The organism is Streptomyces sp. NPDC005496 (assembly GCF_042872045.1).
Taxonomy (GTDB): Bacteria; Actinomycetota; Actinomycetes; order Streptomycetales; family Streptomycetaceae; genus Streptomyces.
In genome coordinates this window covers 240739-296362 of the sequence record NZ_JBIAJQ010000002.1, presented here as the reverse complement: position 1 = coordinate 296362, position 55624 = coordinate 240739, and the positions used below count along the sequence as shown (strand labels likewise).

At 71.5% G+C, this 55624-nt stretch carries 53 protein-coding genes (2 of these 53 running past the window's edge); 22 read left to right on the top strand and 31 right to left on the bottom strand.

All coding sequences use genetic code 11. The features are described 5' to 3' along the window. Nucleotides 1-155, bottom strand: the 5' portion of a protein-coding gene (locus tag ACFYQQ_RS05930) for a DUF397 domain-containing protein (protein WP_355792511.1). Its footprint begins 31 nt before the window's first position; only the first 155 of its 186 coding nucleotides appear in the window; it begins with the start codon at nt 153-155; its stop codon lies off the left edge, out of view. Further along, on the bottom strand, nt 152-991 hold the full coding sequence (locus ACFYQQ_RS05925; protein ID WP_355792514.1) for a helix-turn-helix transcriptional regulator: 840 nt from the start codon (nt 989-991) through the stop codon (nt 152-154). The genes ACFYQQ_RS05930 and ACFYQQ_RS05925 overlap by 4 nt, the downstream gene beginning before the upstream one ends. A 129-nt stretch (nt 992-1120) precedes the next feature. On the opposite strand from ACFYQQ_RS05925, the gene ACFYQQ_RS05920 reads away from it, so the two are divergent. Beyond that, entirely contained in the window at nt 1121-1630 is a 510-nt protein-coding gene (locus ACFYQQ_RS05920) for an ATP-binding protein (RefSeq protein ID WP_355792517.1), read from the top strand. 213 nt (nt 1631-1843) lie between these two features. Here the strand turns inward: ACFYQQ_RS05920 and ACFYQQ_RS05915 are convergent, their stop codons facing one another. From ACFYQQ_RS05915 to ACFYQQ_RS05880, 8 genes are all read right to left on the bottom strand, one after another. Further along, complete coding sequence (locus ACFYQQ_RS05915; RefSeq protein ID WP_388903658.1) at nt 1844-3424, bottom strand: pyridoxal phosphate-dependent aminotransferase; 1581 nt, start codon at nt 3422-3424, stop codon at nt 1844-1846. Between the two features lie 198 nt (nt 3425-3622). Beyond that, nucleotides 3623-4768: an aldose epimerase family protein gene (locus ACFYQQ_RS05910; RefSeq protein WP_355785409.1), complete on the bottom strand. Its 1146-nt coding sequence runs from the start codon at nt 4766-4768 to the stop codon at nt 3623-3625. A gap of 54 nt (nt 4769-4822) precedes the next feature. Next, nucleotides 4823-6067: a multiple monosaccharide ABC transporter permease gene (mmsB, locus tag ACFYQQ_RS05905; protein WP_355785406.1), complete on the bottom strand. Its 1245-nt coding sequence runs from the start codon at nt 6065-6067 to the stop codon at nt 4823-4825. A 5-nt stretch (nt 6068-6072) separates the two neighbouring features. Continuing rightward, nucleotides 6073-7614, bottom strand: coding sequence for a multiple monosaccharide ABC transporter ATP-binding protein (gene mmsA, locus ACFYQQ_RS05900; RefSeq protein ID WP_355785403.1), 1542 nt, complete (start codon nt 7612-7614; stop codon nt 6073-6075). A gap of 33 nt (nt 7615-7647) precedes the next feature. Continuing rightward, a complete protein-coding gene (gene chvE / locus ACFYQQ_RS05895) occupies nt 7648-8760 on the bottom strand; it encodes a multiple monosaccharide ABC transporter substrate-binding protein (RefSeq protein ID WP_355785400.1) in 1113 nt (370 codons plus the stop codon). Between the two features lie 124 nt (nt 8761-8884). Next, nucleotides 8885-9853: a hypothetical protein gene (locus ACFYQQ_RS05890; protein ID WP_355785397.1), complete on the bottom strand. Its 969-nt coding sequence runs from the start codon at nt 9851-9853 to the stop codon at nt 8885-8887. A 93-nt stretch (nt 9854-9946) separates the two neighbouring features. Continuing rightward, nucleotides 9947-10951 (bottom strand): alcohol dehydrogenase catalytic domain-containing protein, encoded by a 1005-nt coding sequence (locus ACFYQQ_RS05885; protein ID WP_356168347.1) that lies wholly within the window; start codon nt 10949-10951, stop codon nt 9947-9949. Continuing rightward, a complete protein-coding gene (locus tag ACFYQQ_RS05880) occupies nt 10948-12105 on the bottom strand; it encodes a mandelate racemase/muconate lactonizing enzyme family protein (RefSeq protein WP_356168344.1) in 1158 nt (385 codons plus the stop codon). Before ACFYQQ_RS05880 ends, ACFYQQ_RS05885 begins: the two co-directional genes overlap by 4 nt. Before the next feature lie 262 nt (nt 12106-12367). On the opposite strand from ACFYQQ_RS05880, the gene ACFYQQ_RS05875 reads away from it, so the two are divergent. Continuing rightward, nucleotides 12368-13108, top strand: a complete 741-nt coding sequence (locus ACFYQQ_RS05875; RefSeq protein ID WP_388903652.1) for a hypothetical protein — start codon at nt 12368-12370, stop codon at nt 13106-13108. 982 nt (nt 13109-14090) lie between these two features. On the opposite strand, the gene ACFYQQ_RS05870 is transcribed toward ACFYQQ_RS05875, so the two are convergent. Continuing rightward, a complete protein-coding gene (locus ACFYQQ_RS05870) occupies nt 14091-14522 on the bottom strand; it encodes a MarR family transcriptional regulator (RefSeq protein ID WP_355779464.1) in 432 nt (143 codons plus the stop codon). Between the two features lie 114 nt (nt 14523-14636). Between ACFYQQ_RS05870 and ACFYQQ_RS05865 the strand changes: the two genes are divergently transcribed. From ACFYQQ_RS05865 to ACFYQQ_RS05850, 4 genes are all read left to right on the top strand, one after another. Then, entirely contained in the window at nt 14637-15659 is a 1023-nt protein-coding gene (locus ACFYQQ_RS05865; protein WP_355779467.1) for an NADP-dependent oxidoreductase, read from the top strand. A gap of 125 nt (nt 15660-15784) precedes the next feature. Continuing rightward, a complete protein-coding gene (locus tag ACFYQQ_RS05860; protein ID WP_355779470.1) occupies nt 15785-16204 on the top strand; it encodes an organic hydroperoxide resistance protein in 420 nt (139 codons plus the stop codon). Between the two features lie 206 nt (nt 16205-16410). Next, nucleotides 16411-17241 carry an EI24 domain-containing protein gene (locus tag ACFYQQ_RS05855; RefSeq protein ID WP_355779471.1) on the top strand — a complete coding sequence of 277 codons (831 nt, stop codon included), beginning with the start codon at nt 16411-16413 and terminating at the stop codon, nt 17239-17241. Then, nucleotides 17238-17852, top strand: a complete 615-nt coding sequence (locus ACFYQQ_RS05850; RefSeq protein ID WP_355779473.1) for a LysE family transporter — start codon at nt 17238-17240, stop codon at nt 17850-17852. The genes ACFYQQ_RS05855 and ACFYQQ_RS05850 overlap by 4 nt, the downstream gene beginning before the upstream one ends. 19 nt (nt 17853-17871) lie before the next feature. Here ACFYQQ_RS05850 and ACFYQQ_RS05845 read toward each other — a convergent pair whose 3' ends face one another. After that, nucleotides 17872-19107, bottom strand: coding sequence for a pyroglutamyl peptidase (locus tag ACFYQQ_RS05845; RefSeq protein WP_355779475.1), 1236 nt, complete (start codon nt 19105-19107; stop codon nt 17872-17874). 246 nt (nt 19108-19353) lie between these two features. Further along, a complete protein-coding gene (locus tag ACFYQQ_RS05840) occupies nt 19354-19929 on the bottom strand; it encodes a TetR/AcrR family transcriptional regulator (protein WP_355779477.1) in 576 nt (191 codons plus the stop codon). A gap of 100 nt (nt 19930-20029) precedes the next feature. On the opposite strand from ACFYQQ_RS05840, the gene ACFYQQ_RS05835 reads away from it, so the two are divergent. Next, nucleotides 20030-22480: a glycoside hydrolase family 3 C-terminal domain-containing protein gene (locus ACFYQQ_RS05835; protein ID WP_355779480.1), complete on the top strand. Its 2451-nt coding sequence runs from the start codon at nt 20030-20032 to the stop codon at nt 22478-22480. A 71-nt stretch (nt 22481-22551) separates the two neighbouring features. On the opposite strand, the gene ACFYQQ_RS05830 is transcribed toward ACFYQQ_RS05835, so the two are convergent. Then, nucleotides 22552-23535, bottom strand: coding sequence for an aldose epimerase family protein (locus ACFYQQ_RS05830; protein ID WP_355779482.1), 984 nt, complete (start codon nt 23533-23535; stop codon nt 22552-22554). Nucleotides 23536-23587: 52 nt separating this feature from the next. Continuing rightward, entirely contained in the window at nt 23588-24490 is a 903-nt protein-coding gene (locus tag ACFYQQ_RS05825; protein ID WP_355779485.1) for an SGNH/GDSL hydrolase family protein, read from the bottom strand. Nucleotides 24491-24750: 260 nt separating this feature from the next. Here ACFYQQ_RS05825 and ACFYQQ_RS05820 point away from each other — a divergent pair, with 260 nt between their 5' ends. Continuing rightward, the gene (locus ACFYQQ_RS05820; RefSeq protein WP_355779488.1) at nt 24751-25245 is read left to right on the top strand and encodes a DUF3145 domain-containing protein; all 495 of its coding nucleotides are present in this window, start codon (nt 24751-24753) and stop codon (nt 25243-25245) included. Nucleotides 25246-25345: 100 nt separating this feature from the next. On the opposite strand, the gene fabF is transcribed toward ACFYQQ_RS05820, so the two are convergent. The 5 genes from fabF to fasR all read right to left on the bottom strand — a co-directional run bounded on the left by fabF (nt 25346) and on the right by fasR (nt 30279). Then, nucleotides 25346-26617, bottom strand: coding sequence for a beta-ketoacyl-ACP synthase II (gene fabF / locus ACFYQQ_RS05815; RefSeq protein ID WP_355788629.1), 1272 nt, complete (start codon nt 26615-26617; stop codon nt 25346-25348). A gap of 82 nt (nt 26618-26699) precedes the next feature. Continuing rightward, nucleotides 26700-26948 carry an acyl carrier protein gene (locus ACFYQQ_RS05810; RefSeq protein ID WP_355788632.1) on the bottom strand — a complete coding sequence of 83 codons (249 nt, stop codon included), beginning with the start codon at nt 26946-26948 and terminating at the stop codon, nt 26700-26702. A gap of 72 nt (nt 26949-27020) precedes the next feature. After that, the gene (locus ACFYQQ_RS05805; protein ID WP_355788635.1) at nt 27021-28052 is read right to left on the bottom strand and encodes a ketoacyl-ACP synthase III; all 1032 of its coding nucleotides are present in this window, start codon (nt 28050-28052) and stop codon (nt 27021-27023) included. Nucleotides 28053-28066: 14 nt separating this feature from the next. Further along, nucleotides 28067-28984 (bottom strand): ACP S-malonyltransferase, encoded by a 918-nt coding sequence (locus ACFYQQ_RS05800; protein ID WP_356168320.1) that lies wholly within the window; start codon nt 28982-28984, stop codon nt 28067-28069. 89 nt (nt 28985-29073) lie between these two features. Continuing rightward, entirely contained in the window at nt 29074-30279 is a 1206-nt protein-coding gene (gene fasR, locus ACFYQQ_RS05795) for a fatty acid biosynthesis transcriptional regulator FasR (RefSeq protein ID WP_355789801.1), read from the bottom strand. An 84-nt stretch (nt 30280-30363) separates the two neighbouring features. On the opposite strand from fasR, the gene ACFYQQ_RS05790 reads away from it, so the two are divergent. After that, nucleotides 30364-31020 (top strand): pirin family protein, encoded by a 657-nt coding sequence (locus ACFYQQ_RS05790; RefSeq protein WP_355789815.1) that lies wholly within the window; start codon nt 30364-30366, stop codon nt 31018-31020. Between the two features lie 291 nt (nt 31021-31311). Here ACFYQQ_RS05790 and ACFYQQ_RS05785 read toward each other — a convergent pair whose 3' ends face one another. Both ACFYQQ_RS05785 and ACFYQQ_RS05780 read right to left on the bottom strand, forming a co-directional pair. Continuing rightward, entirely contained in the window at nt 31312-32139 is an 828-nt protein-coding gene (locus ACFYQQ_RS05785) for a serine hydrolase domain-containing protein (protein WP_355789803.1), read from the bottom strand. A 10-nt stretch (nt 32140-32149) separates the two neighbouring features. Next, a complete protein-coding gene (locus ACFYQQ_RS05780; RefSeq protein WP_355789806.1) occupies nt 32150-32629 on the bottom strand; it encodes a GNAT family N-acetyltransferase in 480 nt (159 codons plus the stop codon). Nucleotides 32630-32724: 95 nt separating this feature from the next. On the opposite strand from ACFYQQ_RS05780, the gene ACFYQQ_RS05775 reads away from it, so the two are divergent. Both ACFYQQ_RS05775 and ACFYQQ_RS05770 read left to right on the top strand, forming a co-directional pair. Then, nucleotides 32725-33207, top strand: coding sequence for a MerR family transcriptional regulator (locus ACFYQQ_RS05775; RefSeq protein ID WP_355789809.1), 483 nt, complete (start codon nt 32725-32727; stop codon nt 33205-33207). After that, entirely contained in the window at nt 33204-34220 is a 1017-nt protein-coding gene (locus ACFYQQ_RS05770) for an aldo/keto reductase (RefSeq protein WP_356168310.1), read from the top strand. The genes ACFYQQ_RS05775 and ACFYQQ_RS05770 overlap by 4 nt, the downstream gene beginning before the upstream one ends. 25 nt (nt 34221-34245) lie before the next feature. On the opposite strand, the gene ACFYQQ_RS05765 is transcribed toward ACFYQQ_RS05770, so the two are convergent. The 3 genes from ACFYQQ_RS05765 to ACFYQQ_RS05755 all read right to left on the bottom strand — a co-directional run bounded on the left by ACFYQQ_RS05765 (nt 34246) and on the right by ACFYQQ_RS05755 (nt 37240). Beyond that, on the bottom strand, nt 34246-35112 hold the full coding sequence (locus ACFYQQ_RS05765) for a DUF4429 domain-containing protein (protein WP_355784738.1): 867 nt from the start codon (nt 35110-35112) through the stop codon (nt 34246-34248). A 57-nt stretch (nt 35113-35169) separates the two neighbouring features. Further along, entirely contained in the window at nt 35170-36387 is a 1218-nt protein-coding gene (locus ACFYQQ_RS05760; protein WP_355784732.1) for an alpha/beta hydrolase, read from the bottom strand. A 172-nt stretch (nt 36388-36559) separates the two neighbouring features. Beyond that, nucleotides 36560-37240 (bottom strand): TetR family transcriptional regulator, encoded by a 681-nt coding sequence (locus ACFYQQ_RS05755; RefSeq protein WP_355784729.1) that lies wholly within the window; start codon nt 37238-37240, stop codon nt 36560-36562. A 113-nt stretch (nt 37241-37353) separates the two neighbouring features. On the opposite strand from ACFYQQ_RS05755, the gene ACFYQQ_RS05750 reads away from it, so the two are divergent. Then, on the top strand, nt 37354-38976 hold the full coding sequence (locus ACFYQQ_RS05750; RefSeq protein ID WP_355784726.1) for an MFS transporter: 1623 nt from the start codon (nt 37354-37356) through the stop codon (nt 38974-38976). Between the two features lie 275 nt (nt 38977-39251). After that, a complete protein-coding gene (locus tag ACFYQQ_RS05745; RefSeq protein ID WP_355784723.1) occupies nt 39252-39560 on the top strand; it encodes a small hydrophobic protein in 309 nt (102 codons plus the stop codon). 148 nt (nt 39561-39708) lie between these two features. Here the strand turns inward: ACFYQQ_RS05745 and ACFYQQ_RS05740 are convergent, their stop codons facing one another. Both ACFYQQ_RS05740 and aceE read right to left on the bottom strand, forming a co-directional pair. Further along, complete coding sequence (locus ACFYQQ_RS05740; RefSeq protein WP_355784720.1) at nt 39709-40476, bottom strand: potassium channel family protein; 768 nt, start codon at nt 40474-40476, stop codon at nt 39709-39711. A gap of 107 nt (nt 40477-40583) precedes the next feature. After that, complete coding sequence (gene aceE / locus ACFYQQ_RS05735) at nt 40584-43331, bottom strand: pyruvate dehydrogenase (acetyl-transferring), homodimeric type (RefSeq protein ID WP_356168304.1); 2748 nt, start codon at nt 43329-43331, stop codon at nt 40584-40586. A 469-nt stretch (nt 43332-43800) separates the two neighbouring features. On the opposite strand from aceE, the gene ACFYQQ_RS05730 reads away from it, so the two are divergent. The 6 genes from ACFYQQ_RS05730 to ACFYQQ_RS05705 all read left to right on the top strand — a co-directional run bounded on the left by ACFYQQ_RS05730 (nt 43801) and on the right by ACFYQQ_RS05705 (nt 48504). Next, nucleotides 43801-44238 (top strand): DUF3052 domain-containing protein, encoded by a 438-nt coding sequence (locus ACFYQQ_RS05730; RefSeq protein ID WP_183116860.1) that lies wholly within the window; start codon nt 43801-43803, stop codon nt 44236-44238. A 180-nt stretch (nt 44239-44418) separates the two neighbouring features. Further along, nucleotides 44419-44877, top strand: a complete 459-nt coding sequence (locus ACFYQQ_RS05725) for a peroxiredoxin (protein ID WP_355787441.1) — start codon at nt 44419-44421, stop codon at nt 44875-44877. Nucleotides 44878-44992: 115 nt separating this feature from the next. Next, on the top strand, nt 44993-45568 hold the full coding sequence (locus ACFYQQ_RS05720; protein WP_121403257.1) for a TerD family protein: 576 nt from the start codon (nt 44993-44995) through the stop codon (nt 45566-45568). A 134-nt stretch (nt 45569-45702) separates the two neighbouring features. Further along, on the top strand, nt 45703-46278 hold the full coding sequence (locus tag ACFYQQ_RS05715; protein ID WP_355787438.1) for a TerD family protein: 576 nt from the start codon (nt 45703-45705) through the stop codon (nt 46276-46278). A gap of 146 nt (nt 46279-46424) precedes the next feature. Then, on the top strand, nt 46425-47573 hold the full coding sequence (locus ACFYQQ_RS05710; RefSeq protein WP_356168299.1) for a DUF475 domain-containing protein: 1149 nt from the start codon (nt 46425-46427) through the stop codon (nt 47571-47573). A gap of 193 nt (nt 47574-47766) precedes the next feature. Further along, the gene (locus tag ACFYQQ_RS05705) at nt 47767-48504 is read left to right on the top strand and encodes a Tellurium resistance (protein ID WP_355781122.1); all 738 of its coding nucleotides are present in this window, start codon (nt 47767-47769) and stop codon (nt 48502-48504) included. 36 nt (nt 48505-48540) lie between these two features. Here the strand turns inward: ACFYQQ_RS05705 and ACFYQQ_RS05700 are convergent, their stop codons facing one another. Then, entirely contained in the window at nt 48541-49440 is a 900-nt protein-coding gene (locus tag ACFYQQ_RS05700; protein WP_355781125.1) for a TerD family protein, read from the bottom strand. A 189-nt stretch (nt 49441-49629) separates the two neighbouring features. Between ACFYQQ_RS05700 and ACFYQQ_RS05695 the strand changes: the two genes are divergently transcribed. Genes ACFYQQ_RS05695 through ACFYQQ_RS05685 form a run of 3 tightly spaced genes read left to right on the top strand, consistent with a single transcriptional unit; the run spans nt 49630 to nt 54148 of the window. Continuing rightward, nucleotides 49630-50793 (top strand): HpcH/HpaI aldolase/citrate lyase family protein, encoded by a 1164-nt coding sequence (locus ACFYQQ_RS05695; RefSeq protein ID WP_355781127.1) that lies wholly within the window; start codon nt 49630-49632, stop codon nt 50791-50793. Between the two features lie 50 nt (nt 50794-50843). Continuing rightward, the gene (locus ACFYQQ_RS05690; protein ID WP_356241738.1) at nt 50844-53321 is read left to right on the top strand and encodes a phosphoribosyltransferase; all 2478 of its coding nucleotides are present in this window, start codon (nt 50844-50846) and stop codon (nt 53319-53321) included. Further along, nucleotides 53321-54148: an HAD family hydrolase gene (locus ACFYQQ_RS05685; protein ID WP_355793589.1), complete on the top strand. Its 828-nt coding sequence runs from the start codon at nt 53321-53323 to the stop codon at nt 54146-54148. Before ACFYQQ_RS05690 ends, ACFYQQ_RS05685 begins: the two co-directional genes overlap by 1 nt. Here the strand turns inward: ACFYQQ_RS05685 and ACFYQQ_RS05680 are convergent. The 3 genes from ACFYQQ_RS05680 to ACFYQQ_RS05670 form a co-directional block, all read right to left on the bottom strand. Next, nucleotides 54060-54779: a DedA family protein gene (locus ACFYQQ_RS05680; RefSeq protein WP_356241741.1), complete on the bottom strand. Its 720-nt coding sequence runs from the start codon at nt 54777-54779 to the stop codon at nt 54060-54062. The genes ACFYQQ_RS05685 and ACFYQQ_RS05680 overlap by 89 nt on opposite strands. Nucleotides 54780-54935: 156 nt before the next feature. Next, nucleotides 54936-55160 carry a zinc ribbon domain-containing protein gene (locus ACFYQQ_RS05675; RefSeq protein ID WP_355783659.1) on the bottom strand — a complete coding sequence of 75 codons (225 nt, stop codon included), beginning with the start codon at nt 55158-55160 and terminating at the stop codon, nt 54936-54938. 89 nt (nt 55161-55249) lie between these two features. Continuing rightward, on the bottom strand, nt 55250-55624 hold the 3' portion of the coding sequence (locus ACFYQQ_RS05670) for a DUF4383 domain-containing protein (protein WP_355783661.1). 258 nt of this gene lie beyond the right edge of the window; the window shows 375 of its 633 coding nt (coding positions 259-633); the start codon falls outside the window, past its right edge; the stop codon is at nt 55250-55252.

Sequence of the window (55624 nt, the reverse complement as noted above, 5' to 3'; positions counted from 1 at the left end):
CCCCAGGCGGCCGGGGAGAGCTCGAGCCGCGGGCCCGTCCGGTCCTTGGAGTCACGGACGTGCACGGCGACGGGGGTGAGGGCGACCTCGACGCAGTCGCCGTCGCCGCTGCTGCTGTAGGTCGACTTGAACCAGACCAGTTCGCCGGTGCTCATAAGGCTCCTCGCATCCGCTGCAACAGACTCACGGAGTCTTCGAAAGTGAGAGCTTGCGAACGCATCCTGGCATAACGCCGCTGCAAGACGCTGACCTCTTTCGAGTCGGTGAAGAGCAGGCCGCCGCGCTGGCCCTCGTTGTACGCGTACCACTTGGCGTCGGGCGTCTCCAGGAGCTGGATGGGTCCCGCCAGACCGGCATGTGACTCCCGTTGCAACGGCATGATCTGGATCTCGATGTTTCTGAGTCCGGCCATCTCCAGCAGATGCCCGAGGAGTTCCCGGGTGCACTCCACTCCTCCGGTACGGCGCAGGAGCAACTGCTCCTCCAGGATGAAGCTGAACGTCGTGTTCGGCCGCTCCAGCAGCAGGCGCTGCCGATCGGCTCGCGCGGCCCACTGGACCTCGATCTGCTCGTTGTGCAGTGGCGGCAGCTGATCGTCGAACAACTGCCGTGCGTAGGCCTCGGTCTGCAGCAGCCCAGGGATCAGCCGGCACTCGTACGTGCACAGCGTGACCGCCACGGACTCCATCCGCGCCCACTGCCTGAACCACGCCGCCAGTCCCGGCTGGCGTGCCAGATGGCCCGCCGCCCTCCGCAGGGCGCCCGTGTTGCCCAGTACCTCCTCCGCCCGGTCCACCAGGGCGGGGTCCGGCATCCGCCTGCCCAACTCCACCGACGCCACGGTGTGTTTGGAGAACCGCACCAGGTCCGCGAACTCCTCCCGGCTCAGCCCGGCGTGCTCCCGCAGCGCCTGGACCACCGCACCGAAGGTCCGCAGACTGTCGGACGACTCCGGTTCGCTCGCGCCCGCGCCCACCACTCCATCGACCACCCCGGTCACCTCCCGGGCTCATGGTCACGGAACGTGAACGGTACTGTCCAGTCCGTCACCGCGTACGCTCGCGGGGCGTACGCGCCGCCGACCTGGTGGAGTGCTCGATCGGACCGCCAGATTGGGCGCATGACAGCACCGCCGTCCCCCCAAGAACCGGTCACCGTACGTGTGTTCACGCAGCGGCTCAGTTCCACTCCGCGCGGCGCCCGCCTGGCCCGGCACCTCGCCCTGGCGCAGCTGCACGCCTGGGGCGTACCGCTCGACACCGCTGCCGCGGAGGCGGTCGCCGTGATCGTCGCCGAGCTGGCGGCCAACGCCGTGACGCACGGGCGGGTGCCCGGCCGGGACTTCGAGCTGCGCCTCGCGCTCGTGCCGGGCAGTGTCCGCGTCGAGGTCGGCGACACCCGCACGGGGCCCCGGCCGCCGGGACCCGGAGACGTACGCGTACCGGGGGCGGACGAGGAGACCGGCCGCGGCCTCGTCCTGGTCGACGCGCTCGCCGACCGGTGGGAGGTGGTCGACCGGCAGCCCCCGCCGGGCAAGACCGTGCGGGCCGAGGTCGACCTGCCGGGGTGGCTCTCCCTGGTGGCCGCAGCCCGGGATGCGGCCTCCGACCGCCGCCGCGAGGCCCGTTGACGTGCTAGGCCGTGTCCGCGAAGTCCCGCCTGTTCCGCGACGCCTGGCACGCACTCTCGCCGCACCGGGCGAAGCCCCAAGTACGGTCCAGTACGAGGGACTTCGCCCGGCACTCCCCCAGCCTCCGGCCGGGGGGACCCCCAGAGCACGCACCAGACGCCGCGGAACCCGCCCTCCGGGCGGACGACGGGACTTCGCGGACACGACCTAGGACTAGCCGACCTGGTTGTACACGCCCCCGGCCGCGGGCCAGCCGGGCTGCTGGGGCTGTGCCTCGGGCTGCTGCGGTGGCTGCGTGTAGCCCCGCACCTGCGCGGCCGTCAGGCCGCCGGCGGCGCCCAGCCCCGTCGGTCCGCCGCCGTACGCCGCGCCCGTCCCGCCGGTCAGCGGGTCCGGGGCGGCCGGTGCGGGCGGGCCGTACTGGGCGACGGCCGTCAGTCCCGCGGCGGGCGCCGGCGCCATGGCCGGCATGGCGGCGGCCGGTGCCGGCAGCACGGCGGCCGGTGCCGGGGCGGGTGCGAGATGGGGCATGGCCCCGGGAGCCGGTCCGGGCCAGGCGCCGGCCTGCGCGGCCAGCCCCTGCATGCCGGCCCCGTTCGTGGCGCCGACCAGCCGGTCCACCGCCGCCGTGCCCGAGCTGTAGCCGGTCCCATGGCCGGGCTCGGGCACGGCCGCTCCCCTCCTGGTCCCGTAGAGCACCTGTTCCAGGCCGGACACCAGGCGACGCACGTCCACCTGGGGGCGCACCACGAGACGCAGGAAGCGGCTGGACGATCCGATCTTGTTGCCGCACTCGCGGACCAGGATGCGGTGCTCGGTGAGCAGCCGGTCCCGGACCACGGTGCCCTCCGCGCCGACGGGCAGGCGCACGAAGAGGAAGTTGCCCTGCGACGGGTAGACCGTCAGACCGGGCAGCGCGGAGAGCTGGCGGGCCATGTCGAGTCGGTCCCGGCGGACCATGTGCAGGCTCTCCTGGTACTCGGCGCCGTGCTCCCGGAGCATGAACACCACCGTCTCCGCGAAGGAGTTGAGGTTCCACTTGGGCAGCATCGAGCGGACCTTCCCGGCGAGTGCCGGGTTGGCGGCCAGATAGCCGAAACGGATGCCGTGCAGGCCGAAGTTCTTGCCGAGGCTGCGCAGCACGATGACGTTCGGCCGCATCACCGCGTCCTCCACCACGCTCGGCTCGGACTCCGCGTCGGCGAACTCCAGGAACGACTCGTCGACGATCACCAGGTCCAGATCGGCCATCGCGTCCATGAACTGCACGACCGCGTGCCGGGGCAGGAAACCCCCGTCCGGGTTGTTCGGGTTGCAGATGACGGCGACGCGCGAGCCCCGGGCGCGGATGAACTCCGCGTACTGCGCGAGGTCGAGGGCGAAGCCGCTGGACTCCTGAAGCGGGAACATGTCGACGCGCTTGCCGGTCTCCATCGGCTGGTCGGTCCACCGTCCGAAGGTGGGCACCGGGATCGCGAGGGACTCGCGCACCAGCAGGTGGTCGATCCAGGTGATCAGTTCGGTCGAGCCGTTGCCCATCGCCACGCACTGCGGCGGCAGCCGGAGCAGGCTGCACAGCTCGGCCGTGATCGTGTCGGCGCTGCTCGGGTAGTACGTGATGATCTCGCGCAGCCGGCCCGCCAGGTCGTCGAACATGGCGGGCGTCGGGAAGTACGGGTTGCAGGGGATGCAGAAGTCCACCGGACCGGCCCCGTCGCCCTCGCGCGTCAGCGCGGCCATCGAGGGGCTGTGCGCCGCCGTGCTGCGGAACAGCGAGGTGACGTTGTCGGCCATGGAACCTCCGTCGGTGGCGGGCCCGGTGGGGGAGGACGGGCCCTCCCGTCCCGGGTGGCCCGTGCGGGGGAGCACGGGCCGCCCTCTCATACGGACACGGAGGTGGCGCTGTTCAACTGGTGTGCTTTCGGTGAGGGTTCGGCGGTCGAGGCAACCAAAGCCCCACAGGAAGCGTCAGGTCCCCCCGGACCTGGACGCTCAGGCCCCGAAGGAGTGCACGGTCGTCGTCCGGTACGTCTGGCCGGGCCGCAGCACCGTGGACGGGAACGACGGATGGTTCGGCGAGTCCGGGAAGTGCTGGGTCTCCAGGCACAGCGCGTCGCCCTGCCGGTAGACGCGTCCGCCGGTGCCGACCAGCGTGCCGTCCAGGAAGTTGCCGGAGTAGAACTGGAGCCCCGGCTCCGTCGTCGCGATCCGCAGGGTGCGACCGGAGGACGGGTCGCGCAGGACGGCAACCTGCTCGGGCTTGGCCGTGCTGCCCTTGTCGAGCACCCAGTTGTGGTCGAAGCCCTGGCCGTACAGGAGTTGCTGGTGGCCCTCGCGGATGTCCTCGCCGACGGTCTTGGCGCGGCGGAAGTCGAAGGGGCTGCCCGCGACCCTGGCCAGCTCGCCGGTGGGGATCAGGCCCGAGTCGACGGGGGTGTAGCGGGAGCCGGCGATGCTCAGCTCGTGGTCGTAGATCGAGCCGCTGCCCTCGCCCGCGAGGTTCCAGTAGACGTGACTGGTGAGGTTGACGACCGTGGCCTTGTCGGTGGTGGCCGCGTAGTCGACGCGCCAGTCGCCGTGCCGGGTCAGCGTGTAGGTGACCTTCACCCGGAGCGTGCCCGGGTAGCCCATCTCGCCGTCGACGCTGGTGTAGTGCAGGACGAGGCCCACGTCGGAGCCGGAGGTGAAGCCCTCGACGTCCCAGACGCGCTTGTCGAAGCCCTTGTCCCCGCCGTGCAGGCTGTTCTCCCCGTCGTTGACGGCGAGCTGGTAAGGCTTGCCGTCGAGCGTGAAGCGGCCCTTGGCTATGCGGTTGCCGTACCGCCCGATCAGCGCCCCGAAGTAGGGACTGGAGGCGACGTAGTCCTCGATGGTGTCGAAGCCGAGCGACACGTTCCGGTGGCGGCCGTGCCGGTCGGGGATCTCCAGGGACTGGACGATGCCGCCGTACGAGAGGACCTTCAGGCGGGTGCCGCCGTTCTGCAGCGACCAGCGGTGGACCTTCGTGCCGTCGGCGAGCTTGCCGAACAGCTCCTTGACGGGCTTGCGGACGGTCGCCCCGTGGGCCGTGCCGACCGTGGCGGCGGTGAGTCCCGCGGCCGCCGCGGCGGCGATGACAGTGCGTCTGGTGGTTTCCATGTGCGGCTCCTGATATAGGTGCGGGGGCCCTTCCGGACCCCCGCACAACCGGACCTACGAACCGACCTTGCGCTTGTTCCACACGTCGAAGCCGACGGCCGCCAGCAGCACCAGGCCCTTGATGACCTGCTGCCAGTCGCTGCCGACCCCGACGAGGTTCATTCCGTTGTTGAGCACGCCCAGGACGACGCCACCGATGATCGCGCCGAGGACCGTGCCCACACCGCCGCTCATCGACGCACCGCCGATGAACGACGCGGCGATCGCCTCGAGTTCGAAGTTCACGCCCGCCTTGGGTGAGGCCGCGTTGAAGCGGGCCGCGAAGACCAGACCCGCCAGGGCCGCGAGCATGCCCATGTTGAGGAAGACCAGGAAGGTCACCTTCTTGTCCCGCACACCGGAGAGCTTGGCCGCGGGAAGGTTGCCGCCGATGGCGTACACGTGGCGGCCGATGACGGCGTTGCGCATGACGTAGCCGAAGCCGACGACGAGGACACCGAGGATGATCAGCACCACCGGGGCGCCCTTGTAACTGGCCAGCATCATCGTGACGGTGAGGACCGCCGCGACCAGCGCCACCAGCTTCAGCAGGAAGAGCTTGGCCGGCGGCACGTCGAGCGCGAACTCCTGCTGCCGCCTGCGGTCACGGACCTCCTGGATGACCACGAAGGCGATCACCGCGAAGCCGAGCAACAGTGTGAGGTTGTGGTAGTTGGTGTCCGGGCCGACCTCGGGCAGGAAGCCGTTGGCGACCTTCTGCAGACCGTCGGGGAACGGGCCGAGGGTCTGGCCCTCCAGGAAGATCTCCGTCAGACCGCGGAAGAGCAGCATCCCGGCGAGGGTGACGATGAACGACGGTATGCCGAGATACGCGATGAAGAACCCCTGCACGGCACCGGCGACCGCGCCGAGCGCCAGGCACAGCAGCACCGCGACCGGCCAGGCCACGTCGTGCTCGACCATCAGCACCGCCGCCACCGCGCCCACGAAGGCGGTGAGCGAGCCGACCGACAGGTCGATGTGCCCGGCGATGATGACGAGCATCATGCCGATCGCGAGGATCAGGATGTAGCTGTTCTGCAGGACCAGGTTGGAGACGTTGCGGGGCAGCAGCAGGTCCCCGTCGGTCCACACGGCGAACAGGACGACGATCAGGCCGAGGGCGATCAGCATCCCGTACTGCCGCATGTTGCGGCGCATGCCGTCCACCATCAGCTGCCACAGGCCGTCGCCCTCCGCCGGGCCGCCCTTGCCGGCGGGAGCCGGCGCGGGGCTCTTGGCGGTCACATTCGTGCTCATCGCTCTTACCTCTTGTCCTTCGTCATCTGGCGCATCAGCACTTCCTGCGTGGCCTCGGCCCGCGGCACCTCGCCGGTCAGCCGGCCGGCGGCCATCGTGTAGATGCGGTCGCACATGCCGAGCAGCTCCGGCAGCTCGGAGGAGATGAAGACGACCGCCTTGCCCTCGGCGGCCAGCTTGTCGATGACCGTGTAGATCTCGTACTTGGCGCCCACGTCGATGCCGCGGGTCGGCTCGTCCAGGATCAGCACGTCGGGACCCGCGAAGATCCACTTGCTGAGGACGACCTTCTGCTGGTTGCCGCCCGACAGCTTGCCCACCGGCTCGAAGACGGTCGGCGCCTTGATGTTCATCGAGGTGCGGAAGCCCTCGGCGACCTGGCGCTCCTCGTGCTGCTCGACCACACCGCGCTTCGCGACCTTGCCGAGGGCGCTGAGCGAGATGTTGCGGTTGATCGTGTCGATGAGGTTGAGGCCGTAGTGCTTGCGGTCCTCGGTCACGTACGCGATCCCGTGCTTGACCGCCTCCGGCACGGACTTCGTACGGATCTCCGCACCGTCCTTGAGGACCGTGCCGCCCGCGTACCGGCCGTAGGTGCGTCCGAAGACGCTCATCGCCAGCTCGGTGCGCCCGGCGCCCATCAGGCCGGCGATCCCGACGATCTCCCCGCGGCGCACGGAGATCGACACGTCGTCGACCACCTTGCGCTGCTGGTCGATCGGGTGGTGCACGGTCCAGTTGCGTATCTCCAGGGCCGGCGCCGCGCCCACCTCGGGCTCGTGCGGGGTCCGTTCCGGGAAGCGGTGGTCGAGGTCGCGTCCGACCATGCCGCTGATGATCCGGTCCTCGGTGGTCTCCGGCGCCTTCACGTCGAGGGTCTCGATGGACCGCCCGTCGCGCAGGATCGTCACCGAGTCGGCGACCCGCTCGATCTCGTTGAGCTTGTGCGAGATGATGATCGAGGTGATGCCCTCGTCCTTGAGGCCCAGGATGAGGTCGAGCAGTTTGCCGCTGTCCTCGTCGTTCAGCGCCGCCGTCGGCTCGTCGAGGATCAGCAGCTTCACCTTCTTGGAGAGCGCCTTGGCGATCTCGACGAGCTGCTGCTTGCCCACGCCGATGTCGGCGACACGGGTGTCGGGGTGCTCGGCCAGCCCGACGCGCCGCAGCAGTTCGCTCGCGTGCTTCAGCGTCTCGCTCCAGCTGATGAACCCGCGGGTGGCGTGTTCGTTGCCGAGGAAGATGTTCTCGGCGATGGAGAGATACGGCACCAGGGCAAGCTCCTGGTGGATGATCACGATGCCCTGCTGCTCGCTGGCCCGGATGTCCTTGAAGTGGCAGGGCTCCCCCTCGAAGAGGACCTCCCCTTCGTAACTCCCGTGCGGGTGGACGCCGGAGAGGACCTTCATCAAGGTCGACTTCCCGGCGCCGTTCTCCCCGCAGATGGCGTGGACCTCGCCCGGACGGACACTCAGAGAGACGTCCGACAGCGCCTTGACGCCGGGAAAGGTCTTGACGATCGAGCGCATTTCCAGGACGGGTCCCGCCATGGTCGTGCCTACCAATCCTTGAATACGCGGCGGTTAGTTGAGGTCGCTTTCCTTGATGTAGCCGGAGTCGACGACGGTCTCCTTGTAGTTGGACTTGTCGACGTTGACCGGCTCCAGCAGGTAGGCGGGCACGACCTTCGCGCCGTTGTCGTACGTCTTGGTGTCGTTGACCTCGGGCTTCTTGTCGTTGAGGACCGCGTCCACCATCTTCGAGGCGACCTCCGCGAGCTTGCGGGTGTCCTTGTAGACGGTCTGCGTCTGCTCACCGGCGATGATCGACTTCACCGAGGCGACCTCGGCGTCCTGGCCCGTGACGATCGGCAGCGGCTTGCTCTTGCTGCCGTAGTCGTCGGACTTCAGGGCCGAGAGGATGCCGATCGAGATGCCGTCGTAGGGCGAGAGCACCGCGTCCACGCGCCCGGTCTTGTACGCCGAGGTCAGCAGGTCGTCCATGCGCTTCTGCGCGGTGCCGCCGTCCCAGCGCAGCGTGGTGACCTGGTTGAGCTTCGTCTGGCCGGACTTGACGACGAGCTGCTTCTTGTCGATGTACGGCTGGAGGGCGTTCATCGCGCCCTGGAAGAAGTACTTGGTGTTGTTGTCGTCGTTGGAGCCGGCGAACAGCTCGATGTTGAACGGGCCCTTCTTGCTGCCGTCCTTCAGTCCGAGCTTGTCGACGATGTAGCCGCCCTGGAGCTCGCCGACCTTCTCGTTGTCGAACGAGGCGTAGTAGTCGACGTTCTTGCTGCCGAGGATCAGGCGGTCGTAGGAGATCACCGGGATGTCCGCGTCGGCCGCCTGCTGGAGCACGTTGTCCAGCGACTTGTTGTCGATCGCCGCGATGATCAGGGCGGAGACGCCCTGCGTGATCATGTTCTCGATCTGCGAGACCTGGGTGTCGGGGTCGTCCTCGCCGTACACCAGCTTGGTCTTGTAGCCGGCCGACTTCAGGTTCTTCTCGACGTTGGCGCCGTCGGCTATCCACCGCTCGGAGGACTTGGTGGGCATCGCGATGCCGACCGTGGAGCCCTTCGCGTCGTCCTTCTTGTTCTCGCTGCCGCCCTCGCTGTCCTGCCCGCAGGCGGAGAGGGTGAGCGCCAGGGAGGCGGCGGTGGCTACGGCGGCGAGCGCTGCTCTGCGATTGCGCATGATCATCTTCCTTGATGTTCGGGCGGGCTCGGTCGGGAAGTTCGGCTGTGCGGGAGGACCGAGAGGAGGTGTGTGGGATTGTGTGCGGCTGCGTCGTCTTTTGTGAAGGGCTGAGTTCAGAACGTTACGACGGAGTTGCGAACCGCCGGAGCGAGCCCGGCAGCCGGGACCCGAGCGGCGCCATGTCGCCGTCCGCGCCATGGCGGGCGAGCAGGTCCAGGGCGAGGCGTCCGCGCCGCACCCGCTCCCGCGCGGTGTCCAGGGTGACGTCGCGCAGGTGGGTGCCGTACGGGTAGATCGCGGGCGCCTTGGACAGGCCGAACTTGAGGTAGATCGGCGCGCCGCGGCGGATCAGCTCGGCGACCTCGTACATGCGCACGTAGCCGCCGAGATCGTCGGGGGCCTCGATGTACATGTCCATGGGGGCGGCGGACACCCGCCGTATCTCGGTGAGGTGATCGAGCGTCAGATCACTGGGCACGTTGACGGAGTCGGCGCCCAACTGTTCGTACACGGCGTAGGCGGCCGGGTTGACCGGGCCGATCAGCGCCGAGACCTTGAGGGTCGTGTCGGCCGGGATGATCCCCGCCTCGCGGGCCCGGTGCAGCGTCCACAGCACGCCCTCGTCGGCGACGAGCAGGCACTTGACGCCCAGCTCCGTCGCCCGGACGGCGTCCTCGACGCAGCCGGCCACCGCGTCGTGACCTCGGGCGCGCAGCCCGCCGCCCCGGGAGTCGGTGCGCACGGAGCCCCCGATGTCCCAGGTGCCGCGCGGGCCGGTGAACAGGCACAGCTCGATGTCGCGTTCGCCGGTCGACTCCACCATCTCGGTGATCTCGGCGTCGGTCAGCATCCAGACGCCGCTGCCCTGGCTGATCCGGTGGATCGGCACGTCGAGCCGCGAGGACTCCTTGAGGACCACCGCGAGGGCCTCGGGGCCCTCCACGGAGGGCACCTCGGTGCGCCAGCTGCCGCCCTCGGGGAACGTGTGCGCAGAGGCGTCGGCGGGGGAGAGGGCGGGTGCGCCCAGGCCGAGCGCGGCGAGTGCCGGCTCGCCGGGTCGCCGGGCTGCCGTGGTGGGAGCGTCGGTCACAAGCTGTCCTTCACGTTCGGTATTTCGGACGACATTCGTGTCGGTGGGTGTACGCCGGTACGGGGCGTCAGGATCCCCGTACCGGCGTACGGCTCAGGGGCGCAGCAGGACTTTGCCGACCTTCGGGTCGCCGGCCCCCACCAACTCGATGGCCTGCGGGAACTCGGCGAGCGGCAGCTCGTGCGTGACCAGCGGAAGCGGGTCGAGCAGTCCGGCGCCGAAGACCCGCACCGCGTGCGCCCAGGCGTCCGGCGGCGCACCGAACACGGTGTGCACCTCCAGCTGCCGTACGACGAGGTCGGTGGGGTCGAGCCCCTCGGCCCCCGGAGCCGGGATGCCCGTCAGGACCAGGCGTCCGCCGCGCCGCAGCAGGGAGGCGGCGGTGCGCGCGGCGGACGCGGACCCGGCGGTCTCGATCACGACGTCGAAGTCGTCGGGCAGTTCCTGGTCCCGGGTGCGGAAGTCGGTGGCGCCGAACTCCCGCGACAGCGCCGCGCGGTCCCGGCGGGTGCCGACCACGAGCAGCTCGGCGGGCGACCCGGCCCGCAGGAACTGCACGGCGAACATCCCGAGGGTTCCGGTGCCGACCACGGCGACCCGCTCGCCGGGCCGCGCGTCCGCCTTGAGCGCGGCGGCCGCGATGCACGCGGCGGGCTCCAGGAGGGCGGCGGCCGTCAGGTCGGCGTCGTCGGGCAGGACGTGCAGCAGCCGGGCCGGCAGCGTCAGCGTCGAGGCCATCGCCCCGGGCTGGGTGAAGCCGGTCTCCTCGTAACCCGCGCTGCACAGGGTGGTCTCGCCCGCGTGGCAGCGGTCGCACACCTGGCAGTTGCGGAAGCCCTCGCCGACGACCTTGCGGCCGACCAGCGCCGGCGGCACCCCGGCCCCCACCGCCTCGACGGTCCCGGACCACTCGTGGCCCGGCGTGAGGGGGTAACGGACGTACCCCTCGGGCCGGTTGCCCTGGTAGAGCTCGCGGTCGCTGCCGCAGATGCCGACGGCGTGGACGCGCACCAGCGCCTCGCCGGCCGCCGGCGGCACCGGCTCGTGCGGGATCAGCCGGTGCTCGCCGGGCGCCTCGACGACGACCGCGGTGCTCACTGCGTCCCCTTCGGCCTGCGCTGCTCCCAGCCGTCCGCCCACAGGTCGAACCGGGCCTGCTGCTGCGGGAACTCGGCCGCCGCGTCGACGTCCAGCTCCACACCGAGACCGGGCTCGTGGGACAGCTCGAAGTAGCCGTCGACGACCTGCGGGGCGCCCTTGACGACCTTCTTGATCTCCGCGTCCGCGAAGTCGTTGAAGTGCTCCAGGATCTTGAAGTTCGGCGAGGTGAAGCCGACCTGGAGGCTCGCGGCGGTCAGCACCGGGCCGCCCACGTTGTGCGGGGCCACCAGCATGTAGTGGGTCTCCGCGGTCGCCGCCAGCTTCCTGGTCTCCCAGATGCCGCCGATGTGGCCGACGTCGGGCTGGATGATGTCCACGGTCTGGTTGTCGAACAGCTCGCGGAACTCGATGCGGTCGTGGATGCGTTCACCGGTGGCGAGCGGGATGTCGACCTTGGCGGCGACCTTCTCCAGCGCCTTCAGGTTCTCCGGCGGCACCGGCTCCTCCAGCCAGGCCGGCTTGAAGGGCGCCAGCTCGTGGGCGAGGCGCACGGCGGTGGCGGGGGAGAACCGGCCGTGCATCTCCAGCATCAGCTCGGCGTCCGGGCCGATCGCGTCGCGCACGGCCTCGATGAGGGAGACCGCGTACAGGCTCTGCTCGTGGTCGAGCTCGAAGTGGCCGGTCCCGAACGGGTCGATCTTCAGCGCCCGGTACCCGCGCGCCACGACCTCCTGGGCGGCCTTGTGGTACGCCTCGGGCGTGCGCTCGGTCGTGTACCAGCCGTTGGCGTACGCCTTCACCTTGTCGGTGACCTTGCCGCCCAGCAGCTGCCAGACCGGTACGCCCAGCGCCTTGCCCTTGATGTCCCAGCAGGCCATCTCGATCACCGCGATACCGGACATCACGATCTCGCCGGCCCGCCCGTAGTCGCCGTACTTCATACGGCGCACGAGGTCCTCGACGGCGAACGGGTCGGAGCCGAGGACGTGGTTGACCTCGGCCTCCCGCAGATAGCCGAGGAGCGCGTCGGTGTGGCCCAGCATCCGGGTCTCGCCGACTCCCGTGAGTCCTTCGTCGGTGTGCACCTGGACGTAGGTCAGGTTCCGCCACGGCGTCCCGACCACGTGCGTGCTGATTCCCGTGATGCGCACGGCAGTTGCCCCCTGTGCTCTTCGCTCTGTTCGAAATTTCGTCACACGTTCGAAATGCTGGCGTGACAGTAAGGACGCGGCCCCGGAGGTGTCAATGGGTCGAACACAACCACCCGCGACGGATTTCGGTGGTATGCCGCGCTCGTCGCGCACGCGAACCGGAGGGAGCGCTGGTCGACGGGGCGGAACGCACGGTTCCCCACACAACTTTCACAGCTGTGACTATGAACGTTACCTGTGAGGAACCTAGTCTTCCGGCGTCATGGACTACTGCCAGCCGTGCCGCAGGCACCTCAACGGCGCGCTCGCCTGCCCGGGGTGCGGCACCCCCGCCGACGAGTGCCGCGCGCACGCCGACGCGCCGGACGACCCCGGCGCGCACGCCGGGACGGACGACGCCGCCGAGCCGTACGAGGACGACACCGAGCGTCCCGGCCGGGCCGCGGCGCGCGGACGCGGCCGTGGCGGTGACCGAGCCCGCGGCGAGGGTGGCGGACGGGCCGGCCGGCGCGACCGCAAGGCCGCCGCCCACCGGCGCCGGCGGCGCAGGGCCCTGCTGGTCGGTGCCGGGCTGCTGCTCGCGGCGGGCGGCCTGAGCCTGGCCGAACTCGGCATCGAGGTACCGGGGTCCGCGCCGAGCGCGGCGACGGCCGGCGACGAACGGGCCGACGGCGGCGCCAGATCGGCCGGGGAGACGTCCGCGCCGGGCGGCCCCGCGGCGGGCGGCGGCAGTGCGAAGCCCTCGGGCTCGCCGAGCGACTCCGCGTCCCCGTCGGCGTCCGAGTCCGCCGAGGACGAGAAGAAGGACGGCGACGAGGAGAAGGACGCGCAGCAGGCGTCGGCGTCCACGGGCCCGCTCACCGGCGCCTCGCCCTCGGCGCCCGCCGCGACGACGGCTCCCGGCGCCCCCGAGACCCCGTCAGCGGAGCCCACCTCGGCCCGGCCCACCCCGGCCCCGTCCCCCACGAAGTCCTGCAGCCGCTTCCTGTGGTGGTGCACCTGACGCGGTTTCACCGACCCGCGTCCCGCCCAGCGCCCGGCCCACGCAGACCGCTGTACCCCGGCCCGGATACGGGCCGGGCCTGAAGCGCATCGCAGGACGACGCACCTGAGGGTGACCGCCGCGTCCGCCCGGACGTAGGGACGCAGGCCGACGCCCCTGCCGCGGCGTCCCGCGTCCCGTCAACACGGCCCGCCGCACCCCGCATGCAGGCACCGACAGGCGACACCCCTGACGGGGCCCCATGTCCCGGTCGGCCCACATACTCGCCCCCAGGCGCCCATTGGGCCCGGCGTGGGCACGCCGCGCGTGCAAGGCACCGGGCGCGGAACCCCCGTGTCCCGGTCCCCCGGCCCCGGCCCGCAAGGGCGCGCCTAAGCGCCCGTCCAGCCCATGTGGGCGTGCCGTGCTGCGGGGGCAAGGCACGGGACCCGCGTGCCCCCGGTCCGCCGGCCACCTGGCGCGCACGGGCGCCGTACCCACGATCAGGCGCCCGTTGGGCCCCGCGTGGGCAAGGCGCCTGTCGCGGGACCCGCGTGCCCCGGTCCGCCGGCCACCTGGCGCGCACGGGCGTCGTACCCGCGCCTGGGCGCCCGTTCAGCCCGTACGGGTGTGCCGCGCAGGCAAGGCGCCTGGCTCGGGCCCCGCGCCCCGGTCCGCCGGCCCGCACGGGCGCCGTACCCGCCCCAGGCGCCCAGTCAGCCCGCGCGGGCGTACCGTGCCCGTCGGGTCCGCGGTCCCGCCCGCCAAGGGCCTCCGTGACCGCGCCGCCGGCCGCCCGCCGCGGCGAGTGACCTCACCGAGCACCCGGCACCGGCGACGGCGAGACCGGGCGACCCGGCACCGGCGACGGTGAGTCAGGGCCCCCGGCACCCGGCGAGACCCGGCCCCCCGGGCCTCCGGCACCCGGCGAGACCGGGCCCTCGGCACCGGCGACGACGAGACGACCGGCGCCCCCGGCGCCGACCCCCCCGCACCGCGGGCGTCAGGCGTCGAGCATTCGCTGGAGCAGCTCCCGCAGGGACAGCCGCTCCTCGTGGGAGAGCCCCGCGAGCGGCTCGCGGGCGAAGTCGAGAGAGTCCCGCAGGCTGCGGGCGATGCGGCGGCCCTCCTCCGTGGGCGCCGCCAGCTTGACGCGCCGGTCCGCGGGATCGGGGCGCCGCTCGACCAGCCCGCGTGCCTCCAGCCGGTCCACGATCCCCGTCACGTTCGACGGCTCGCACCGCAGCTTCTGCGCCAGCCGCCGCATCGGCAGCGGCTCCAGCGTGAGCAGGCTGAGCAGCCGCGCCTGCGCACCGGTGAGCGCGTGCTCGCCGGCCGCCTCCTCGTACTCCTCGTGGTAGCGGGCCACCACACTGCCGATGAGGTCGACGACCTCGAGCGTCAGGGCGTCGGGGCGGGTCTTCTGCGGGGACATGCGCTCCAGGCTACCCGGTTACTTGACATCCTGAAATATTCAGGAGCATGGTTGTTTCAGGTAATGAAACAAACTGCGCGAGAGCCGCTCCGCAGGCGCACAGGAAAGGCCCCCATGACCGACACGCCCCAGCTCCCCGCCGTCAGCCGCGAATGGCACCTGCTCAGCCGCCCGGTCGGCTGGCCGGAGCCCGGGGACTTCGACCTGGTCGAGGCCGAGGTCCCGCAGCCCAGGGACGGGCAGGTCCTCGTACGCAACAAGTACCTCTCGGTGGACCCGTACATGCGGGGCCGCATGAGTGCCGCCAAGTCGTACGTCGCCCCCTTCGAGCTGGGCAAGGTCATGCAGGGCGGTGCGGTCGGCGAGGTCGTCGCCTCGAAGGCCGAGGGGATCGCCGTCGGCGACCACGTGCTGCACTTCCTCGGCTGGCGCGAGTACGCCGCCGTGAGCGCCGAGCAGGCCGTCAAGGTCGACCCGGAGGCCGCCCCGCTGAGCACCTACCTCGGCGTGCTCGGCATGACCGGCCTGACCGCGTACGCGGGCCTGCTGCGCACCGCGTCCTTCAAGGAGGGCGACTCCGTCTTCGTCTCGGGCGCCGCGGGTGCCGTCGGCAGCCAGGTCGGCCAGATCGCGAAGCTGAAGGGCGCCTCGCGCGTCATCGGCTCGGCCGGTTCGGACGAGAAGGTCCGCCTGCTCGTCGACGAGTACGGCTTCGACGCCGCCTTCAACTACAAGAAGGGCCCGGTGGCCGAGCAGCTGCGCGAGGCCGCCCCGGACGGCGTCGACGTGTACTTCGACAACGTCGGCGGTGACCACCTGGAGGCGGCGATCGGCCGGCTCAACCAGGGCGGCCGGATCGCCGTCTGCGGCATGATCTCGGTCTACAACAACACCGAGCCGGCGCCCGGCCCGCGCAACCTCGCCCGTCTCATCCAGACCCGCGGCCGCATCGAGGGCTTCCTTGTCGGCGACCACTACGACCTCCAGCCGGAGTTCGTCGAGGAGGTCGGCTCCTGGGTCCGCTCCGGGGAGCTCAAGTACCGCGAGACGGTCGTCGAGGGCATCGAGAACAACCTGGAGGCCTTCCTCGGCGTCCTGCGCGGCGACAACACCGGGAAGATGATCGTCAAGCTCTGAGTCCGGGAGCGGGCGGGCTCCGGGCCCCCGGAGCCTGTCGCCGGACTTCCGGCATGCGGTAACTTCTTTCCGAAGTCGTCGCGATCGTGGGCGCGAGTCGCGGCGGACCAAGGAGGAAGCACCGTATGTCCATCCAGCAGTCCGAGGTCCTCTACACCGCCGTCGCCACCGCCGAGGGCGGGCGTGACGGCCGGGTCGCCACCGACGACGGCAGGCTCGACGTCGTCGTCAACCCGCCGAAGGAGATGGGCGGCAGCGGCGCCGGCACCAACCCGGAGCAGCTCTTCGCCGCCGGGTACAGCGCCTGCTTCCACGGCGCGCTCGGGGTCGTCGCCCGGCAGGAGAAGGCCGACATCACCGGCTCGACCGTCACCGCGAAGGTCGGCATAGGCAAGAACGAGGACGGCTTCGGCCTGATCGTCGAGATCTCCGCCGCCATCCCGAACGTCGACGCCGGCACGGCCAGGTCCCTCCTGGAGCGGGCCCACCAGGTGTGCCCGTACTCCAAGGCCACCCGGGACAACATCACCGTGACGCTCGTCTGACGGCGCGCGTCGCGCGCGACGGAGGCCGCACCCCCGCACCGGGGCGCGGCCTCCGTCCGTTCCCGGGCGGTACGGCGCGGTCGCCCCTCTCCGACTCCCCTGCGGGGACGAGGTGTTGGGGTCGTGACTGCCCCCGCGCCGGGCCCTTCCGGGCCCCGGGAAACCTGCCGCCGGGGGCGCGGGGAGCGCCCGGTAGGGTTTTGGCCATGCGTGATTTCGGGGCGGGCTTCCACTACTTGGTGCAGGGCCAGCGATGGGTGGCCAAGCACGGGCGACAGTACGGATTCGGACTGCTCCCGGGCCTGATAACCCTGGTGCTGTACGCGGCGGCCCTCACCGCCCTGGCCCTGTGGGGCGAGGACTTCACCACCTGGGCGACCCCGTTCGCGGACGACTGGGGCAGCCCTTGGCAGGGCCTCTTCCGCGGCTTCCTCACCGTCGTCCTCTTCGCCCTCGCCCTGGCCCTCTCCGTGCTGACGTTCACGGCGGTCACCCTGCTCGTCGGCCAGCCCTTCTACGAGTCCCTCTCCGAGCGCGTCGACCGGGACGTGTCCCCGGACGGCACCGCCCCCGAGTCGGGCCTGCCGCTCTGGCGCGAGCTGTGGATCTCCGGCCGGGACAGCCTGCGCATCCTGGTCCGGGCCCTCGTGTGGGGCATCCTGCTCTTCGCCCTCGGCTTCGTCCCGGTCGTCGGCCAGACCGTCGTCCCGGTGGTCGGATTCTTCGTCACCGGCTTCTTCCTCACGGAGGAGCTGACCGGGGTGGCCCTGCAGCGCAGGCGCGTCGAACTGCGCGCCCGCCTCGCCCTGCTGCGCTCCCGCAGGACGCTGGTCTGGGGCTTCGGGACCCCGCTCGCCGTCGCCTTCGTGGTCCCGTTCGTCGCCGTGTTCCTGATGCCGGGCGCGGTCGCGGGAGCCACCCTGATGGCGCGCGACCTGCTCGGCGAGCGGACCGGGGAACCCGACGAGGAGAGCGCCGCGGGCCACACGCACGCGGGCATCCCGCACCCGGGCGACGACGGGGCCGCCCCCGCATGACCGAGGTCCTCGCGGTCGCGGTCGTCACCGTCCTCGCGGTGATCGCGCCCGGCGCCGACTTCGCGATGATCGTCCGCAACAGCTATCTGCACGGCCGGCGGACCGGGCTCCTCGCCGCCGCCGGCGTCGCCGCGGGCGTCCTCGTGCACGTCACGTACACGATGCTCGGCGTGGGCCTGCTCATCGCCTCCTCGACCGCCCTGTTCACCGCGATCAAGCTGGTCGGCGCGGCCTACCTCGTCCTGGTCGGCGTCCGCACCTTCCGCACGCGCACCCGGGTCGAGGTCGACCTCCGGGCCGGCACGGACCTCGGTCCCCTCGCCGCCCTGCGCGCCGGGTTCCTCACCAACGTCCTCAACCCGAAGACGACCCTGTTCGTCGTCTCCACGTTCGCCCAGGTCGTCGGGCCCGGCACCCCGGTCCTCAGGCAGGTGGGCTACGGACTGTTCATGTCCCTCGCCCACCTGCTGTGGTTCGCCGTGGTCGCCGTGTTCTTCTCGCACGAGCGGATGCGCTCGCTGATGCTGCGCGGCCAGCGGGTGCTGAACAAGGTCATCGGCTCGGTCCTCGCCGGCCTCGGCGTGAGCCTCGCCTTCGCCCCGTCGCACTAGCCACAGGGCCTCCTGGGGGTCACCCCGCTTCCAGGGCCGTCCGCAGGATCGACCGGACCTGCGCGATGATGTCCAGCCGGTTCCGCACGAACCCGGGGTCGGTGACCGTTCCGGTCGCGGGGTCCGTGTTGCCGGCGCCGAACTCCAGCACCGGTGTGTGCACATGGCCGCCCGGCAGCGAGGAGCGCAGGCCGAGCCGGTCGCGCAGCAGCGTCGCCCGGTAGGCGATCTCGTTGGACAGGTAGTTGCCGCCGCCCCCGGCGCGGGCCGTCGAACCGGGCGTCGGTCCCTCGGGGCGCACCACCGGCTCCGTGCCGCCCGCCGGTATCTCCGTCACCGAGGTGTTGTCGTACACCGGGAAGCGCCCGGTGTCCGCGGCCACGATCGCCCCGTACGGCAGCGTCGTCGACGTCCACTGCGGCTGGGAGGCCGGGTCGGACACGGGGACCGTCTCGGTGCGGGAGACGTTTTCGTTGTCCGGGAAGCCGCCCCGCCAGGCCCCGTTGGTCCGCTCCACGTCGAAGCGGCCGACCCGGCCCTGGCTCACCGTCGTGAACAGGTCCACCCGGCCCAGGTGCGGGCGCAGCGTCCGTTCCACCGTCCCGTCGGTGAAGTCCTGCCAGCGCACCGGGAAGACCGCCGTCTCGACGCGGGCGGGGCCGTCGGCGGTCTGGATCGTCGTCCCGTCGAGGGCGAGCGCTCCGGCCCCCGAGGGGTTGGAGATCCTGACGTCGCGGTCCAGCGTGAACGGGTCGAACCCGGTGAGCAGGACGCGCTTCACGCCCTTGCCGTGGGGATAGCGGATGGCGTTCTGCCCCCGCGAGTTCTCCTCCAAGGTGGCCAGCAATGCCCGCCGTTGCACGTCCGTCAGGCCGAACCCCGGCTCCCACGCGCGGACTTCGCGGGTCATGCCGAGCCGGGCCCAGTACAGCGGCCGGTCGTCGTCCCGGCTCAGGTCGCCACCGGCGGGGCCGCGGCCCTGGGCCCGGTCCACGGCCCGCCGCCACAGCCGCGCCCCCTCCCGTTCCACGACGCGCTCGGCCTGCGCGTACGAGTGCGCCGCGTCCAGGGCCCGGCCGAACCGCGGTGCCACGGTGTCGAATCCGGACCGCCGCAGGATCTCCTGGGGTGCCGCCCTGTCGAGCCGCTGCTCCTCGACGGTGGGGGCCTCGGCCGCCGTCGCGGTGGGTGCGGTCGCGAGCCCCGCCAGCAGGGCCAGTCCGAGGACACCGATGCGAGCACGTGCGTGAGTCAAGGGAGTTGGGCCTTCCGTCGCCGTGGGGTGCTTGGGATGGCCGCAGTATCGCGTGACGCACGGGGCGCACGCCATGGTGCGTGACCGGGGCGGATCAGGCGGGGGCCGCGCTCGCCCGCCGGCCACGGCGCGACCCTCGATGGCATCGTTGACATCCGCACGTATCTGACGGACATCGGCCGGCTGAACGAATACCGCGCCGTACGGCGGGAGTTCCTCACCAGGACCGCGCGGTCGTCGCGGCGGTCAGTCCTCGCCCAGCAGGGTGAGGAAGTCCCGGAAGGCGGCGGGCATGTCCACCGACTCCGGGTCCAACAGCCACTGGTACTGGAGTCCGTCCATCACGGCGACGAGCAGGGGAGCGGCACGCTCGGGTGTGAGTCCGCTCGGCAGCCGCTCCCCGTACTGCTCGCGCAGCACCGCCGCCATGTTCGCCCGCACCGCGGTGTAGCGCTCGGTGAAGAACTCGCGTGCCGGATGGCCCTCGGTGACGCTCTCTCCGAGCAGCGCCGAGAAGGTCTGCACGATGCCCGGCCGCATCGCGTTGTACTCGACGAGGGACCGCAGCAGATCGAGCCGCCACCGGCTGTCCGGCACCGCGTCCCACTGGTCGCGCTCCCGGAGCACGGCGACGAGCAGCGCCTCCTTGGTCGGGAAGTAGTGCAGCAGCCCCTGCTGGGTGAGACCGACCCGCTCCGCGACGGCGGCCAGGCTCGCGCCCCGGTAGCCGCGCCCGGCGATCACCTCCAGGGCGGCACGCACGATCTCCGCGCGCCGTTCCTCGCTCCTGGTCCTGCCCGTCATGCCGTCACCGTACGGCATCCGCTCTCCCATGTGTAACGCTGAGGTCACGAAACCTACCGCTCTACAGGTGACGCGTGCAGGATGGAGGCGCCCAAGGACTTCGACGAGGAGGCACGCCGTGGCACAAGCAGCGCAGCAGCGGACGGGGGAGGCGGCGGACCGGGCCCGGGAGGCGGCCGTCGAGGCGGCCCTCGGCAGGCTCGGCCTGGACGCGAAGACGAGGCTGCTGTCCGGACAGGACATGTGGTCCCTGCCCCCGCTCCCCGAGATCGGACTGCCCTCCCTGGTCATGTCCGACGGCCCGATCGGCGTCCGAGGCGTGCACTGGACCGCCGACGACCCCTCCGTCGCGCTGCCGTCCCCGACCGCCCTCGCCGCCACCTGGGACCCCGGCCTCGCCCGCCGCGCCGGTGTCCTCCTCGCCCAGGAGGCCCGCCGCAAGCACGTCCACGTGCTGCTCGCGCCCACCGTCAACCTGCACCGCTCCCCGCTCGGCGGGCGCCACTTCGAGGCGTACAGCGAGGACCCGTTCCTGACCGGCCGGATCGGCGCGGCCTACGTGACCGGCGTGCAGTCGGGCGGCGTCGGCACCACCGTGAAGCACTTCGTCGCCAACGACGCCGAGACCGACCGCTTCACCGTGAACAACGTGGTCTCCGAACGCGCCCTGCGCGAGCTCTACCTGGCCCCCTTCGAGGCCATCGTGGAGAACGCCCGTCCCTGGGGCGTCATGACCGCCTACAACTCGGTCAACGGCCCCACGATGACCGAGCACCGCCACCTCGTGAACGAGGTGCTGCGCGGCGAATGGGGCTTCGACGGCTTCAACGTCTCCGACTGGACGGCCGCCCGCTCCACCGTCGGCGCCATCGAGGGCGGCCTCGACGTCGCCATGCCGGGCCCGCGGACCGTGTACGGCGAGGCACTGGCCCGCGCCGTACGCGACGGCGATGTCGCGGAGTCCAAGGTGGACGACGCCGTGCGCAACGTCCTGCGCCTCGCCGCCCGCGTCGGCCTCCTGGAAGGCGCCGAGCCGGTCGTGAGCGAGCGGCCCGCCCCCGTCGACGGCGAGGCGCTGGCCCGCGAGATCGCCCGCCGCTCCTTCGTCCTGGCGCGCAACGAAGGCGCACTCCCGCTGCCCGGGGGACACCGGGTCGCCCTGCTCGGCGCCGCCGCCCGCGACGCCCGCGTGCTCGGCGGCGGCTCCGCCACCGTCTTCCCGGCCCGTGTCGTCTCCCCGCTCGACGGCCTCACCGCCGCCCTCCCCGAGGGCACCCTGACGTACGCCGTCGGCGCCGACCCGAACGAGGAACTCGCCGTCGCCGACAAGGGGTTCGCGCTCCGCGCGGTCTGCCGCGACGCAGACGGCACGGTCATCGGCACGGGCACCGCACCGAGCGGACACATCCAGTGGATGGGCGACGACCTGCCCGAGGGCGTCACCCACGACGCCCTGCACAGCGTCGAGCTGACCGGCACCTTCACCCCGCGCGAGAGCGGCCCGCACACCTTCGGCACCAGGGGACTCGGCGCCTTCACCCTCACCGTCGACGGGCAGGTGCGCTACGACGACGTGGCGAGCACCGACACGGACGATCCGTTCATCTCCTTCTTCGGCGCCCCCGTCGAGCGCGCCCGCGTGGAGCTGACGGCGGGACGCGCGTACGAGGTGTCCCTGCGCCACACGGTCACCTTCCCCGAGGACGCCCCCATGAAGGTCGTCACCTTCACGCTCGTCCACCAGGAACCGCGGCGCGACCCCGAGGAACTGATCGCCGAGGCCGTCGAGGCCGCCCGCGCCGCCGACACCGCCGTCGTCGTGGTCGCCACCACCGAGCGCGTCGAGTCCGAGGGCTTCGACCGCAAGGGCCTCCGCCTGCCCGGCCGCCAGGACGACCTGGTCCGCGCCGTCGCCGCCGCCAACCCGAACACCGTCGTGGTCGTGAACTCCGGTTCCCCGGTGGAGCTTCCGTGGCGCGAGGAGGTCGCCGCCGTGCTCCTCGGCTGGTTCCCCGGCCAGGAGGGCGGCGCCGCCCTCGCCGATGTCCTCACCGGCGCCCACGAGCCGGGCGGCCGCCTGCCCACCACCTGGGGCTCCCTCCAGGACGCCCCGGTCACCCGGGTCACCCCGGCCGACGGCGAACTGCACTACACGGAGGACGTGTTCATCGGCTACCGCGCCTGGGAGAAGGAGGGCAGGACCCCCTCGTACGCCTTCGGGCACGGACTCGGCTACACCGACTGGACCTACGAGTCGGTCGAGGTCGCCGGGAGCACCGCCACCGTCCGCCTGCGCAACTCCGGCGAGCGCACCGGACGGGAGGTCGTCCAGGTGTACCTCGCCCCCGTGGACCCGGACCCCGCACGGCCCGCCCGCTGGCTGGCCGGCTTCGCGACCGTGCGGGCGGCCCCCGGCGAGAGCGCCGAGGCCGTCGTCGAACTCCCGCGCCGTGCCTTCGAGGTGTGGGACACGACCGCGGGCGCGTGGCGTCTTGTGAAGGGTTCGTACGAGGTTCAGGCAGGCCGTTCCCTTGCCGACCGCCGGGTGCGCACGATCATCGAGGCGTGACCGCCGGACGCCTCCACGGAGCAGCCCCGGCCCGGAACCTGACGGCCGGGCCGGGGCTCGTCCGTACGCCCCTAGTCCCGTACGGAGAACCGGTACACGGTCTCCGAGCGGTACACCTCGCCCGGCAGCAGCCCGGTGCTCGGGAACTCGGGCCGGTTGGGGGAGTCGGGGAAGTGCTGCGTCTCCAGCGCGATGCCGTCGCCCGGCGCGAAGGGCACCGACGCGTCGAGGTGGTCCGCCGTGTAGAGCTGGAGCCCGGGCTCCGTGGTCGCCACCGACAACTGCCGCCCGGACGCCGGGTCGTACAGCTCGGCCACCTTCACCGGGCTCTCGCTCAGGCCCTTGTCGAGCACGAAGTTGTGGTCGTAGCCGGAGCCGACCTTGCGCGGCGTGCGGAAGTCGAAGCGCGTCCCGTCGACGGCCGCGAGCTCGCCGGTCGGGATCAGGTCGGCGTCCACCGGCGTCAACCGCGAGGCGTCGAGGCGCAGTTCATGGCCGCCCGCGTTCCCCGAACCGGTCAGGTTCCAGTACGTGTGGTTCGTCAGGTTCACCACCGTCGGCGCGTCCGTGACCGCCTCGTAGGAGATCCGCAGCGCGCCGTCCCCGTCCAGCGTGTAGGTCGCCGAGACCTCCAGGCGTCCAGGGAAGCCCTCCTCGCCGTCCGGGCTCACCCGCGACAGGCGCACCCCGTGCTCGACCGGCTCCGCGTCCCACACCCGCTTGTCGAAGCCCCGGTCCCCGCCGTGCAGGGAGTTGGGCCCGTTGTTCCGCGCCAGCCGGCAGATCCCGCCGTCGAGCGGGAAGCGCCCGCCCGCGATCCGGTTCGCGTACCGCCCGACCAGCGCCCCGAAGTAGGGCTCGGGGTGGGCGACATAGTCGTCGAGCCGCGGGAACCCGAGGACCACGTCCACGGTCCGCCCGTCCCGGTCCGGGACCTCGGCCGACTGCACGATCCCGCCGTACGTCAGTACCCGCACCCGCACTCCCGAGCGCTCCAGCGTCCAGCGGTGGACGCGGGCGCCGTCGGAGAGGGTGCCGAAGAGTTCGCTAGGCATGATCGAGACCCTACGCTCCGGACCCGCCCGGCACGCGCGCGTACCCTCCGGATCACGCCGCCGGCTTCCTCGCCGTGACCGTCCGGTACGCGATCTCCGCGATCCGCGCCTGGCCGTCGCGGCTCGGGTGGAACCAGTCCCAGTGGCTCAACTGGGTGGTGCCGAAGCGGTAGTCGTAGACCGCGCCCCCGTCGAAGCGGCACCGCCGGTCCTTCGCGCAGACCTCCTCCAGGACGGAGTTGTACGCCTCCACGCGCTTCTGGACCTTCGCGCGCCGCTGGGTCGCCGCCGCGTCCAGGGCGTCCGCGTCCCCCAGCATCGAGGGGCAGATGCCCAGCTTCCACACCTGCTTGCCCAGCGCGTTCCCGCGCCCCTGGGACCACAGCCGCTTCAGGTCGGGCACGCTCGACACGTACACCTGGGTCCGCGGCGCGGCCGTGCGCAGGGTTCGCATCGCGTCCTCGAACTCGGCCCGGAAGTCCGCCACCGAGGTCATCGCCGAGACACTCGCCCGGCAGGCGTCGTTGGCGCCCGCCATGACCGTCACCAGCTCCGGCTTCCTGGTCGCCGCCCGGGTCATCTGGGCCGGCAGGTCCGCCATCCGGGCCCCGGTCACCGCGTAGTTCCAGCTGCGCTCGGCGGCCCCGGCCCGGCCGAGCAGCCGCACGGCGAGACTGCGCACGCCCGCGTCGCTGCCCGTGGCCCACGACACCTCGGGGCAGTCGGACAGCACCGAGCACGCGTCGAAGCCGCGCGTGATCGAGTCGCCCACCGCGACCAGGGACTCGGGGCTGCGGTCCCAGGCGGGCGTCGGCCTCGGGGACGGGCGGGCCTTCGCCGCGGCGCCCTCGGGGGCCGCCGCGTCGCCACCGGAGGCGTCGCAGCCCGCGATGCCCAGGACGGCCGCCGCCGCGACGGCGAGGACGGTCCGTGAACGGTGGCTCCGCTTCCGCATCCCCAGTTCCCCTCGTTCGTCGTGCACACTCGGCCGGCCACCGCGTCCCGGCGGGTGGCCGCGGCCGCCCGGTACGGCCCGCGAACCGCGGCGGCGGGTCCGGCACGCGTCCCGCCGGGTGAAACCTCGGTGTTTATGCGCCCTGGGACCGACGGTACGTCACACTCCTTGCGCCGCCGCACGGTAGCCTCGCCCCGTGGCCGCCCTGCCACTGCCGTTCCGCTAAGTTACAAGATGTCCCGCTCTGCCCGGAGGTCCCGGTGACGACACGTGGAGTTCTCTACGTGCACTCCGCGCCGCGCGCGCTGTGCCCGCACGTCGAGTGGGCAGTCGCGGGCGTGCTCGGTACGCGCGTCAGCCTCGACTGGATCCGGCAGCCGGCGGCGCCCGGCACCTGGAGATCCGAGTTCTCCTTCAAGGGCGAGGCCGGCACGGCCTCCCAGCTCGCCTCGGCGCTGCGCGGCTGGCAGATGCTGCGCTTCGAGGTCACCGCCGAGCCCTGCCCGACGGCCGAGGGCGAGCGCTACAGCTGCACCCCCGACCTGGGCATCTTCCACGCCGTCACCGGAATCCACGGCGACATCCTGATCCCCGAGGACCGGCTGCGCGCCGCGCTGGTCCGCTCCCAGCGCGGCGAGAGCGAGCTGGAGGGCGAACTCGCCAAACTCCTCGGCAAGCCCTGGGACGACGAGCTGGAGCCCTTCCGCCACGCCGGTGAGGGCGCCCCCGTCCGCTGGCTCCACCAGGTCGTCTGACCCGCCGTCACCCGGCACACGAGAGGGCCCCCGCCCGAAGGCGGGGGCCCTTTCCGTGTCACTCGGCGTACGACCGGAACTCGACGGCGTACGTCCGGATCTAGACGGTGCGGAACGCCAGGACCACGTTGTGGCCGCCGAAGCCGAACGAGTCGTTCAGCGCGGCGATACGGCCCTCGACGGGGAGCTTGCGCGCCTCGCCGCGGACGATGTCGGCGTTGGCCTCGGCCTCGGGGTCGAGGTTCTCCACGTTGATGGTCGGCGGGGCGATCCGGTGGTACAGGGCGAGGACCGACGCGACGGACTCGACACCGCCGGCGCCGCCGAGCAGGTGCCCGGTCATCGACTTCGTCGCGGAGACCGCGATGTGGTCGGTGTCGTCGCCGAACACCTTGCGCAGCGCCTTCAACTCGGCCACGTCACCGGCCGGCGTCGAGGTGGCGTGCGCGTTCACGTGCACGACCTCCGCCTTGTCCAGGTCGGTGTTGTCGAGCAGGTTCTGCAGGGCGTGCGAGATGCCGCGGCCCTCGGGCTCCGGCTGCACGATGTCGTGGGCGTCCGCCGAGATGCCCTGGCCGACGGCCTCCGCGTAGACCCGCGCACCGCGCTCGGCGGCGTGCTCGGCCGACTCCAGGACGAGGACGCCGGCGCCCTCGCCGAGGACGAAGCCGTCACGGCCGACGTCGTAGGGACGCGAGGCGCCCTGCGGGTCGTCGTTGTTCTTGGACATCGCCATCATGTTGCCGAAGGCGGCGATGGGCAGCGGGTGGATGGCCGCCTCAGTGCCGCCCGCGACGACGACGTCGGCGCGGCCGGTGCGGATCATCTCGATCGCGTAGCCGATGGCCTCGGCGCCCGAGGCGCAGGCGGAGACCGGGGTGTGCACGCCCGCGCGGGCGCCCACGGCGAGGCCCACGTTGGCGGACGGGCCGTTCGGCATCAGCATGGGGACGGTGTGCGGGGAGACGCGGCGTACGCCCTTCTCCTTCAGCACGTCGTACTGGTCGAGCAGGGTCGTCACGCCGCCGATGCCGGAGGCGATGACCGCGCCGAGACGGTCGGGGTCGACACTCTCGTCCTCACCGGCCTTGGCGGTGAAGCCTGCGTCGGCCCAGGCCTCCTTGGCCGCGATCAGCGCGAACTGCGCCGAGCGGTCGAGGCGGCGGGCCTGCGGGCGGGGGATGACCTCGCCCGGTTCCACGGCGATCTGTGCCGCGATGCGGACCGCCTGGTCGGCGGCCCAGTCCTGCTCCAGAGGGCCGACGCCGGAACGTCCGGCGACCAGGCCCTCCCAGGTAGAGGCTGCGTCGCCACCCAGCGGTGTGGTTGCGCCGATACCGGTGACGACCACGGTGCGATTGGTCGGGCTCACGGGAATTCTTTCTCCAACGGATACGAGGATTCAGCGGCGCCACCGCCGGGTGGCGGGGCAGTCAGCCCAGGAGATCGGACGATCAGGCCTGGTGCTTGAGGATGTAGGACGTCGCGTCACCGACGGTCTTGAGGTTCTTGACGTCGTCGTCCGGGATCTTGACGTCGAAGCGCTCTTCGGCGGCGACGACGACCTCGACCATGGACAGCGAGTCGACGTCCAGGTCGTCGGTGAAGGACTTGTCCAGCTGGACGTCCTCGGTGGGGATCCCGGCGATCTCGTTCACGATCTCGGCGAGACCTTCGACGATCTCTTCCTGAGTGGCGGCCATGTCAGGCGCTCCTTCGGTATGTGTTCAGAGGGTGTGGCGGTACTCCGGCCGGAGATGATCCGGACGGTGTGCCTAGGGGAGGGTAACGACCGTGGCGGCGTAGACGAGACCCGCCCCGAAGCCGATGACGAGCGCGGTGTCGCCGCTCTTCGCCTCGCCGGTCGCCAGAAGCCGCTCCATCGCGAGCGGGATCGAGGCGGCCGACGTGTTGCCGGTGGTGCGTACGTCGCGGGCGACCGTGACGTGCGCCGGCAGTTTGAGAGTCTTCACCATCGAGTCGATGATCCGCTCGTTGGCCTGGTGCGGGATGAACACGTCCAGGTCGTCCGGGGCGATCCCGGCCGCGTCCAGCGCCTGCTGGGCGACCTTCGCCATCTCGAACACGGCCCAGCGGAACACCGCCTGGCCCTCCTGCGTGATGGCGGGGAACTTGATCTCGCCCTTGGAGTCGAGCGGCAGCGTGGAGACGTCGCCGCTGTGGAAGCGGTCCCACGGCACGGTCTGCTTGATCGTGCCGGCCTTGTCGCCCTCGGAGCCCCAGACGGTCGGGCCGATGTGCGGCTCCTCGGACGGGCCCACGACGACCGCGCCCGCGCCGTCGCCGAACAGGAAGGCCGTCGCGCGGTCCTCCAGGTCGGTGAGGTCGGACAGCCGCTCCACGCCGATGACGAGGACGTACTCGGCCGAACCCTCGACGATCATGCCCTTGGCGAGCGTGAGGCCGTAGCCGAAGCCCGCGCAGCCGGCCGAGATGTCGAAGGCGGCGGCCTTCGCCGTGCCCAGCCTGTCGGCGATCTCGGTGGCGATGGCCGGGGTCTGGGCGAAGTGCGAGACGGTGGAGACGACCACGGCGCCGATCTGCTCGGCGGAGATCCCGGCGTCCGCGATGGCCTTGCCGGACGCCTCGACCGACATCGCGGCGACCGTCTCCTCGGGGGAGGCCCAGTGCCGGGTCTCGATGCCGGAGCGCGAGCGGATCCATTCGTCGGACGAGTCGATCGTCTCCAGGATCACCTCGTTGGGCACGACCCGGACCGGGCGGTAGCCGCCCACGCCCAGGATGCGCGCGTACGGTGCGCCCTTCCTTGCCTTGATCTTCGACATGCTCTCCGGGCTCCTTATGCCGCGCTGTACTCGACGACGAGCTCGCGAGCCGCGTCGAGGTCGTCGGGTGTCTTCAGCGCCAGCGTCCTGACGCCGGGCAGCGCGCGCTTGGCGAGCCCCGTGAGGGTGCCGCCGGGGCACATCTCGATCAGCGCGGTCACCCCGAGCTCCTTGAACGTCTCCATGCACAGGTCCCAGCGGACCGGGTTGGCGACCTGGCCGACGAGGCGCGAGACGACCTCGGCACCGGTGGAGACGGTCCGGCCGTCCTTGTTCGACACGTACGTGATCCGCGGGTCCGCCGGGGTCAGTTCCGCGGCGGCCTCGGCGAGCACGTCGACGGCGGGCGCCATGTGGTGCGTGTGGAACGCGCCGGCCACCTTCAGGGCGATCACCTTGCGCACGCCCTCGGGCTTGTCGGCCTCCAGGGCGGCCAACTGCTCCAGCGTACCGGCGGCCACGATCTGGCCCGCGCCGTTCATGTTCGCCGGGGTCAGACCGAGCTTCTCCAGATGCGGCACCGTCGTCTCCGGGGCGCCGCCGAGCAGGGCGGACATGCCGGTCTCGGTGACGGCGGCGGCCTCGGCCATCGCCAGGCCCCGCTTGCGGACGAGGCGCAGCGCCTCGGTCTCGCCGAGCACGCCCGCGACCGCGGCGGCGGTGATCTCACCGACGCTGTGGCCGGCGACGGCCCCCGGGGACACGTCGCCGAGCGCGGACGCGGACAGCAGTCCGGCCGCGACGAGCAGGGGCTGGGCCACGGCCGTGTCGCGGATCGCGTCCGCGTCGGCCTGCGTGCCGTAGTGGGCGAGGTCGAGCCCGATGGCGTCCGACCACGCGGCGACGCGGTCGGCGGCACCGGGCAGTTCGAGCCAAGGAGTCAGGAAGCCGGGCGTCTGGGCGCCCTGGCCGGGAGCGACGAGTACGAGCACTCTCACACTCTCTCTTGTGGACGGCCACGGCCGCCCGTGGGGACAGGGACGAAGAACGGGAGGGGGAATTGTGGACCCCCGACAAAAGCCTAGGCCTGAGGATCTCCATCGGCCAGACGCCCCAGGATCAGGGCGATGCGCAGTGTGAACGCGGAGCGTACATCGGAGGGCGACCAGCCGGTGACGTCAGTCACACGTCGGAGCCGGTAGCGCACGGTGTTGGGATGCACGAAGAGCATGCGGGCCGCGCCTTCGAGGCTGCTCGCCTGTTCCAGATACACGCTCAGTGTCTCCAGGAGCGCCGATCCGGCCTCCTCCAGCGGTCTGTAGATCTCCTCCACCAACTGCTCGCGGGCCGAGGGATCCCCGGCGATCGCGCGCTCCGGAAGGAGATCGTCCGCCAGCACCGGCCGCGGCGCGTCCTGCCAGGCGAAACACGCCTTGAGGCCGGCGGCGGCCGCCTGCGCGGACCGGGTCGCGGCCAGCAGGTCGGGCACGATCGGCCCGGCCACCACCGATCCCGCCGCGTACGGGCCGATCAGCGACTTGGCGACGGCGAGCGGGTTGTCGCTGCCGCCGGCGATGACCACGAGCCGGTCGCCGAGCACCCCGGTGAGCACCTGGAGCTTGGCGTGCCGGGCCGCCCGCCGGATCGCCTCCACCGTCAGCTCGCTGTCGCCGTCGGGCGCAGTGCCGAGCACGACGCACACGTGCTCCGGCGAGTTCCAGCCGAGCGCCGCGGCGCGGGACACGGCGCCCTCGTCGGCCTCGCCGGACAGGACGGCGTTCACCACGAGGGACTCCAGCCGCGCGTCCCAGGCACCCCGGGCCTCCGCGGCCTGGGCGTACACCTGGGCGGTGGCGAAGGCGATCTCACGGGCGTACACGAGGAGCGCCTCGCGCAGCACGGACTCGTCCCCCGGCGCCGCGACCTCGTCGATCGCGCTCTCCATGACCTCGATGGTGGTGCGCACCATCTCGACGGTCTGGCGCAGGGTGATCGCCCGGGTCAGCTCGCGGGGGGCGGTGCCGAAGACGTCGGTGGAGATGGCCTGGGGGGCGTCCGGGCGCCGGAACCACTCGGTGAAGGCGGCGATACCCGCCTGGGCGACCAGCCCGATCCACGACCGGTTCTCCGGCGGCATCGCCCGGTACCACGGCAGCGTCTCGTCCATGCGCGCGATGGCCTGCGCGGCGAGACTCCCGGACGACTTCTCCAGCCGCCTCAGGGTCGCGGTGTGCGTGTGCGGCGGGCGTGCTGCGGGTTCGGTGTTGCTGGTTTGGGGTTCGGGCACGGGACAAGACTGCCTTATCCGGACGCGTGTGCGCCGCGCCGGGTCCCGGTGGCCCGCCCGCACGGGTCTACCGTGGGCTGTGTGATGGACGTACGGCGCGCCGACGAGCGCTACCGCGGAGGGGACCCGGCGGCCGGGATCGAGTCCCTGCACGCCTTCTCCTTCGGCCCCCACTACGACCCCGACAACCTCCGCTTCGGCCCGCTGATCGCCTGCAACGAGGAGCGGCTCGCTCCCGGCGCCGGCTTCGACGAGCACCCGCACAGCCACACCGAGATCGTCACGTGGGTGATCGAGGGCGAGCTGACGCACCGCGACTCCGCGGGCAACGAGTCGCGGGTGCGGGCCGGCGACGTGCAGCGGCTCAGCGCCGGCGGCGGCGTCCGGCACGTGGAACGCAACGACGGGCTGACCCCGCTGACCTTCGTGCAGATGTGGCTCGCCCCGCTGGAGCCGGGCGGCGACCCCGTCTACGAGACCGTCCACGGCATCGCGGACTCCACGCCGTACGCGGTCCCGGAGGCCGGGGCCATGCTCCACGTGCGCCGCCTGACCGCGAGCGAACGCACGGCGATCCCCGACGCCCCCTTCGTCTACGTCCACGTCGTCCGCGGCGAGATCCGGCTGGACGGCCTGGAACTGGAGACCGGCGACGCGGCCCGCATCCCGGACGCGAAGGACCTGGAAGCCATAGCGGGCTCCCCGGCGGAACTCCTCATCTGGGAAATGATCCAGGCGTGAGCCAGGGGACCACCGGGCTCCGGCGAGGGAAATGCAGCCCCTCCGGCGTTTGAGGAGCGGGGTCGGGGGCGGAGCCCCGAGTGCGGGGAGGCGAGGGAAATGCAGCCCCTCCGGCGTTTGAGGAGCGGGGTCGGGGGCGGAGCCCCGAGTCGGGACGGGAAGGGGCGGAGGGGGCGAGGAAACGCCCGGCCGCCCCGAGCCACCCGACCCCCGGGACGCAGGCCGGGCAGGAGCCCCCGAGCCGGGGGACGGCCCGGTCACCGCCGGACAGGACCGGCACCGGCGGGACGCTCAGGCGCCGCCGGAAACCTCCGCGACCACCGCGTCCGTGAAGGCCGGCCACACCTCACTGGCCCACACCCCGAACGCCCGGTCCGTGAGCGCCACACAGGCGACCCCCAGGACGGGGTCGACCCACAGGAACGTACCGGACTGCCCGAAGTGCCCGAAGGTCCCCGGCGAGGACGAACTCCCGGTCCAGTGCGGCGACTTGGAGTCACGGATCTCGAATCCGAGCCCCCAGTCGTTGGGGTTCTGGTGCCCGTACCCGGGCAGGACGCCCTTGGTCCCGGGGAACTGGACCGTCATCGCCTCGGCGACGGTCCGCGGATCGAGCAGCCGAGGCGCCTGCACCTCCGCCGCGAACCGCACGAGGTCGTCCACCGTGGACACCCCGTCCTTGGCGGGCGACCCGTCGAGCGTGGTCGAGGTCATGCCCAGCGGCTCCAGGACCGCCTGCCGCAGATAGTCCCCGAAGGGGATCTCGGTGGCCTTGGCGATGTGGTCCCCGAGCACCTCGAACCCGGCGTTGGAGTACAGCCGCCGCTCCCCGGGCGCCGAGGTCACCCGGTGCTCGTCGAAGGCGAGCCCGGAGGTGTGCGCGAGGAGATGACGGACCGTCGAGCCGGCGGGCCCGGCCGGTTCGTCGAGCTCGACCGCCCCCTCCTCGTACGCGACGAGGGCGGCGTACGCGGCGAGCGGCTTGGTGACGGAGGCGAGCGCGAAGCGCCGCCCGCCGGGGCCGTGCGCCCCGAGCACCGTGCCGTCCGCGCGGACGACGGCCGCCGCGGCGGTGGGGACGGGCCAGTTCTCGATCGACGCCAGGCTCTGCAAGGACATGCCCCCGAGCCTAAGGGCCGCCCAGCCGCAGCCGCATCGAGGGGTCGGGCTTGCGCACGAAACCGAGCGAGGCGTAGAGCGGCTCCGCCGCGGCCGAGGCGTTCAGGTCGACCTGCGGGACACCCCGCTCGCGGAACCAGTCGAGCAGCGCCTCCATGCACGCGCGGGCGTACCCGCGCCGCCGGCACTCCGGATCGGTGGCGACGCTGAACACATGGCCCACCGCGCCGTGCGGATTGCCCTCCCGTCCGATGCGGTACTCCACCGTCCCGGCGACCAGCGCCGCGAGTGCCCCCGGCCGCTCCGGGTGGTCCACGACGAAGGCGGCGAAGTCACCGTCCGGCTCGGCGAGCCTGCGCCGTACCGTGGGCAGCGACTCGGCGTGCCACGCGGTGGAGCTGTCGGCCCCGGCCATCGAGTCGATCATCACCTGGCGCAGGCGGAGCAGCTCCCCGGCGTCCTCGGGCAGGGCACGGCGTACGGCACTCATGCCCCGCACGGTATTCACCGCGACGGCCCCGCGTCGCCGGATTTTCGGTGGATTCCGCTTGCTTGGAGTGCACTCCAAGGTTTTAGCGTGGGGGCATGACGGTGATGGAGACCACGGCCGCCGACGCCGAGACCGGCACCGGCACGGACGTCTGCGCCACGGCGCCCGAGCGCCACCCCCGCCCGGACGGCCGGGACAACTACACGATCAGCGAGGTCGTCGCCTTCACCGGCCTGACCGCGCACACCCTGCGCTGGTACGAGCGGATCGGGCTGATGTCGCACATCGACCGCTCGCACACCGGCCAGCGCCGCTACAGCAACCGCGACCTGGACTGGCTCAGCCTCGTCGGCAAGCTGCGGCTGACCGGCATGCCGGTCGCCGACATGGTGCGCTACGCGGAACTGGTGCGCGAGGGCGACCACACCTTCGGCGAGCGGTGCGCCCTGCTCGAAGCGACCCGCCGGGACGTACGGGCGCGGATCGCCGAGCTCCAGGACACCCTGGCCGTGCTCGACCACAAGATCAGTTTCTACGCGGACGCCGGGCGCGCCCCGGCGTCGGAGAGGCCCCGATGACGGACAGCAGGATCGCTCAGGCACAGCTCGGCACGGGAGGCCCGGAGGTCGGTGTGCAGGGCCTCGGCTGCATGGGCATGAGCTTCGCCTACGGCCCCACGGACGCCGGGGAGGCGCGGGCCGCGCTGGAGCGCGCGCTGGAACTCGGCGTCACGCTCTACGACACCGCGGACGCCTATGGCGCGGGGGAGAACGAGGAGTTCCTCTCCCCGTTCTTCAAGGCCCACCGGGACGAGGTCGTCATCGCGACGAAGTTCGCCCTGTCCATCCCGCCGGACCAGCCGACGAAGCGCGTCATCCGCAACGACACGCCGTACATCCGCCAGGCGGTGGAGGCGAGCCTCAAGCGCCTGGACGTCGACGTGATCGACCTCTACTACATGCACCGGCGGGACGTGGACATCCCGATCGAGGAGACCGTCGCGACGATGGCGGAGCTGGTCCGCGAGGGCAAGGTCAAGCACCTCGGGCTGAGCGAGGTCACCGGCCGCGAGCTGCGCGCCGCCCAGAGCGTGCACCCGATCGCGGCCGTGCAGTCGGAGTGGTCCCTGTTCAGCCGGGACATCGAGGCCGGCGTGGTCCCCGCGGCGAGGGAGCTCGGCGTGGCCCTGGTGCCGTACTCGCCGCTCGGCCGCGGTTTCCTCACCGGCTCGTTCGCGAACGCCGAGCAGGACCTGACCCCGGACGACTTCCGGCGTCAGCAGCCCCGCTTCACGGGCGAGAACGCCGCCGCCAACGCCGCCCTCCTGGAGCCGGTGCGCGCGGTGGCGAAGGCCCACGACGCCTCGCCGGGGCAGATCGCGCTGGCCTGGGTGCAGCAGCGGGCCGCGGTGCACGGGCTGACCGTCGTGCCGATCCCCGGCACCCGCAAGCGCACCCGCGTCGAGGAGAACACCGCGGCCACCCGCATCGTCCTCACCGACGAGGAACTCGCCCTGCTGGAGCCGATCGCCGCCCAGGTGGCCGGCGACCGCTACGCGGACATGACGTTCACGTCGGCGGGCCGCGAGTAGCCCACCGGGTCCGCCCGGCCGCGCCCTACAGCTCCGCCAGCAGCTGCGCCTTCTTCGTCGTGTACTCCTCGTCCGTCACCAGGCCCGCCCGGTGCAGCTCGCCCAGGTGACGGATGCGGTCGGCGATGTCGGCGGGGTCGCGGCGGGGCGCCGTCGAGGCGGGGACCGCGGCCGGCGGACCCGCGGCGCGCACGGCGGCCAGCACCGAGGCGGCGAACGGCAGCGACTCGTGCACCGGGCCGTAGCCGAGCCCGAAGACGACGGCCGCCGGGTCCTGGTCGGCCTGCGCGGGCTGCTGGGCGGCCGGTTCGCGGTACAGCAGCCGCAGGTGGCCCTCGAAGACCTCGGGGGAGCGCCACTCGACGCCGCTGAGGCCGGTGACCGGGAAACTCTGGTCGCCGGCCTTCCACTTGGCGGAGGAGGCGCCGGTCCAGGACCACCGGAACGACACCTCCCTGCCGTCGAAGGACGCCTTCGCGTCGTACGCCTTGAAGGTCCGGGGCGCCTCGGGCGGCTCGACGAGGTGGCGCCCGGCGGGCGAACCGTCCTGGGCGAGCAGGGCGCGCAGCTCGTCGGCGTAGTACTCGGCGAGGGTCTCGCGCTCGGCGGGCAGCACCAGCCGGTAGGGGTCGCAGCCCTCCTTCAGCTGGCCCGCCGCGGCCTCCATCAGCGGGTCGGCGCCCGGTCTCGGCACCGCGTGCAGGACCACCGTCCCCCGCTTCCCGGGAGTCAGGGTCACCGCCGCGAGCGCCTCCAGGGGGACACGGCGTTCGCCGAGCGCCTGGAACAGCTTCGGCGTTCGGATCCCCCGCTCGAAGCGGATGAGCACGGAGTCGGACTCGAACTCCCAGGCGGCATGAAATCCGGCCAGTACGTCACCCATGCGGCTCATCGTATGCGGCACGGGCTTCTCCGTCGCCACCCCGAACGGACCGCAGTTCTTCGTCCTCTACGCGCGTCCCGCCGCCGTCGAGGCGGACAAACCCTTCGTGCAGGCGCCGTCCTTGTGGGCACAGCTCACCGCGCCGTACGCGCCGACGCCGATCTCGGCGAAGTTGCGCAGGCTCTCGGTGCCGGGTTCGAAATAGCCGGTGTGTCCCTTGGCGCCGGCCGCGGACAGGACGCGCGCCCCGAATCCGGAGGAGACCGGGTCGGCGCCGTGTCCGAGTCCGCCGACCTCCAGGTGCGGCACGTCCTGGATCCAGTCGTCGGCGTCGCGCATGGCCCAGACCCGCGCGGAGGTGTCGAGCCGGCCGGCGTTGTCGGCGCGCATGCCGGGGCTGCCGGCGACCGCGAGGTCCCTGACCCGCTCCGGCAGGTCGTGCGCGGCGACGCCGCAGACGACCGAGCCGTAACTGTGGCAGTACAGCGCGACGGGGGCCCGGCCGGGCAGCGCGCGCAGCAGGCGGTTGAGGCGGACCGCACCGTCCCTGGCGCGCATGGCCGTGGCGGCGTCCATGCCGAGTCCGCTGGGCGTCGTGTAGTCGGCCCAGGCGATGACGGCCGTACGCGTCGTGGCGTCGGCCGCGCGCTCGGCCCGGTACAGCGAACGCGCCATGCCGACGGGCGCCGAGTACTTGCGGCTGGAGCGCTGGAAGGTGAGGAGGTCCGTGTCGACGCCCGGCACCACGATCGAGACCCGCTCGGCCCGGGTGAGGTCGCCGAACACCTCGGCGACCCGGCCGGAGCCCGTGGGGTCGAAGGCGAGGATCTGCCGCTTGCCGTGCAGGAGTGCCTCGTAGCGGTGCATGCGGCTGGCCGCCTGCTGCCGGCCCGAGGACGAGAGGCGGTTGTCGCGCATGCGGTGCAGTTCGACCCTGCGCTGCTGGCCCAGCGCGAGACGGTTGGCCCGGTAACGCAGCTTCGCCGGGGCGCCGTTCATGTTGCCGACCGCCAGCGGGTAGCGGTGGACGAGGCGGCTGCGCTGCTGGGCGTCGAGCGAGGCGAAGAAGTGGGTCAGGCGGTCCGGCGCGGAGTCGGGGTCCGGCAGGCGCTGTCCGGCGAGGCGCCCGTGCTCCCACTTGGAGAGCGACGCCTGGAGCGGCGAGGCGCCCCGGTGGCTGTTCAGCGCGGTCCATCCGGTGGTCGCCAGCATCACGAACACCACGGCCAGCGCGAGCAGCGCGCGCCAGACGTTGAGTTGGGGTGAGGGGTCGAAGGAAGTCACTGAGAGGACACACTAGGAGAACGGGAGTGTCTCGCGTTAACCGAGTGATGCGGATCACGTTTCCGGTGGGGTAATTGGGTCATAGGGGGTTCAGTTTGAGTTAAATGCTCACGCTGCGTATCCATACACCGGCCTTATATCCGGCGCTTGGTGACACCGCGTTAGGTGATCGTCACCCCTGGGGCGTCCGTGCCACCGTCTTCCGCGGCTCCGGGCGCGTACGCCAGTCCCCGGCCAGCGCGGGCCCCAGGTGATCCAGATGGGAAGCGGTCAACTCCCGGATCGCCTCGACGCTGAGGTCCTCGCCGGCGCCCCACCGTCGGGCGGTCACCCGCATCACGCCACCGAACACCGCCACCGCCACCCGCGGGCGCGGGTCCGCGTCCACGTCGAGGCCCTCCCGCCCCGCGATCACCCGGGCGAGCTCCTCCTCCACCTCCGCGGACCGGCGCAGGTGCGCCGCGAGCAGCGCCGGCGTCGACTCGATCAACTGGAAGGTGCGCATGTGCAGTTCGAGCGGCACGACCTGGGTGATCGCCTCACCGATGGTGTCCCAGCTCTCCAGCACCGCCCGGCGCAGCGCCTCCAGCGGGGCCTCGCCCGGCGGTCGGCCGCGCAGCGCCTCGACGAAGCGCGCCTCGGTCATGCCCTGGACGGCGAGGGCGGCCTCCTCCTTGCCCGCGAAGTAACGGAAGAAGGTGCGCTGGGAGACGTCGACGGCCTCGGCGATCTCGTCGACCGTCGTCTGCTCGTAACCCTGGCTGGTGAACAGTTCGAGAGCGGCCCGCAGCAGCGCGTCGCGCGTGCGCCGCTTCTTGCGCTCGCGCAGCCCCGGCCGCGCCGCTGTGTCCATGGGGTCCTCGTTTCGTCCATCCGTCCTGCTCAGCGTACGTCCGGGTGTCGTGACAGTTACCGACTAGTGAATCGGTTTGTCAACTGTCAGCGACTGTCACTAATCTCGAACGTATGACTAGTCAGACCACCGTCGACGCGACGGGCCCGGCCGACAAGGCCTCGGCCACCCCGTCCGGACCGAGCCCCGCGAAGGGGTTGCGTGGCCATCCCTGGCTGACGCTCATCAGCGTGGCGATCGGCGTCATGATGGTCGCCCTGGACGGCACCATCGTCGCCATCGCCAACCCGGCCATCGCCAAGGACCTCGGCGCGAGCTTCGCCGACGTCCAGTGGATCACCAACGCGTACTTCCTCGCCCTGGCGGTCACCCTGATCACCGCGGGCAAGCTCGGCGACCGGTTCGGGCACCGGCAGACCTTCCTGATCGGTGTGGTCGGCTTCGCCGCCGCTTCGGGCGTGATCGGCCTGTCCGACAGCATCGCCCTGGTGGTCACCTTCCGGGTCTTCCAGGGTCTGTTCGGCGCGCTGCTGATGCCGGCCGCGCTCGGTCTGCTGCGGGCCACCTTCCCGGCCGAGAAGCTGAACATGGCCATCGGCATCTGGGGCATGGTGATCGGCGCGTCCACGGCGGGCGGCCCGATCCTCGGCGGTCTGCTGGTGCAGCACGTCAGCTGGCAGTCGGTGTTCTTCATCAACGTGCCGGTCGGCGTCGTCGCCGTGGTCCTCGGCGCGCTGATCCTGACCGACCACCGCGCGGAGAACGCGCCGCGCTCCTTCGACATCCTCGGCATAGCCCTGCTCTCGGCCGCCATGTTCTGCCTGGTCTGGGCGCTCATCAAGGCGCCGGCCTGGGGCTGGGGCGACGGCCTCACCTGGACGTTCCTGGCCGCCTCGGTGCTCGGCTTCGCTCTCTTCGCCTTCTGGGAGACCAAGGTCCGGGAGCCGCTCGTCCCCCTCGGCCTCTTCCGCTCCGTGCCGCTGTCGGCCGGCGTGGTGCTGATGGTCCTGATGGCCATCGCCTTCCTGGGCGGCCTGTTCTTCGTCACCTTCTACCTGCAGAACGTGCACGGGATGAGCCCGGTCGACGCGGGCCTGCACCTGCTTCCGCTCACCGGCATGATGATCGTGGGCTCGCCGCTGGCCGGCGTCCTCATCACCAAGACCGGGCCGCGGCTGCCGCTGGCGGGCGGCATGGCGCTCACCGCGATCTCCATGTACGGCATGTCCACGCTGGACACGGGCACCGGCAGCGCCGTCATGTCGCTCTGGTTCGCCGGACTCGGCCTCGGTCTCGCCCCGGTCATGGTCGGCGCCACCGAGGTCATCGTGGGCAACGCGCCCATGGAGCTCTCCGGTGTCGCCGGCGGTCTCCAGCAGGCGGCCATGCAGATCGGCGGCAGCCTCGGTACGGCGGTGCTGGGTGCCGTGATGGCCTCCAAGGTCGACAACGACCTCGCGGGCAACTGGGCCGACGCCAAGCTGCCGCCGCTCACCGAGGGGCAGCTGGAGCAGGCCTCGCAGTCGGTCCAGCAGGGCGCAGCGCCGGTGCCGAAGGGCACGCCGGCCGAGCTCGCCGCGAAGATCGCGGACGTCGCCCACGACACCTTCATCTCCGGCATGAGCCTCGCGTGCCTCGTCGCCGCCGGGGTCGCGCTCGTGGCCGTCTTCGTCGCGCTGCTCACCAAGCGCGGCATCAACGCGGACGCGGCGGGACCGGGCGCCGGGCACATCTAGGGCCTGCCCGACGACAGTCCCCGGGGTGACGGGGCGGCCGACGGCCGCCCCGTCACCCTTTTTCGCTCATCTGGGTGACAACGCTCAAGATCCCTCCCGCCGGATGCCCGCCGCAGGTCACAGTGGGTCAAGTCCTCCGCACGGCATGGGGGGCGAGCGGAGCTGCGGCGCGCCGCCGGAGGGGGGCGGCGCGCGGGCAGGTCTGCCGAAGGGATACGGGGGTACCCGCACATCGAACCCGAACTGCCCAAGAGGGCTTGAGAGTTCAGGAGTTGATGATGGCGGGCTTCGGAAACGGCACGCGCAGGTACCCCCGCTCACGTGGCCGGACGTGGTCACGGACCGGGCCGGATCGCGCGACGCTGGGCATCATCGGAGTCGTCTGCGCGGTCGCGGGATTCTTCACGCTGGGGATCGTCCTGGGACCGGTGGCGATGGTCTGCGGCTGGCTGGCCATGGGTCGCAGCTGGGCCGGCGCCCGACCGCTGCCGGCACTGATCGCCGTCGTACTGGGCGCGATCGACACGCTCCTCGCCCTCGTCTGGCTCGTCGGCGCGGCGGGCCCCGGATCGGGCCTGCTCTGACCGCCGGCCCGGGAACCCCTCCCGCGTGCGGCGCAGGGGCACAGCCACCGGTGCCGGGCACCTGATCACAGGGGTCCCGGTACCGGCTCGCCCACGCACGGCGGGCCCGGGTCTCCGGGAGGGCGTCCGCGCCAGCTCCCCACCCGGCCTACGCCGGCTGTGACGGCTCGGTCGGCCCCGGGACCGGATGCGCGGTCCGGGACAGGTCCGCGACCTGCGCCCGCAGCGCCCGCACCTCCTCGGTGAGCGCCTCGATCGCCGCGGTCTGCCGGCGCTCCTCCACGTCGTCCTTCTCGAAGCGCGAGATGAACCACGCCGCGATGTTCGCCGTGACCACACCGAGCAGCGCGATGCCCGAGAGCATCAGGCCGACCGCGAGGACCCGGCCCAGCCCGGTGGTCGGGGCGTGGTCCCCGTACCCCACGGTCGTCATCGTGGTGAACGACCACCACACCGCGTCGCCCAGCGTTCTGATGTTCCCGTGCGGCGCCGCCCGCTCCACCGACAGCACGGCGAGCGAACCGAACATCAGCAGCCCCACGACCGCGCCCACCACGTACGTGGTCAGCCGGATCTGCGAGGCCATCCGGGCCCGCCGCCCCACCAGCATCAGTGTCGAGACGAGCCGCAGCAGACGCAGCGGCTGGAGCATCGGCAGGACCACCGCGCACAGGTCCATCCAGTGCCCGCGCACGAACTCCCGCCGGTCGCGGGCCAGTCCGAGCCGTACGAGGTAGTCGCCGGCGAAGGCGCCCCACACGACCCACTCGACCACCGTGCAGGCGACCGTCAGCGTGTGGCTCACGCTGCTGTCCACGATCGGTACCGCGTAGGCGAGGGCGAAGGCGACCGCCAGCGCCAGCAGTGGCCGTTGAGTGCGCCGCTCCCAGCGGTCCTGCGCCGTTTCTTGCTTCATGTCCGCATCGTAGGAAAACGCGAAGGGCGGCGGAGCCGAAGACCCCGCCGCCCCTCCTCGTCACCTCGCGGCGCCGGTGCCCGTGCCGAAGCCGGGCGGGCGTACTGCTACGCGTCGCCCCCCGCCGCCCCCGGGTCCGCCGCCGTCACGTCGAGGAGCTGGTAGCGGTCGATCGCCTGTTTCAGGACCGAGCGGTCGACCTTGCCCTCACGGGCCAGTTCCGTCAGCACCGCGACCACGATCGACTCGGCGTCGATGTGGAAGAAGCGCCGGGCCGCACCGCGCGTGTCCGCGAAGCCGAAGCCGTCCGCGCCCAGGGACTGGTAGGTCCCCGGCACCCAGCGGGCGATCTGGTCCGGCACCGAGCGCATCCAGTCGGAGACCGCCACGAAGGGGCCCTCGGCACCCGACAGCTTCCGCGTCACGTACGGGACGCGCTGCTCCTCCTCGGGGTGCAGCAGGTTGTGCCGCTCCACCTCGACGGCCTCGCGCCGCAGCTCGTTCCAGGAGGTCGCCGACCAGACGTCCGCCCGGACGTTCCAGTCCTCCGCCAGGACGCGCTGCGCCTCGACGGCCCACGGGACGGCGACGCCGGACGCCATGATCTGCGCCGGGATCGAGCCCGCGGTGCCCGCGCTGAAGCGGTGGATGCCCTTGAGGATGCCGTCGACGTCCACGTTCTCCGGCTCGGCCGGGTGCTGGATCGGCTCGTTGTAGACGGTGAGGTAGTAGAAGACGTCCTCGCCGTGCGGGTGCTCCTCCGTCGAGCCGTACATCCGGCGCAGACCGTCCTGCACGATGTGCGCGATCTCGAAGCCGTACGCCGGGTCGTACGCGACGCAGCCCGGGTTGGTCGAGGCGAGCAGCTGCGAGTGGCCGTCCGCGTGCTGGAGGCCCTCACCGGTCAGGGTCGTGCGGCCGGCGGTCGCACCGAGCACGAAACCGCGCGCCAACTGGTCGGCCATCTGCCAGAACTGGTCGCCGGTGCGCTGGAAACCGAACATCGAGTAGAAGACGTACACCGGGATCAGCGGCTCGCCGTGCGTCGCGTACGCCGAACCCGCGGCGATCAGCGAGGCCGTGCAGCCCGCCTCGGAGATGCCGTCGTGCAGCATCTGCCCGGTCGGCGACTCCTTGTACGCGAGGAGCAGCTCGCGGTCCACGGCCTCGTACTGCTGGCCGAGCGGGTTGTAGATCTTCGCGCTCGGGAAGAACGAGTCCATGCCGAAGGTGCGGTACTCGTCGGGCGCGATCAGCACGAACCGCTTGCCGATCTCCTTGTCCCGCATGAGGTCCTTGAGCAGCCGCACGAAGGCCATGGTGGTGGCGATCGACTGCTGGCCGGAGCCCTTCTTCACACTCGCGTACGTCTTGTCCTCGGGGAGCGCCAGCGGCTTCGACCGCACCACGCGGGTCGGGACGTAACCGCCCAGGCCCTTGCGGCGGTCGTGCATGTACTGGATCTCCTCCGAGTCCCGGCCCGGGTGGTAGTACGGCGGGGCGCCGGACTCCAGCTCCTTGTCGGAGATCGGGATGTGCAGCCGGTCGCGGAAGCCCTTGAGGTCGTCGACCGTCAGCTTCTTCATCTGGTGCGTGGCGTTGCGGCCCTCGAAGTTCGGCCCCAGCGTCCAGCCCTTGACGGTCTGCGCGAGGACCACGGTCGGCTGGCCCTTGTGCGCCTTGGCCGCCGCAAACGCCGCGTACACCTTGCGGTGGTCGTGCCCGCCGCGGCCCAGGTGCAGGATCTGGTCGTCGGTCATGTTCTCGACCATGGCGCGCAGCCGGTGGTCGTCACCGAAGAAGTGCCGGCGGATGTACGCGCCGGTCTCGGTGGCGTACGTCTGGAACTGCCCGTCGGGCGTGGTGTTCAGCTTGTTGACCAGCACGCCGTCGCGGTCCTGCGCCAGCAGTGGGTCCCAGGTGCGGTCCCAGACCAGCTTGATGACGTTCCAGCCGGCGCCGCGGAACTGCGACTCCAGCTCCTGGATGATCTTGCCGTTGCCGCGCACCGGGCCGTCGAGCCGCTGGAGGTTGCAGTTCACCACGAAGGTCAGGTTGTCCAGGCCCTCGCGCGCCGCGATCGACAGCTGGCCGAGCGACTCAGGCTCGTCCATCTCGCCGTCGCCGAGGAACGCCCACACGTGCGACTTGGAGGTGTCCGCGACCCCGCGCGCCTCCATGTAGCGGTTCATCCGCGCCTGGAAGATCGCGCCGAGCGGGCCGAGGCCCATGGACACGGTCGGGAACTCCCAGAAGTCCGGCATCAGCCGCGGGTGCGGATACGAGGACAGCCCGTACGGCGCCTTCGACTTCTCCTGCCGGAACGCGTCGAGCTGCTGCTCGCTCAGCCGGTCCAGCAGGAACGCGCGGGCGTAGATGCCCGGCGAGGCGTGCCCCTGGAAGAAGATCTGGTCGCCGCCGTCGCCCTCGTCCTTGCCGCGGAAGAAGTGGTTGAAGCCCACGTCGTACAGCGAGGCGGAGGAGGCGAACGTGGCGATGTGCCCGCCGACGCCGATACCGGGACGCTGCGCCCTGGACACCATCACGGCCGCGTTCCACCGGGTGGCGTTCAGGACCTTGCGCTCGATCTCCTCGTTGCCGGGGAAGAAGGGCTCGTCCTTGGTGGCGATCGTGTTGACGTAGTCCGTGCTGCGCATCTCGGGCACGGCCACGCGCTTCTCGCGCGCCCGCTCGATCAGCCGCAGCATCAGGTAGCGGGCCCGCTCCCGGCCCCGCTCGTCGACGGCGGCGTCGAGGGAGTCGAGCCACTCCTGGGTCTCTTCGGGATCGAAGTCAGGTACCTGACTCGGAAGGCCGCCAATGATGATCGGGTTGCGATCGGATCCGGAAGCCACGCTGTTCCTTCACTGTCAGAGGGCCATTTTTCCCTGGGTTTCCAGGTGTCTGCACCGTTCCCCATCGTGTACCTCGGGAACGCGATCGTCATCTCTACCGAGAGGTAACCCTCACGTCCGTCCGGCCCGTTCGGGGCGGGTCAGGCCAAATCGCAACGATACGCCCAGCCGGTCACGCGTTCCGCAAAGCCATTCGACTCCCGTACCCTCGGAGGGTCCCGAATTCCGCAAACCGGGCAGAAGCGCGTGGTGTGCGTCACCGGCAGCTGTGATTCGATGCCAGGAGTTGCGTCGACACGGCCAGGATCGTCACCGTTTCGGCGGTCTCGGTGGCCGGGTACTTGCGCGATCCGCCCGGCCCGTGTGGACTACGGCCAATGCTTCGCGCACGCGCGTGGCTGAAGACTTCTCCCAGCTCCCGAACGAGCAGGGGGGAGACCCCAACCGAAACATGATCAGGAGGCAACCCGTGAGCGCGACCGCGGACCACGCGGAGGAGAGGACGAACCCTGCCGCGAGGCTGGGGTTCCAGCCCGAGCAGGTGGTCCAGGAGATCGGCTACGACGACGACGTCGACCAGGAGCTCCGCGAGGCCATTGAGGAAGTCATCGGCAGCGAGCTCGTGGATGAGGAGTACGACGACGTCGCCGATGCCGTGGTGCTGTGGTTCCGCGACGAGGACGGCGACCTGACGGATGCGCTGGTGGACGCCACCACGTACATCGAAGAGGGCGGCACGATCCTGCTGCTGACGCCGAAGACGGGCCGCGACGGCTACGTCGAGGCGAGCGACATCGCCGAAGCCGCGACGACCGCGGGTCTGTCCCAGACCAAGACCGTCAGCGTGGGCAAGGACTGGAGCGGCAGCCGGCTGGCCACGCCGAAGGCGGCCAAGTCGAAGCGCTGAGCTCCGCTTCTCCCTCCCCGGGGCGGTTCCCGTGAACCGCCCGCAGCAACATGTGTGAGGCCCCCGCCGATCAGCCGACGGCGGGGGCCTCACCCAAGCGCGGGCCGACGGGCCTCCCCGTGGATCACTGCGTAGGCTGGTCGTCACCCGAACAGCCCCCTGGAAGGGAAGCGTGTGACCATGGCGATCGAGGTCGGCACCAAGGCCCCCGATTTCGAGCTCAAGGACAACCACGGAGCCACCGTGCGCCTGTCCGATTTCCGCGGTGAGAAGAACGTGGTGCTGCTCTTCTACCCCTTCGCCTTCACCGGCGTGTGCACCGGTGAGCTGTGCGCCCTGCGCGACGAGCTGCCGAGGTTCACCGACCGCGACACCCAGCTCCTCGCCGTCTCCAACGACTCCATCCACACGCTGCGCGTCTTCGGCGAGCAGGAGGGCCTGGACTACCCGCTGCTGTCGGACTTCTGGCCGCACGGCGAGGTCTCGCGCGCGTACGGCGTCTTCGCCGAGGACAAGGGCTGCGCCGTGCGCGGCACCTTCGTGATCGACAAGGAGGGCGTCGTCCGGTGGACCGTCGTCAACGCGCTGCCCGACGCGCGTGACCTGAACGAGTACATCGAGGCGCTCGACACCCTGTGATTCTTCGTTCGCAAGCCCTGCAGGGTACGGGAACCCGTCACTAGGATCGAGACGTTGATCCGAATACCGACGCACGACGGGGCTCCCCGCCCCTGGACACCATTTGGGAGGACTCGTGGGAGTCAGCCTCAGCAAGGGCGGCAACGTCTCGCTGTCGAAGGAGGCCCCCGGCCTGACCGCGGTCATCATCGGTCTGGGGTGGGACGTCCGCACCACCACCGGCACCGACTTCGACCTCGACGCCAGCGCCATCCTGACGAACGCGGAGGGCAAGGTCAGCAGTGACGCCAACTTCGTGTTCTTCAACAACCTGAAGAGCCCGGACGGCTCGGTCGAGCACACCGGCGACAACATCACCGGTGAGGGCGAGGGCGACGACGAGCAGATCAAGGTCAACCTCGCCGCCGTCCCGGCCGACGTCGAGAAGATCGTGTTCCCGGTCTCGATCTACGACGCCGAGAACCGCCAGCAGTCGTTCGGCCAGGTCCGCAACGCGTTCATCCGCGTCGTGAACCAGGCGGGCGAGGCGGAGATCGCGCGCTACGACCTCTCCGAGGACGCCTCGACGGAGACCGCGATGGTCTTCGGCGAGCTCTACCGCCACGGCGCGGAGTGGAAGTTCCGCGCCATCGGCCAGGGGTACGCCTCGGGCCTGCGCGGCATCGCGCAGGACTTCGGCGTGAACGTCTGAGCCGAGGACGGGCCCTCCGGGGCCCCAGGCTCACCCGTCCGGCGCCGCACGCATCGAGTGCGGCGCCGGACGCGCTCGACGGCGGCGCCGGACCGCCGGACAACTGAAGTTCCATCTCGGGGAGGACCAGCATCATGGGCGTCACACTCGCCAAGGGAGGCAATGTCTCCCTCTCCAAGGCCGCACCCAACCTCACGCAGGTGATGGTCGGGCTCGGCTGGGACGCGCGCTCCACCACCGGAGCCCCTTTCGACCTCGACGCCAGCGCGCTGCTGTGCAACGCGGGCCGGGTGCTCGGTGACGAGTGGTTCATCTTCTACAACCAGCTGAAGAGCCCCGACGGCTCGGTCGAGCACACCGGGGACAACCTGACGGGTGAGGGCGAGGGCGACGACGAGTCGATCCTGATCGACCTCTCCAAGGTGCCCGCCACCGTCGACAAGATCGTGTTCCCCGTCTCCATCCACGAGGCCGACAACCGCGGCCAGACCTTCGGGCAGGTCAGCAACGCCTTCATCCGCGTCGTCAACCAGGCCGACGGCCAGGAGCTCGCGCGCTACGACCTCAGCGAGGACGCCTCCACCGAGACCGCGATGATCTTCGGCGAGGTCTATCGCTACAACGACGAGTGGAAGTTCCGCGCCGTCGGTCAGGGGTATGCGTCCGGTCTGCGGGGCATCGCCCTGGACTTCGGTGTCAACGTCTCCTAGGCGCTATGCGGGGCCCGCCCGCGTCGTCCGGGGGGATGGCGCTCTACACTTCAGGGTCAACGTTAGGTAAAGCCGAGTACGGCGCGGGGAAAACCCTCCTCCGAGCTCCGCTTGGGGGGCGCCCCCAATACACGATTGGGTAGCCAGTGCTTCTGAAAACCTTCGGCTGGTCGTTTGCGGTCACCGCACTCGGCCTGGTCGCGGCGGTGCTCTACGGGGGGTGGACCGGCTTCGGCATCGTGGCGATCCTGTCCGTCCTCGAGATCTCGCTGTCCTTCGACAACGCGGTGGTCAACGCCGGAATCCTGAAGAAGATGAGTGCCTTCTGGCAGAAGATCTTCCTCACGGTCGGCGTGCTGATCGCCGTCTTCGGCATGCGTCTGGTCTTCCCGGTCGTCATCGTGGCGGTGACCGCCAAGAAGAGCCCGATCGACGCGGTCAACCTCGCGCTGACCGACAAGGACCAGTACCAGCAGCTGGTGACCGACGCCCACCCCGCCATCGCCGCCTTCGGTGGCATGTTCCTGCTGATGATCTTCCTCGACTTCATCTTCGAGGACCGGGACATCAAGTGGCTGAGCTGGCTTGAGCGCCCGCTGGCCAAGCTCGGCAAGGTCGACATGCTGTCGGTCTGCATCGCGCTCGTCGCCCTGCTCATCACCTCCATGACCTTCGCGGCCAACGCCCACCAGCACGGCGGCGCGCACGCCGACAAGGCCGAGACGGTCCTGATCTCCGGCATCGCGGGCCTGATCACGTACATGATCGTCGGCGGCCTCTCCGGCTACTTCGAGGACAAGCTCGAGGAAGAGGAGGAGCGCGAGCACGAGGCCGAGGAAGAGGCCAGGAAGACCGGCAAGAAGCCGTCGGCGGTCGTCCTCGCCGGCAAGGCCGCGTTCTTCATGTTCCTCTACCTCGAGGTGCTGGACGCGTCCTTCTCCTTCGACGGTGTGATCGGCGCCTTCGCCATCACCAACGACATCGTGCTGATGGCGCTCGGCCTCGGCATCGGCGCCATGTACGTCCGGTCGCTCACGGTCTACCTGGTCCGCCAGGGCACCCTCGACGACTACGTCTACCTGGAGCACGGCGCGCACTACGCTATCGGCGCCCTCGCCGTGATCCTCCTCGTCACCATCCAGTACCAGATCAACGAGGTCATCACCGGCCTCGTCGGCGTCATCCTGATCGCCTGGTCCTTCTGGTCCTCCGTGCGCCGCAACAAGGCGCTCGCGGCGGCCGAGGGAAAAGGGGAGGCCTCGGACGACAGGACTGAGGTCTCGTCCGGGGTGTGACACGCACCGGGTCCGGGGGTTGGCACCCCGCCCGTTGAGGAACGCTCTGTGCGGGGCGGTCGTCGGGGACGAGTCCTCGGTGCCGCCCCGCACGGCTGTGCCCTTGACGGCGTCACGGGCGCCGCACGCACCCGTGCCCGGGGCGGGGACCGGCACGGCCACGACGTAGGCAGCACGCACTGTGGGGGGCGCAATGAGTTTCTGGGAAGACCTGTGGCGCGGACGGTCGGCGGACTTCGACTCGGGCAGCGCCTCGACCAACGCCATCGAGCTGACCAAGCGGCACCGGCAGGTGTCGCTCACCAAGCAGGGCGCCGCCACCGGCAACCTGCGCATCAACCTGTCCTGGCGGATGCGCACCTCCGACATCGGCGGGCCCGAGCGCGGCAGCCTGCTGCGCCACCCCTTCCAGGCGTTCCGGCCGGAGGTGGTCCAGGCGCACACGCAGAGCATGGTCAACGTCGACCTGGACCTCGGCTGCATGTACGAGCTCACGGACGGTTCCAAGGGCGTGGTCCAGCCCCTGGGCGGCTTCTTCGGCGAGCTCAACGCCCCGCCGTACGTCAAGCTCAGCGGCGACGACCGCTTCGGCTCCGGCTCCGGCGAGACGATCTTCGTCAACCTCGACCACCGCGACGACATCAGGCGGCTGCTCGTCTTCGTCTACATATACGACCAGACGCCGGCCTTCGACCGTACGCACGCCATCGTCACCCTCTACCCGAGCAACGGCCCCCGGATCGAGATCGGCCTTGACGAACGCCATCCCCAGGCCCGGTCCTGCGCGGTCGTGATGATCGAGAACAACAAGGGCGAGCTGACCGTGCGGCGCGAGGTGAAGTTCGTCTACGGCTTCCAGGCCGAACTGGACCGCCTGTACGGCTGGGGCCTGCAGTGGGGACGCGGCTACAAGTCGAAGGTCGACCGCTGAGCGCCTTCCGCCGGCCGGGACCGGCGGAAGCCCTGGTCAGCGGCCGATGAACTGAGGACCCTGCGGCGGCAGCTCGAAGTCCGGGTCCGGCCCGGGACCCACCGGCTGCGGGTAACCGTACGCGGGCGGCTCGGCGGCCGCCGTCTGCTGCTGGGGATAGCCGTAGGCGGGCTGCGCCGGCGGGGCGGCGGTCTGCGGATAGCCGTACGCGGGCTGCCGTGTGGGCTCCGGCGGATAGCCGTAGGCGGGCTGCGAGGCCTGCTGGGGCACCGGCGCGGGCTGCTCGGGCGGCAGCGGAACCGAGGTCTCGGGAGAACCGGCGGGCGCCGCCCACGTCTCGTCCGTGGCACCGGCCGGAGCGGCCCAGGTGCCCTCGGGCGCGGAGTCGGGCTCCGACTCGTCCACCGAGATGCCGAAGTCGGTCGCGAGGCCCTGAAGCCCGTTCGAGTAGCCCTCGCCGAGCGCCCGGAACTTCCACCCGTCACCGCGTCGGTACAGCTCCCCGCAGATCAGCGCCGTCTCCGCGCCGGTCTCCGGCTTGATGTCGAAGTACGCGATCGGCTCACCGTCCCCGGCCGACGCGTCGTACAGCAGGATGCGCAGCTCGCGTACGCGGTCGAAGGTGACACCGTCGGCCGAAGCGACCAGCAGAATCTGGCCGACCGCGGACTCGACCCCGGCCAGATCCGTCTGGATCGTGTCGGTGAGGCCCTCGGCGACCCGCTTCTTGCCGAGCCGCCAGACCTTGGCCGAGGGGTGCCGGGGCTGGTTGTAGAAGACGAAGTCCTCGTCGGATCGCACACGACCGTCGGGGCCGAGGAGCAGCGCCGAGGCGTCGACGTCCGGCACGCCCTGCCCGGGCGCCCAGCGCAGCACGGCACGTACCGCCGTGGCGTCCAGCGGGACGTTCGACCCCTTCAGCATCGCGTGCGTCATGCGGTCATCCTGCCCTCTGGGGCCTGGTCACGACAACGCGGGGTACTCGGCTCCCGCACAGGAACAGCAGGCACCGGACACAGCCGAGTTACCAGAACTTCATGCTCGCCGGGAACTCTTGACACAGATATCTACGTACTATTACCGGCCACATCACGTCAGGCCGTCTAGCCGCCACGGGGGAGTCTCATGCGTCATTTCGGGCACGTCGCCCCTGAGGTGCGACAACGCCTCTTCCACCAGGAGCCCTGCGTCTTCGGCGCGGACTCCCCGGCCCACGTCCTCGCCGCGGCCCTCGGCGCCACGCTCTACAGCCCCGCGACCCGGCCCCGCCTCGCCGACGACATCGTCAAGCAGTCCGGGCGCGGCGTCGTCTCCATGGTCCTCTGCCTGGAGGACTCCATCGACGACGCCGAGGTGGCGGACGCCGAGGAGAACCTGGTCGGGCAGTTCACCGACCTCGCCGCACGGCCCGGCGTCGAGCTCCCGCTGCTCTTCGTACGGGTCCGCGCCCCCGAGCAGATCCCGGACCTCGTCCGGCGGCTCGGCCCCGCCGCCCACCTGCTGTCCGGATTCGTCCTGCCGAAGTTCACCGAGGAGCGGGGGACCCCGTTCCTGGAGGCCCTCACCGCCGCCGAGACGGCGAGCGGACGGCGCCTGTTCGCCATGCCCGTCCTGGAATCGCCCGGCCTGCTCCACCTGGAGTCCCGCCGCGAGACCCTGGAGGGCATCTACCGCACGGTCGACAAGTACCGCGACAGAGTCCTCGCGCTGCGCCTCGGCGTCACCGACTTCTGTTCCGCGTACGGACTGCGCAGAGCCCCCGACATGACGGCGTACGACGTCCAGATCGTCGCCTCCGTCATCGCCGACGTGGTGAACGTCCTCGGCCGGGCCGACGGCACGGGATTCACCGTCACCGGCCCCGTCTGGGAGTACTTCCGACTCCAGGAGCGCATGTTCAAGCCGCAGCTGCGGCGCAGCCCCTTCACCGGAGCGGCCGAGGAACTGCGCACCACCCTCATCGAGCACGACATGGACGGACTGCTGCGCGAGATCGCCCTCGACCGCGCCAACGGACTGCTCGGCAAGACCTGCATCCACCCCTCGCACGTCCTGCCCGTGCACGCGCTGTCCGTCGTCAGCCACGAGGAGTACACCGACGCCCAGGACATCCTGCGGCCCGACCGCCTCGGCGGCGGCGTGCTCCGCTCCGCGTACACGAACAAGATGAACGAGGTGAAGCCGCACCGCGCCTGGGCCGAGCGCACCCTCCAGCGCGCCGAGGTCTTCGGCGTCGCGAACGAGGACATCGGCTTCGTGGAGCTGCTCGCCGCCGGACTGCCCGCCTGAACCGGCCCGGACCGACCGGCCCGCCGGCCGACCGACCCAGCAAGGAATCGATGAACAACGTGGTGTGGACGGGAACCTGGGTCGCGCGGCGGCTCGGGGTCGAACTCGTCGGTGATGAGAAGCTGCACGACCTCCTGGGGCTCGCGCTGCGGCGCAACCCCAAGCGGGCGCACCTCCTCGTGTCCAACGTGCTCGGCAAGCACGTCCCGCAGTCGCCCTCCGTGGTCCACGGCCACGGCTTCGCCCTCGGCCGGCGCGTCCGCGACCTGCTGGGCGACCAGGCGGACACCGCCGTGGTCCTCGGCTACGCGGAGACCGCCACCGGCCTCGGGCACTGCGTCGCCGACGGCATCGGCCTCGCCCCCTACCTCCACTCCACCCGCCGCGCCGTCCCGGGCGTCGCCCAGGCGGGCGGCTTCGAGGAGTCCCACTCCCACGCCACCTCCCACCTGCTGCTCCCCGAGGACCCCGGCCTGCTCGCCGGCTCCGGCCCGCTGGTCCTCGTCGACGACGAGTTCTCCACCGGCAACACCGTCCTGAACACCATCCGCGCCCTGCACGAGCGCTACCCGCGCGAGCGGTACGTCGTCGTGGCCCTGGTCGACATGCGCTCCGCCGCCGACCTCGGGCGCCTGGACGCCTTCGCCCGCGAGATCGGCGCCCGCGTCGACCTGGTCACCACGGCCTCCGGCACGGTGGCCCTGCCCGACGGCGTCCTGGAGAAGGGGCAGGCGCTGGTCGCCGCCCACGAGACCGACCCGCCCGGCCGCCCCGCACCGGGGCGCGCGGGCACCGTCGGCCGCGTCGCGCTCGGCTGGCCGGACGGCGTGCCCGACGGCGGGCGGCACGGATTCACCCCCGAGGACCGAATACGGCTGGAGACCGCGCTGCCCGCCATGGCCGCCCGGCTCGCCGACGCCCTGCCCGAAGGAGCGCGCCGCGTTCTCGTCCTCGGCTTCGAGGAACTGATGTACGCGCCGCTGCGGCTGGCGACCGAGCTGGAACAGGCCGTGGACGCCGAGGTGCGGTACTCCACCACCACCCGCTCACCCGTCCTCGCCGTGGACGACCCCGGCTACGCCATCCGCAGCCGCATCGTCTTCCCCGCCCACGACGACCCGGACGACGGGCCAGGACCGCGCTACGCCTACAACGTCGCCGGTGCCGGATTCGACGCCGTCGTCGCGGTCGTCGACTCCACGGCCGACACCCCCATGCTGCACGCCCCCGACGGTCTGCTCGCCCAGCTCGCCGCCCACACCCCGGCCGTCCTGCTCGCCGTCGTCCCCTCCCACGTCCCGTCGCAGGCGCCCGGCCCCGGAGACCCGCCGCACGCGGCCCCCCGGCCGACCGCCACCGAAAGGCCCTCCATGCTCCCCGAGCCCCTCCGCGGCCCCGCCTTCTCCTCGTACGCGCCCGACGAGGTCGGCTGGCTGCTCCAGGACCTCTCGGACGTCCGCCTGGAAGCCCCGACCGAGGAGCGCGAGGAGGCGATCCAGAGCGGCGGCGCCCACTACGCCGAGTCGCTGCCCGTGGAGTACCAGCCGAGCGAGCAGTACCAGGAGCTGTTCCACGCCGCGCTCGGCACCTCCGCCGCCCGCATCGCCGAGGCCGTCGGAGCCGTCACCGAGCTGGTGCTCGCCGAACGCTCACCCAGACCCGTCCTCGTCTCCCTCGCCCGCGCCGGCACCCCCGTCGGCGTCCTCATGCGCCGCTGGGCCCGGCACCGCCACGGCCTGGACCTCCCGCACTACGCCGTCTCCATCGTGCGCGGCCGGGGCATCGACGCCAACGCCCTGCGCTGGCTGGCCGCCCACCACGACCCCGCCGACGTCGTCTTCGTCGACGGCTGGACCGGCAAGGGCGCCATCACCCGCGAACTCGCCCAGGCCGTCGAGGAGTTCGAGGCCCAGGACGGCATCACCGGCTTCGACCCCGAGATCGCCGTACTCGCCGACCCCGGCTCCTGCGTACGCACCTACGGCACCCGCGAGGACTTCCTCATCCCCTCCGCCTGCCTCAACTCGACCGTCTCGGGCCTGATCTCCCGCACCGTCCTGCGCGCCGACCTGGTCGGCGAACACGACTACCACGGCGCCAAGTTCTACCGCGAACTCGCCGGATCCGACGTCTCCGCCGACTTCCTCGACGCCGTCGCCGCGCACTTCCCCGACGTCACCGACGCGGTCGACGCCCGCGTCAAGGACCTGCTGTCCGCCGACCGCGCCCCCACCTGGGAGGGCTGGGCGGCCGTCGAGCGGATCAGCGAGGAGTACGCCATCCACGACGTCAACCTCGTCAAGCCCGGCGTCGGCGAGACCACCCGCGTCCTGCTGCGCCGCGTCCCCTGGAAGATCCTCGCCCGCGCCGGAGCGGGCGCCGACCTCGACCACGTACGCCTGCTCGCCGAACAGCGCGGCGTCCCCGTCGAGGAGGTCGCCGACCTCCCCTACACCTGCGTGGGACTGATCCACCCCAAGTTCACCAAGGGCGCCACCGGTGCCGACGGCAAGGCGGTGACGGCCTGATGACCACGCCCCGGGTGCTCGTCGCCAGCGACCTCGACCGCACGCTCATCTACTCCTCGGCCGCGCTGGCCCTCGCCATGCCCGACGCGGACGCCCCCCGGCTGCTCTGCGTCGAGGTCCACGAGAGCAAGCCGCTGTCGTACATGACCGAGACCGCCGCCGGACTCCTCACCGAACTCGGCACCACCGCGGACTTCGTCCCCACCACCACCCGCACCCGCAAGCAGTACCAGCGCATCAGCCTCCCCGGCCCCGCCCCGAAGTACGCGATCTGCGCCAACGGCGGACACCTGCTCGTCGACGGCGTCTCCGACCGCGACTGGCACGCGCGGGTGACCGCCCGCCTCGCCGACGAGTGCGCCTCCCTCGACGAGGTGCGCGAGCACATGGCCGCCACGTCCGACCCGCTCTGGGTCCGCAAGCACCGCGTCGCCGAGGACCTCTTCGTCTACCTCGTCGTCGAGCGCGCGCTGCTGCCCGAGGACTGGGTGAAGGAACTCGCCGTCTGGGCCGAGAACCGCGGCTGGACCGTCTCCCTCCAGGGCCGCAAGATCTACGCCGTCCCCAAGCCGCTCACCAAGAGCGCGGCCGTACGGGAGGTCGCCCGCCGCACCGGCGCCGACCTCACCCTCGCCGCCGGGGACTCGCTCCTCGACGCCGACCTGCTGCTCGCCGCCGACCGGGGCTGGCGTCCCGGCCACGGCGAACTCGCCGAGGCCGGCTGGACCGCCCCCGCGGTCACCGCTCTTCCGGAACTCGGGGTCGCCGCGGGGGAGCGGATCCTGCGGGAGTTCCTCGCCGCCTGCGACCGCCCCCACCGGGCCTGAGCACCCGCACCCCGACGAAGACCAGCACCGCGAGCACGGCGAGCGCCAGCACCGCCTTCGAGTACGCGGAGACGACACCCGTGACGGCCGTCCAGTTGTCGCCCAGCAGATAGCCCGCGAGCACGAAGGCGGTGTTCCAGATCGCGCTGCCGAGCGTGGTCAGCCCCAGGAACACCGGCAGCGGCATGCGCTCCACGCCCGCGGGCACGGAGACCAGACTGCGGAAGACGGGGATCATCCGCCCGAAGAACACCGCCTTCGTCCCGTGCCGCAGGAACCACGCCTCCGTCTTCTCGACGTCGCTCGCCTTCACCAGCGGCAGCCGTGCCGCCAGCGCCACCGTGCGGTCACGGCCGAGCAGCGCCCCGACGCCGTACAGGGCGAGCGCGCCGATCACCGAGCCCAGCGTCGTCCACACCAGCACGGCCGGCAGGCCCATCCGGCCGCTGCTCGCCGCGAAACCGGCGAGCGGCAGGATCACCTCGCTCGGCAGGGGCGGGAACAGGTTCTCCAGCGCGATGGCGAGGCCCGCGCCGGGGGCGCCGAGCGTGGCCATGAGATCACTGACCCACTGGGGCGCGCCGCCCTGAGCGGGCCCGGCCGCCGTGGTCGCCGCTGCGATGGCTGTCATGGGGCCACGCTAGGGAAGCGAAGCTGAAGGGAGCCTGAGGAGACGGGGAGGGGCCCGGCGGCTGCGGCTGCGGCTGCGGCTGCTGCGGCGGGGAGGCGAGGAGCGTGGACGGGCAGAGGGGACGGGAACGCAGGAGTCGCCGTCCCCTCGCGTCACTCAGCCGCAGCAACCCCCGCCGCAGCAGCCGCCCCCGCCACCGCCGCCCGCGCGGGGCGTCGGCGCGGGGGCCGAGGAGGAACCGCCGACCGCGACGGTCGACAGGAGCTTCACGGTGTCGTCGTGACCGGAGGGACAGGCCGCGGGGGCGGAGGACTCCGCCATCGGACGGCTCATCTCGAAGGTGTCGCCGCAGGTCCGGCAGCGGTACTCGTAGCGAGGCATGCGCACAGGCTAACGGGCGCGGCCCGCCACGGGGAGGCGCGCCCGGGGGGCGGGCGCCACCTGCCAGGGGAGGGCGCCCCCTGGAGCCCTCAGCCGGAGTGTGAGCCGGAACCGGAACCCGGCCCGTGCCGTTGCACGTCGCCGGACGGGCTGACCCGCTGGATGCTCTTCGCCTGCTCGGCCGCCTTGATCCTGGCGCGCACCCGCTCTTCGTTCTCCGCCTGGTCGGGATGGCGGGAACGCCAGTACGGATTGTCGTGCGGCAGGGCCGAGCCGACCCTCCCGTACATGCCGAAGAACATCAGCATCACGCCGACCACGAAGCTGAACAGCACGTTCGGGATGCGGAAGGCGAGGAAGTTGTCGTCGGTGTCGAGCAGCGCCAGGTTCACGAAGCCGCTCAGGATGAAGAGGACGCCGACGACCATGTTGACCGTGGAGGCGAAGTTCCCGCCGATCACCAT

Excerpts from the sequence above, each read along its gene's own strand:
- ACFYQQ_RS05860 (WP_355779470.1), top strand. The coding sequence starts at position 15,785 with ATGTCCATCCAGCAGTCCGAGGTCCTCTACACCGCCGTCGCCACCGCC.
- ACFYQQ_RS05715 (WP_355787438.1), top strand. The coding sequence starts at position 45,703 with ATGGGCGTCACACTCGCCAAGGGAGGCAATGTCTCCCTCTCCAAGGCC.
- ACFYQQ_RS05780 (WP_355789806.1), bottom strand. The coding sequence starts at position 32,629 with ATGAGTGCCGTACGCCGTGCCCTGCCCGAGGACGCCGGGGAGCTGCTC.
- mmsB (WP_355785406.1), bottom strand. The coding sequence starts at position 6,067 with ATGAGCACGAATGTGACCGCCAAGAGCCCCGCGCCGGCTCCCGCCGGC.
- ACFYQQ_RS05915 (WP_388903658.1), bottom strand. The coding sequence starts at position 3,424 with ATGGCCGACAACGTCACCTCGCTGTTCCGCAGCACGGCGGCGCACAGC.
- chvE (WP_355785400.1), bottom strand. The coding sequence starts at position 8,760 with ATGCGCAATCGCAGAGCAGCGCTCGCCGCCGTAGCCACCGCCGCCTCC.
- ACFYQQ_RS05690 (WP_356241738.1), top strand. The coding sequence starts at position 50,844 with ATGAACAACGTGGTGTGGACGGGAACCTGGGTCGCGCGGCGGCTCGGG.
- ACFYQQ_RS05790 (WP_355789815.1), top strand. The coding sequence starts at position 30,364 with ATGGACGTACGGCGCGCCGACGAGCGCTACCGCGGAGGGGACCCGGCG.
- ACFYQQ_RS05750 (WP_355784726.1), top strand. The coding sequence starts at position 37,354 with ATGACTAGTCAGACCACCGTCGACGCGACGGGCCCGGCCGACAAGGCC.
- ACFYQQ_RS05765 (WP_355784738.1), bottom strand. The coding sequence starts at position 35,112 with ATGAGCCGCATGGGTGACGTACTGGCCGGATTTCATGCCGCCTGGGAG.
- ACFYQQ_RS05840 (WP_355779477.1), bottom strand. The coding sequence starts at position 19,929 with ATGCCGTACGGTGACGGCATGACGGGCAGGACCAGGAGCGAGGAACGG.
- ACFYQQ_RS05685 (WP_355793589.1), top strand. The coding sequence starts at position 53,321 with ATGACCACGCCCCGGGTGCTCGTCGCCAGCGACCTCGACCGCACGCTC.
- ACFYQQ_RS05875 (WP_388903652.1), top strand. The coding sequence starts at position 12,368 with ATGGACTACTGCCAGCCGTGCCGCAGGCACCTCAACGGCGCGCTCGCC.
- ACFYQQ_RS05855 (WP_355779471.1), top strand. The coding sequence starts at position 16,411 with ATGCGTGATTTCGGGGCGGGCTTCCACTACTTGGTGCAGGGCCAGCGA.
- mmsA (WP_355785403.1), bottom strand. The coding sequence starts at position 7,614 with ATGGCGGGACCCGTCCTGGAAATGCGCTCGATCGTCAAGACCTTTCCC.
- ACFYQQ_RS05755 (WP_355784729.1), bottom strand. The coding sequence starts at position 37,240 with ATGGACACAGCGGCGCGGCCGGGGCTGCGCGAGCGCAAGAAGCGGCGC.
- ACFYQQ_RS05830 (WP_355779482.1), bottom strand. The coding sequence starts at position 23,535 with ATGCCTAGCGAACTCTTCGGCACCCTCTCCGACGGCGCCCGCGTCCAC.
- ACFYQQ_RS05680 (WP_356241741.1), bottom strand. The coding sequence starts at position 54,779 with ATGACAGCCATCGCAGCGGCGACCACGGCGGCCGGGCCCGCTCAGGGC.
- ACFYQQ_RS05920 (WP_355792517.1), top strand. The coding sequence starts at position 1,121 with ATGACAGCACCGCCGTCCCCCCAAGAACCGGTCACCGTACGTGTGTTC.
- ACFYQQ_RS05850 (WP_355779473.1), top strand. The coding sequence starts at position 17,238 with ATGACCGAGGTCCTCGCGGTCGCGGTCGTCACCGTCCTCGCGGTGATC.
- ACFYQQ_RS05810 (WP_355788632.1), bottom strand. The coding sequence starts at position 26,948 with ATGGCCGCCACTCAGGAAGAGATCGTCGAAGGTCTCGCCGAGATCGTG.
- ACFYQQ_RS05770 (WP_356168310.1), top strand. The coding sequence starts at position 33,204 with ATGACGGACAGCAGGATCGCTCAGGCACAGCTCGGCACGGGAGGCCCG.
- ACFYQQ_RS05805 (WP_355788635.1), bottom strand. The coding sequence starts at position 28,052 with ATGTCGAAGATCAAGGCAAGGAAGGGCGCACCGTACGCGCGCATCCTG.
- ACFYQQ_RS05870 (WP_355779464.1), bottom strand. The coding sequence starts at position 14,522 with ATGTCCCCGCAGAAGACCCGCCCCGACGCCCTGACGCTCGAGGTCGTC.
- ACFYQQ_RS05700 (WP_355781125.1), bottom strand. The coding sequence starts at position 49,440 with ATGACGCACGCGATGCTGAAGGGGTCGAACGTCCCGCTGGACGCCACG.
- ACFYQQ_RS05695 (WP_355781127.1), top strand. The coding sequence starts at position 49,630 with ATGCGTCATTTCGGGCACGTCGCCCCTGAGGTGCGACAACGCCTCTTC.
- ACFYQQ_RS05740 (WP_355784720.1), bottom strand. The coding sequence starts at position 40,476 with ATGAAGCAAGAAACGGCGCAGGACCGCTGGGAGCGGCGCACTCAACGG.
- ACFYQQ_RS05745 (WP_355784723.1), top strand. The coding sequence starts at position 39,252 with ATGATGGCGGGCTTCGGAAACGGCACGCGCAGGTACCCCCGCTCACGT.
- ACFYQQ_RS05865 (WP_355779467.1), top strand. The coding sequence starts at position 14,637 with ATGACCGACACGCCCCAGCTCCCCGCCGTCAGCCGCGAATGGCACCTG.
- ACFYQQ_RS05675 (WP_355783659.1), bottom strand. The coding sequence starts at position 55,160 with ATGCCTCGCTACGAGTACCGCTGCCGGACCTGCGGCGACACCTTCGAG.
- ACFYQQ_RS05785 (WP_355789803.1), bottom strand. The coding sequence starts at position 32,139 with ATGTCCTTGCAGAGCCTGGCGTCGATCGAGAACTGGCCCGTCCCCACC.
- ACFYQQ_RS05825 (WP_355779485.1), bottom strand. The coding sequence starts at position 24,490 with ATGCGGAAGCGGAGCCACCGTTCACGGACCGTCCTCGCCGTCGCGGCG.
- ACFYQQ_RS05775 (WP_355789809.1), top strand. The coding sequence starts at position 32,725 with ATGACGGTGATGGAGACCACGGCCGCCGACGCCGAGACCGGCACCGGC.
- ACFYQQ_RS05705 (WP_355781122.1), top strand. The coding sequence starts at position 47,767 with ATGAGTTTCTGGGAAGACCTGTGGCGCGGACGGTCGGCGGACTTCGAC.
- ACFYQQ_RS05725 (WP_355787441.1), top strand. The coding sequence starts at position 44,419 with ATGGCGATCGAGGTCGGCACCAAGGCCCCCGATTTCGAGCTCAAGGAC.
- ACFYQQ_RS05910 (WP_355785409.1), bottom strand. The coding sequence starts at position 4,768 with ATGGAAACCACCAGACGCACTGTCATCGCCGCCGCGGCGGCCGCGGGA.